General features: G+C 66.6%; 40 protein-coding genes, 1 tRNA gene and 2 pseudogenes (1 of these 43 running past the window's edge). 11 read left to right on the top strand and 32 right to left on the bottom strand.

What is annotated here, in order from left to right; all coding sequences use genetic code 11:
• From ACT53N_RS08000 to rpsL, 4 genes are all read right to left on the bottom strand, one after another.
• Positions 1–368: GTP-binding protein (locus tag ACT53N_RS08000; RefSeq protein ID WP_476063383.1), on the bottom strand; the 368-nt coding region annotated here is incomplete at its 3' end.
• A gap of 116 nt (positions 369–484) precedes the next feature.
• Positions 485–2,563 carry an elongation factor G gene (gene fusA / locus ACT53N_RS07995; RefSeq protein WP_310214893.1) on the bottom strand — a complete coding sequence of 693 codons (2,079 nt, stop codon included), beginning with the start codon at positions 2,561–2,563 and terminating at the stop codon, positions 485–487.
• A gap of 114 nt (positions 2,564–2,677) precedes the next feature.
• Positions 2,678–3,151 (bottom strand): 30S ribosomal protein S7, encoded by a 474-nt coding sequence (gene rpsG / locus ACT53N_RS07990; protein ID WP_004624018.1) that lies wholly within the window; start codon positions 3,149–3,151, stop codon positions 2,678–2,680.
• A gap of 13 nt (positions 3,152–3,164) precedes the next feature.
• On the bottom strand, positions 3,165–3,536 hold the full coding sequence (rpsL, locus tag ACT53N_RS07985) for a 30S ribosomal protein S12 (RefSeq protein ID WP_004624021.1): 372 nt from the start codon (positions 3,534–3,536) through the stop codon (positions 3,165–3,167).
• Between the two features lie 23 nt (positions 3,537–3,559).
• Between rpsL and ACT53N_RS07980 the strand changes: the two genes are divergently transcribed.
• Both ACT53N_RS07980 and ACT53N_RS07975 read left to right on the top strand, forming a co-directional pair.
• Positions 3,560–3,826 carry a hypothetical protein gene (locus ACT53N_RS07980; RefSeq protein WP_476063382.1) on the top strand — a complete coding sequence of 89 codons (267 nt, stop codon included), beginning with the start codon at positions 3,560–3,562 and terminating at the stop codon, positions 3,824–3,826.
• Positions 3,827–3,956: 130 nt separating this feature from the next.
• Positions 3,957–4,736 (top strand): hypothetical protein, encoded by a 780-nt coding sequence (locus tag ACT53N_RS07975; protein WP_476063381.1) that lies wholly within the window; start codon positions 3,957–3,959, stop codon positions 4,734–4,736.
• 29 nt (positions 4,737–4,765) lie between these two features.
• On the opposite strand, the gene ACT53N_RS07970 is transcribed toward ACT53N_RS07975, so the two are convergent.
• Positions 4,766–6,565 carry a methyl-accepting chemotaxis protein gene (locus ACT53N_RS07970; RefSeq protein WP_476063380.1) on the bottom strand — a complete coding sequence of 600 codons (1,800 nt, stop codon included), beginning with the start codon at positions 6,563–6,565 and terminating at the stop codon, positions 4,766–4,768.
• Positions 6,566–6,927: 362 nt separating this feature from the next.
• Here ACT53N_RS07970 and ACT53N_RS07965 point away from each other — a divergent pair, with 362 nt between their 5' ends.
• Positions 6,928–7,992 (top strand): alpha/beta fold hydrolase, encoded by a 1,065-nt coding sequence (locus tag ACT53N_RS07965; protein ID WP_476063379.1) that lies wholly within the window; start codon positions 6,928–6,930, stop codon positions 7,990–7,992.
• An 81-nt stretch (positions 7,993–8,073) separates the two neighbouring features.
• Here the strand turns inward: ACT53N_RS07965 and nusG are convergent, their stop codons facing one another.
• From nusG to ACT53N_RS07950, 3 genes are all read right to left on the bottom strand, one after another.
• Entirely contained in the window at positions 8,074–8,631 is a 558-nt protein-coding gene (nusG, locus tag ACT53N_RS07960; RefSeq protein WP_062099019.1) for a transcription termination/antitermination protein NusG, read from the bottom strand.
• Between the two features lie 10 nt (positions 8,632–8,641).
• Positions 8,642–8,959 (bottom strand): preprotein translocase subunit SecE, encoded by a 318-nt coding sequence (gene secE / locus ACT53N_RS07955; protein WP_310214908.1) that lies wholly within the window; start codon positions 8,957–8,959, stop codon positions 8,642–8,644.
• 98 nt (positions 8,960–9,057) lie between these two features.
• Positions 9,058–9,133, bottom strand: a tRNA-Trp gene (locus ACT53N_RS07950).
• Between the two features lie 233 nt (positions 9,134–9,366).
• On the opposite strand from ACT53N_RS07950, the gene ACT53N_RS07945 reads away from it, so the two are divergent.
• Entirely contained in the window at positions 9,367–9,546 is a 180-nt protein-coding gene (locus tag ACT53N_RS07945; protein WP_476063412.1) for a hypothetical protein, read from the top strand.
• A gap of 18 nt (positions 9,547–9,564) precedes the next feature.
• On the opposite strand, the gene ACT53N_RS07940 is transcribed toward ACT53N_RS07945, so the two are convergent.
• Entirely contained in the window at positions 9,565–9,981 is a 417-nt protein-coding gene (locus tag ACT53N_RS07940; RefSeq protein ID WP_476063378.1) for a hypothetical protein, read from the bottom strand.
• Between the two features lie 384 nt (positions 9,982–10,365).
• Between ACT53N_RS07940 and ACT53N_RS07935 the strand changes: the two are divergent.
• From ACT53N_RS07935 to ACT53N_RS07920, 4 genes and pseudogenes are all read left to right on the top strand, one after another.
• Positions 10,366–11,293, top strand: a pseudogene (locus ACT53N_RS07935) (ferredoxin--NADP reductase).
• A gap of 33 nt (positions 11,294–11,326) precedes the next feature.
• A complete protein-coding gene (locus ACT53N_RS07930; RefSeq protein WP_476063377.1) occupies positions 11,327–12,553 on the top strand; it encodes a molybdopterin molybdotransferase MoeA in 1,227 nt (408 codons plus the stop codon).
• A gap of 88 nt (positions 12,554–12,641) precedes the next feature.
• Positions 12,642–14,525 (top strand): polysaccharide biosynthesis protein, encoded by a 1,884-nt coding sequence (locus tag ACT53N_RS07925; RefSeq protein ID WP_476063376.1) that lies wholly within the window; start codon positions 12,642–12,644, stop codon positions 14,523–14,525.
• A 120-nt stretch (positions 14,526–14,645) separates the two neighbouring features.
• Positions 14,646–15,689, top strand: coding sequence for an NAD(P)-dependent alcohol dehydrogenase (locus tag ACT53N_RS07920; RefSeq protein ID WP_476063375.1), 1,044 nt, complete (start codon positions 14,646–14,648; stop codon positions 15,687–15,689).
• Positions 15,690–15,736: 47 nt separating this feature from the next.
• Here the strand turns inward: ACT53N_RS07920 and ACT53N_RS07915 are convergent, their stop codons facing one another.
• From ACT53N_RS07915 to ACT53N_RS07905, 3 genes are all read right to left on the bottom strand, one after another.
• On the bottom strand, positions 15,737–18,988 hold the full coding sequence (locus ACT53N_RS07915) for an error-prone DNA polymerase (RefSeq protein WP_476063374.1): 3,252 nt from the start codon (positions 18,986–18,988) through the stop codon (positions 15,737–15,739).
• Positions 18,989–19,003: 15 nt separating this feature from the next.
• Positions 19,004–20,380, bottom strand: coding sequence for a Y-family DNA polymerase (locus ACT53N_RS07910; RefSeq protein WP_476063411.1), 1,377 nt, complete (start codon positions 20,378–20,380; stop codon positions 19,004–19,006).
• Positions 20,381–20,573: 193 nt separating this feature from the next.
• On the bottom strand, positions 20,574–21,374 hold the full coding sequence (locus tag ACT53N_RS07905) for an ImuA family protein (protein ID WP_476063373.1): 801 nt from the start codon (positions 21,372–21,374) through the stop codon (positions 20,574–20,576).
• A gap of 109 nt (positions 21,375–21,483) precedes the next feature.
• On the opposite strand from ACT53N_RS07905, the gene ACT53N_RS07900 reads away from it, so the two are divergent.
• Entirely contained in the window at positions 21,484–24,720 is a 3,237-nt protein-coding gene (locus tag ACT53N_RS07900; protein ID WP_476063372.1) for an acetyl-CoA carboxylase family protein, read from the top strand.
• Here the strand turns inward: ACT53N_RS07900 and ACT53N_RS07895 are convergent.
• The 5 genes from ACT53N_RS07895 to ACT53N_RS07875 all read right to left on the bottom strand — a co-directional run bounded on the left by ACT53N_RS07895 (position 24,717) and on the right by ACT53N_RS07875 (position 29,069).
• Positions 24,717–25,088, bottom strand: a complete 372-nt coding sequence (locus tag ACT53N_RS07895; RefSeq protein ID WP_476063371.1) for a VanZ family protein — start codon at positions 25,086–25,088, stop codon at positions 24,717–24,719. The two genes, ACT53N_RS07900 and ACT53N_RS07895, sit on opposite strands and share 4 nt — an antisense overlap.
• A gap of 146 nt (positions 25,089–25,234) precedes the next feature.
• On the bottom strand, positions 25,235–26,815 hold the full coding sequence (gene serA, locus ACT53N_RS07890; RefSeq protein ID WP_310214935.1) for a phosphoglycerate dehydrogenase: 1,581 nt from the start codon (positions 26,813–26,815) through the stop codon (positions 25,235–25,237).
• Between the two features lie 130 nt (positions 26,816–26,945).
• The gene (locus ACT53N_RS07885; protein WP_476063370.1) at positions 26,946–28,121 is read right to left on the bottom strand and encodes a phosphoserine transaminase; all 1,176 of its coding nucleotides are present in this window, start codon (positions 28,119–28,121) and stop codon (positions 26,946–26,948) included.
• A gap of 135 nt (positions 28,122–28,256) precedes the next feature.
• Positions 28,257–28,682 carry a hypothetical protein gene (locus ACT53N_RS07880; RefSeq protein ID WP_476063369.1) on the bottom strand — a complete coding sequence of 142 codons (426 nt, stop codon included), beginning with the start codon at positions 28,680–28,682 and terminating at the stop codon, positions 28,257–28,259.
• A 57-nt stretch (positions 28,683–28,739) separates the two neighbouring features.
• Complete coding sequence (locus ACT53N_RS07875) at positions 28,740–29,069, bottom strand: hypothetical protein (RefSeq protein WP_476063368.1); 330 nt, start codon at positions 29,067–29,069, stop codon at positions 28,740–28,742.
• Between the two features lie 141 nt (positions 29,070–29,210).
• Between ACT53N_RS07875 and ACT53N_RS07870 the strand changes: the two are divergent.
• Both ACT53N_RS07870 and ACT53N_RS07865 read left to right on the top strand, forming a co-directional pair.
• Positions 29,211–31,123, top strand: a pseudogene (locus ACT53N_RS07870) (ATP-binding protein).
• A gap of 156 nt (positions 31,124–31,279) precedes the next feature.
• On the top strand, positions 31,280–31,639 hold the full coding sequence (locus ACT53N_RS07865; protein ID WP_476063367.1) for a hypothetical protein: 360 nt from the start codon (positions 31,280–31,282) through the stop codon (positions 31,637–31,639).
• A gap of 6 nt (positions 31,640–31,645) precedes the next feature.
• Here ACT53N_RS07865 and ACT53N_RS07860 read toward each other — a convergent pair whose 3' ends face one another.
• The 15 genes from ACT53N_RS07860 to ruvB form a co-directional block, all read right to left on the bottom strand.
• Positions 31,646–32,467: a PhzF family phenazine biosynthesis protein gene (locus ACT53N_RS07860; protein ID WP_476063366.1), complete on the bottom strand. Its 822-nt coding sequence runs from the start codon at positions 32,465–32,467 to the stop codon at positions 31,646–31,648.
• Between the two features lie 92 nt (positions 32,468–32,559).
• Positions 32,560–33,144 carry a nucleotidyltransferase family protein gene (locus ACT53N_RS07855; RefSeq protein ID WP_476063365.1) on the bottom strand — a complete coding sequence of 195 codons (585 nt, stop codon included), beginning with the start codon at positions 33,142–33,144 and terminating at the stop codon, positions 32,560–32,562.
• Complete coding sequence (thiD, locus tag ACT53N_RS07850; protein WP_476063364.1) at positions 33,141–33,944, bottom strand: bifunctional hydroxymethylpyrimidine kinase/phosphomethylpyrimidine kinase; 804 nt, start codon at positions 33,942–33,944, stop codon at positions 33,141–33,143. Before thiD ends, ACT53N_RS07855 begins: the two co-directional genes overlap by 4 nt.
• 52 nt (positions 33,945–33,996) lie before the next feature.
• Entirely contained in the window at positions 33,997–34,821 is an 825-nt protein-coding gene (gene folP / locus ACT53N_RS07845; protein ID WP_476063363.1) for a dihydropteroate synthase, read from the bottom strand.
• Positions 34,822–34,998: 177 nt separating this feature from the next.
• Complete coding sequence (ftsH, locus tag ACT53N_RS07840) at positions 34,999–36,879, bottom strand: ATP-dependent zinc metalloprotease FtsH (RefSeq protein ID WP_476063362.1); 1,881 nt, start codon at positions 36,877–36,879, stop codon at positions 34,999–35,001.
• Positions 36,880–36,976: 97 nt separating this feature from the next.
• A complete protein-coding gene (gene tilS / locus ACT53N_RS07835; protein WP_476063361.1) occupies positions 36,977–38,203 on the bottom strand; it encodes a tRNA lysidine(34) synthetase TilS in 1,227 nt (408 codons plus the stop codon).
• Entirely contained in the window at positions 38,194–39,048 is an 855-nt protein-coding gene (gene ybgF / locus ACT53N_RS07830) for a tol-pal system protein YbgF (RefSeq protein ID WP_476063360.1), read from the bottom strand. The genes tilS and ybgF overlap by 10 nt, the downstream gene beginning before the upstream one ends.
• A 77-nt stretch (positions 39,049–39,125) precedes the next feature.
• A complete protein-coding gene (pal, locus tag ACT53N_RS07825; RefSeq protein ID WP_476063359.1) occupies positions 39,126–39,689 on the bottom strand; it encodes a peptidoglycan-associated lipoprotein Pal in 564 nt (187 codons plus the stop codon).
• A gap of 197 nt (positions 39,690–39,886) precedes the next feature.
• Entirely contained in the window at positions 39,887–41,218 is a 1,332-nt protein-coding gene (tolB, locus tag ACT53N_RS07820; RefSeq protein WP_476063358.1) for a Tol-Pal system beta propeller repeat protein TolB, read from the bottom strand.
• The gene (tolA, locus tag ACT53N_RS07815) at positions 41,215–42,027 is read right to left on the bottom strand and encodes a cell envelope integrity protein TolA (protein ID WP_476063357.1); all 813 of its coding nucleotides are present in this window, start codon (positions 42,025–42,027) and stop codon (positions 41,215–41,217) included. The genes tolB and tolA overlap by 4 nt, the downstream gene beginning before the upstream one ends.
• A gap of 7 nt (positions 42,028–42,034) precedes the next feature.
• Positions 42,035–42,553 (bottom strand): ExbD/TolR family protein, encoded by a 519-nt coding sequence (locus ACT53N_RS07810; RefSeq protein ID WP_096034330.1) that lies wholly within the window; start codon positions 42,551–42,553, stop codon positions 42,035–42,037.
• Positions 42,554–42,557: 4 nt separating this feature from the next.
• A complete protein-coding gene (gene tolQ / locus ACT53N_RS07805) occupies positions 42,558–43,256 on the bottom strand; it encodes a protein TolQ (protein ID WP_476063356.1) in 699 nt (232 codons plus the stop codon).
• A gap of 114 nt (positions 43,257–43,370) precedes the next feature.
• Entirely contained in the window at positions 43,371–43,814 is a 444-nt protein-coding gene (locus ACT53N_RS07800) for a YbgC/FadM family acyl-CoA thioesterase (RefSeq protein WP_476063355.1), read from the bottom strand.
• Entirely contained in the window at positions 43,811–44,662 is an 852-nt protein-coding gene (locus ACT53N_RS07795; protein WP_476063354.1) for an FtsW/RodA/SpoVE family cell cycle protein, read from the bottom strand. The genes ACT53N_RS07800 and ACT53N_RS07795 overlap by 4 nt, the downstream gene beginning before the upstream one ends.
• Positions 44,663–44,666: 4 nt before the next feature.
• A protein-coding gene (gene ruvB / locus ACT53N_RS07790) for a Holliday junction branch migration DNA helicase RuvB (protein WP_476063353.1) crosses the window boundary here: on the bottom strand, positions 44,667–44,909 show its 3' end. Its footprint extends 792 nt past the window's final position; only the last 243 of its 1,035 coding nucleotides appear in the window; its start codon lies beyond the right edge, outside the window; it ends in the stop codon at positions 44,667–44,669.

Genomic DNA, 44,909 nt, shown 5'->3' with positions numbered 1-44,909 from the left:
GCCAGCAGGATGTGCTCGCGGGTCTGCGGCATCGGACCGTCAGCGGCCGAAACCACCAGGATCGCGCCGTCCATCTGGGCCGCGCCGGTGATCATGTTCTTCACGTAGTCGGCGTGGCCGGGGCAGTCGACGTGCGCGTAGTGACGGTTGGCCGTTTCGTACTCGACGTGCGCGGTGTTGATCGTGATGCCGCGGGCCTTTTCTTCCGGCGCAGCGTCGATGTCGGCGTAGTTCTTGGCGGTCGCGCCGCCCGACTTCGCCAGCGTGATCGTGATCGCAGCCGTCAGCGTCGTCTTGCCATGGTCAACGTGACCAATCGTGCCGATGTTGCAGTGCGGCTTAGTGCGTTCGAACTTTTCCTTGGCCATCTTCTTAGCTCCAGGACCCCAGAGGGGCCTTCAATGGTTGAACTTCTGGGGTGTTGGCGGGAGGGGCCGAAGCGCCCTCCCGATCGTGCAACCCACGCTTTTCCCTAAGGAAAAGCTTAGGCGTACTTCTTGATCACTTCGTCGGCGACGTGTTGCGGCACCGGATCGTAGTGGTCGTAGACCATGCTGAACTGAGCGCGGCCCTGCGACATGCCCCGCAGGGTGTTCACGTAGCCGAACATGTTCGCCAGCGGGACGTAGGCGTTCACGACCGTCGCGTTGCCGCGCATGTCTTGACCCTGGATCATGCCGCGGCGGCTGTTCAGGTCGCCGATGACCGAACCCAGATACTCTTCCGGGGTCACGACCTCGACCTTCATGATCGGCTCGAGCAGCTTCGGAGCGCCCTTTTCGCGCAGCTCCTTGAATGCGGCGCGGGCGGCGATTTCGAAGGCCAGGACCGACGAGTCGACGTCGTGGAACTTGCCGTCCGTCAGGGTCGCCTTGAAGTCGATCAGCGGGAAGCCAGCCAGCAGGCCGCTATCCTTGACCGATTCCAGGCCCTTCTGGACGCCGGGGATGTATTCCTTCGGCACGGCGCCGCCGACGATCGCGCTTTCGAACACGAAGCCCGAACCCGGCTCGCCCGGTTCGAAGGTGATCATGACGCGGGCGAACTGGCCCGTACCACCGGTTTGCTTCTTGTGCGTGTAGTCGATGTCGACCTTGCGGCCCAGCGATTCACGATAGGCCACCTGCGGCGCGCCGATGTTGGCTTCGACCTTGTAGGTCCGCTTCAGGATGTCGATCTTGATGTCGAGGTGCAGTTCGCCCATGCCCTTCAGGATCGTCTGACCGCTTTCGAAGTCGGTCGAGACGGTGAAGGACGGGTCTTCGGCGGCCAGCTTCTGCAGGGCGACGCCCAGCTTCTCCTGGTCAGCCTTCGACTTGGGTTCGACGGCGATCTCGATAACCGGGGCCGGGAACTCCATGCGCTCCAGGATGACCGGCGACTTCAGCGGATCGCACAGGGTGTCGCCCGTGCGGGTTTCCTTCAGGCCGGCCAGGGCGACGATGTCGCCGGCGTAGGCTTCCTTGATGTCTTCGCGGTTGTTGGAGTGCATCAGCAGCATGCGGCCGACGCGCTCGCGCTTGTCGCGCGTCGAGTTCAGCAGCGACATGCCGGTTTCCATCTTGCCCGAGTAGATGCGGCAGAAGGTCAGCGAGCCGACGAAGGGGTCGTCCATGATCTTGAACGCCAGAACCGACAGCGGCTCCTCGTCCGAGGCCAGACGGGTGGTCTCTTCTTCGGTCTTGAAGTCGATGCCCTTGGTAGGCGGGATATCCACCGGCGAGGGCAGGTAGTCGACGACGGCGTCGAGCAGGGGCTGGACGCCCTTGTTCTTGAAGGCAGAGCCGCAGAGGATCGGATAGAAGGCGCCCGTCAGAACAGCCTTACGGATGCACTTCTTGATCGTCTCGATCGAGGGCTCTTCACCGCCCAGATAGGCTTCCATGGCGTCGTCGTCGAGTTCGACGGCGTTTTCGACCAGGTAGGCGCGGGCTTCCACGGCCTTGTCCATCAGGTCGGCCGGGATTTCTTCGTCGCGGTACGAAGCGCCCAGACCGTCATTGTCCCAGACCACGGCCTTCATGCGGACGAGGTCCACGAGACCCTTCAGGTTCGACTCGGCGCCGATCGGGAATTGGATCGGAACAGCCTTCGCGCCCAGACGGTCGCGGATCGACTCGACCGACTTGTCGAAGTCAGCGCCGATCTTGTCCATCTTGTTGACGAACACGATCCGCGGAACCTTGTACTTGTCGGCCTGACGCCAGACGGTTTCGGTCTGCGGCTCGACGCCGGCGTTACCGTCCAGCACCGTCACGGCGCCGTCGAGAACGCGCAGCGAGCGCTCGACCTCGATGGTGAAGTCGACGTGCCCGGGGGTGTCGATGATGTTGAGACGCTTTTCGTTCCAGAAAGCGGTCGTCGCGGCCGACGTGATGGTGATGCCGCGCTCTTGCTCTTGTTCCATCCAGTCCATGGTGGCGGCGCCATCGTGGACTTCACCGATCTTGTGCGACTTACCGGTGTAATAAAGGATCCGCTCGGTCGTCGTCGTCTTGCCCGCGTCGATGTGGGCCATGATGCCGAAGTTGCGGTAGTCTTCGATTTTATGCGTGCGGGGCATAGCGATCGCTCTGCGAAACGGGGCGGCCCTGGACGGACACGACCGGGATTAAACGTGCGGCGCGGGCGGTTTATCTCAAACCGCCCGCGCCTGAAAGAGTGCTGGTAAGAAAGGTTACCAGCGGTAGTGCGAGAACGCCCGGTTGGCTTCGGCCATCTTGTGGGTGTCTTCGCGCTTCTTCACGGCGGTGCCGCGGTTGTTCGAGGCGTCGAGCAGCTCACCAGCCAGCTTTTCGGTCATGGTGTTCTCACCGCGCTTGCGCGCAGCGGTCACCAGCCAACGGATGGCCAGAGCGCGGCGACGGTCCGGACGGACTTCAACCGGCACCTGATAGGTGGCGCCGCCAACGCGACGCGAACGGACTTCGATCGCCGGAGCGACGTTGTCCAGAGCGGAGTGGAAGGTTTCAAGCGGACCTTGGTCCTTGCGCTTGGCTTCCAGGATGTCGAAAGCACCATAGATGATGTTTTCGGCGACGGCTTTTTTGCCCTCGTACATCACGTAGTTCATGAACTTCGTGACAACCAGATCCCCAAACTTGGGATCCGGCAGGACTTGGCGTTTCTCGGCGCGACGGCGGCGGGACATCTTCTTCTATTCCTTACTTCGGACGCTTGGCGCCGTAGAGCGAACGACGCTGCTTACGATCCTTGACACCTTGGGTGTCGAGGACGCCGCGCAGGATGTGATAGCGGACGCCGGGCAAGTCCTTGACGCGGCCGCCGCGGATGAGCACCACCGAGTGCTCCTGCAGGTTGTGGCCTTCGCCCGGGATGTAGCACACGGCTTCGATGCCGGTGGTCAGACGGACCTTGGCGACCTTACGGAGAGCCGAGTTCGGCTTCTTCGGGGTCGTGGTGTAAACGCGGGTGCAAACGCCGCGACGCTGCGGGCAGCCCTTCAGGGCGGGCACCTTGTTCCGCACCGGCTTCGGAGAGCGCGGCTTACGGATGAGCTGGTTAATGGTAGGCATTAAGTCTCTGCTCTGATGGAAGCGTGTGCCTTTCGGCCGGGGCGCTTCAGGTCCTTGTCTTTGTTTTTCGGCTTTTCAAGGCTCGGCTAGGAGACCCGATAAACACGAAACTCGCCGGAGCGCGGGAAGCACGCCGGCGGGTTCAAGATCCCCTCGGACCCGAAAGCCCGGAAGGAACGCAAGCTCATCAGGACGGACGCGAACGACCGCCTCGAAAAAGAGCGCGGTATTTACTCGCGAAGTGGTCCAGCGTCAACCGCCTGTTCCCGCGTCGGTTAACGCCGCCTTAAGGCCCCAATCCAGGCCGCGTTTTCGCCATGTGAAGCTGCGCAGCTTACGGGGGGGCGTCGCCGCTTGCCATACTGGCGCGGAACGCCATTTGGGGTCGGGGCGCGTCCCGAAGCAAGGCCAGGAGTTCAGGTGAGCGGCAGCATGGGGGCCCGCGTCGACAGGCGACGCCGCGCGACGATCCTCGCCGGCTCGCTGCTGCTGCACGCCGCGCTGCTGGCGTGGCTCGCCCTCCCCGCTCCGCCGCTGCTTCAGACGGTCACGGAGGACGATCTTTCGACCATGACGCTCGAGCTCCAGCGCCCGCCGCCTCACGAGGCGCTGCGGCGCCCCCCGTCTTCGGCGGCCTCCGTCGCATCCGATCGACCTCTGGAACTCAAGGTTCGCGCGCCCACCCGCCCGGTTCCGGCGGGAACGCCGACCCTTGAGGTCCCAGCGTCGGGCATGACCCGCCCCGGCGTCGCCATCCGTCCCGCGCCCCTGCCGGGCGACAGCGCCGGCGACCTCCGGACGGCCTTGCGCGCAAGCGCGACCGGCTGCGTCAGCGCCGACGCGGTGGGATTGAACCGACGGGAGCGGGAGCGATGTGACGAGCGCTTCGGAGCGGCCAAGGCCAAGGGCGATCCGCTCTCGGCCATGAATGCCGACAAGCGACAAGCGCTCGACGCCCAAGCCGCCGCGCAGGACGCCTATCGGCGCTACCAGAACGCGCCCATGGGCCCCGGCGTCGACCATCGCAGCCGGGACCACCTGGGAACAATGAAGGACATTCCCTTCGTGCTAGGCGCGCAGCAGGACGGCCTAGGCCGCGAACGCAAGTCGGTGGCCGACGAGATCCGAAGAAACCAGGACCTGGAAAAGCGGGCGACGCGGTTTCTGGAGTTGCAGAAGAAGGCTGGCCAGCGGCCCTAGTGCGGCGAATGCTGCGTCATCCGGCGCTTCTAGGCCGCACGCTGGATTGCGTGCGCCGCGCCTTCGCGAACCCGGAATCGTTGCACCAGTTCGGCAAGTCCTCGCACTTCGTCGAGCAGCGCCTGGCTCGAGGACGCGGAGCGACTGGCCATGGCCGTGGTGTGCTGGGTGCCCTGATCCATGCTGTTGACCGCAGTGTTGACTTCGGAAAGTCCGGCCGACTGCTCCTGCGCGCTGGCGGCGATTTCGGTGATCACGGTGCTGATCGCACTGACCTTGCTAGCGATACGCTGCAGGGTGTCACCCGCCGCGCCCACAAGCGATACGCCAGCCTCGACCTGTCGCTCGGAGTCGGCGATGTGGGTCTTGATCTCCTTGGCGGCTTCGGCCGAGCGCTGGGCGAGCGCCCGCACTTCCTGAGCGACCACGGCGAACCCTCGTCCCGCCTCGCCGGCCCGGGCGGCTTCGACGCCGGCGTTCAGAGCCAGGAGGTTGGTCTGGAAGGCGATCTCGTCGATCACGGTAATGATCTGGGCGACCTGACGCGAGGAGACCTCGATGCCGCCGATGGCCTCGACCGCAGAGGCGACAACCTCGCGTGACCGGCCCGCCTCGCTTTGGGCTTCGCTGACGGCGCGATAGGCCTCTTGGGCGCCGGTCGCGGTCTTGCGAACCGTAGCGGTGATCTCGTCCAACGCGGCGGCGGTCTCCTCCAGGCTGGCGGCCTGAGCTTCGCTGCGACGGGACAGGTCGTGGGCGGCGTCGGCGATGCCGCAGGCCCCGGCGTTGAGCTGAGCAACGGCCGACACCACCGCGACCATGGCTCCTTCCAGCCCCTCCACCGCGCGGTTGAAGTCGGCGCGTAGGCTTTCATAGTCGTCAGCGAAGCGCTCGGTGAGACGGACCGTCAGGTCGCCGTCCGAAAGACGCTGGAGACCATCGGCCAGCCGGCGCACGACCTGAGCCTGATCGGCGGCGCGACGCGCGCCTTCGGCGCCGGCGGCTTCACGCTCGGCTTCGACCGACGCGCGCGCGGCCGCAGCTTCGCCCGCCAAGCGGCTCTTTTCGAGTGACTCGTCGCGGAAGCGGTGCACCGCGTCCGCCATCTGGCCGATATCGTCCCGCCGGCCGGCGAAGGGGAGCGAGACGGTAAGGTCGCCGCCCATCAGCTTGCTCATGGCGCTGCGCAAAGCGCCCAGCGGCGCCAGCTGTCGCCGCGCCATCAGTACAGAGGCCAGGGCCCCGCCGGCGCCTAGCAGGACGCAAGCGGCGGCCAGCAGGGTCAGTTGACGATAGACCGGCTGGAAATAGTCAGCTTGCGGCACGCCAACATAGAGCACGCCGATCACCTGACCCGAAGTGTCCTTGATCGGGTCGTAGGCGACGAAGAACGGCCTATCCAGGATCTTGGCTTCCCCACGATAGGACTCTCCGCGGCCCAGCACGGCGTCATACACGGGGCCCTTGGCGAGAACGGTGCCCACGGCGCGCGAGCCATCGGGCTTGGTGACGTTGGTGGTGATGCGCTTGTCGCCCATGAAGACGGTGGCTGTCCCGCCGACAAGGGCCTTCACGCGGTCGACGCCTTCGAAGTCCCCGTTGAGGGCCCGATCCCCTACGAATAGCGTATCGCCTTCCCGTCGAAACGCCTTGCCCCGCTCGCCCACCACGTCCCAGGCCACGCGCATGCTAGCTTCCTGGTTCTGGGTCGCCTGCCGGCGAGCGAAGTCGAGTGAGCTCTTGGCGACAATTCCCAGGACCGCGAGGGTCAGGACGAGGAAGGCCAGAGCGATCGTCAGGCTGACCTTGGTGGAGATGCTGGCGCGCACGGGAATATTCCTAGTGGTTCGCCCGACTATTTGGTTAAGCGTCCTGAAAAATGATTAAAATCAATTCGATAACAATGTTCTCATATTCAGAGCGACGATCCGCCGCAGCAAGGGAGGCGGTAGCGCGACGCACTCTCCTGACACGAGCCGAGGGGAAGACAGGGCGCTTCTTCCTGGAACGGGATTTCAAAGTGTCGAGGACGTCCGTAGCGGCGCTGCGCGCCCCTTAAGAGACCCCTGTCAGCCCGGAGCTTTTTCCGATTAGTGTGAACCGGAGGTTGGCCGCGCTTGGCGTTTGAACTGGCGCTTTTTGTCCGATCCGGCCGCAACAAACAGACCTGAAAGGGCTCCAGGTTCATCGCATGACCCGAATGATCTTCGCCGCACTGTTGCTGGCCCTGTTCCTGCCCTTGTCCGCGCTCGCTGCGGAGTGGCCAACCAAGACCGGCGACTTCATCGCCCGCGACGTCGCCTTCAAGTCCGGCGAGACCCTGGCGGAAGTGCGTATGCACTACACCACGCTAGGTACGCCGCGCCGGAACGCCAAGGGCGAGATCGACAACGCGGTGATGGTGCTGCATGGCACGGGCGGCTCGGGCCGTAACTTCCTCGTCCCCATGTTCGCCGACGAACTTTACGGCCCAGGCCAGCCGCTCGATCTGGCGACCACCTATGTCATCCTGCCCGACAACATCGGGCACGGGGGATCCTCCAAGCCAAGCGACGGCCTGCGCATGGCGTTCCCCCGCTATGACTATGATGACATGGTCGCTCTGCAGCGCCGCCTGCTGGTCGAAGGCCTGGGCGTGAAGCGCCTGAAGCTGATCCTCGGCACCTCGATGGGCTGCATGCACGCCTTTGTCTGGGGCGAGAGCTATCCCGGCTTCGCCGAACGCCTGGCGCCGTTCGCCTGCAACGCCGTGCCCCTGGCGGGCCGCAACCGCATGTGGCGCAAAATGGCGATCGACGCCATTCGCGCCGACCCGGCCTGGATGGGCGGCAACTACACGACGCAGCCCTTGGGCGGCCTACGCACCGTCACCGACCTGCTGATCCTGGCGGGCGCGAACCCCGTCGCGCAGCAGGCTCAGTATCCGACCCGCGAGGCGACCGAAAAGGCCTTGGATCAGGCGTTCAACGCCCGGATCGGCGCGATCGACGCCAATGACGCGCTCTACTACATCGACGCGTCGCGCAACTATGATCCCTCCCCTGACCTGGAGAAGATCACCGTGCCGGTGCTGTGGGTGAACTCCGCCGACGACTTCATCAATCCGCCGGAGCTCGGGCTCGCCGAACAACTCGTCAAGCGCATGCCTAAGGCCCGCTTCGTGCTGATCCCGGCGTCGACAGAAACCCGAGGCCACGGGACGCACACGGCCGCGAAGTTCTGGAAGGCGGACCTAGCCAAGCTACTGGCGCAATAAGCCTGCCGGACAAACCCTCAAAAGCAAAAGCCCCGCGCCGGGAAGACGCGGGGCTTTCGATTTCAGCAGACCGGGAGCGCGTCAGGCGATCTTTTCGACCTGATTGTATTCCAGCTCGACAGGGGTGGCGCGGCCGAAGATCGAGACGGTGACGCGCAGGCGCGACTTCTCCTCGTCGACATATTCCACCGAGCCGTTGAAGCTGGCGAACGGACCGTCGGTGACGCGGACGTTCTCGCCGACTTCGTACAGCACCACGGCCTTCGGGGCAGTGACGCCTTCTTCGATGGCGCCGACGATCCGCTGAACTTCCTTTTCAGAAACCGGCATCGGCTTGGAGCCGCTGCCCAGGAAGCCCGTGACCTTCGGAGTGTTCTTAATCAGGTGATAGGCTTCGTCCGAGAGATTCATCTTCACCAGCACATAGCCGGGGAAGAACTTGCGCTCGGCGTTGACCTTCCGGCCGCGACGGATCTCGACGACCTCTTCGGTCGGCACGAGGATCTCGGAGAAGTTCTCTTCCAGGCCCTGGTTCTTGGCCTGCTCGCGGATGCTCTCGGCCACCTTCTTCTCGAAGTTCGAGTAGGCGTGGACGATGTACCACTTGTGGTTCGGGTTGGACGCGGTTTCGGTGCTCATCGTCTCTATCTTATCCCGCGGTCGCCAGCTTCAGAAGCTGGTTGATGGCGAAGCCAATGCCGCCGTCCACGGCGGTGAAGAACAGCGAAGCCAGCACCACCATGATGAAGACCATCACCGAGGTGATCCAGGTCTCCTTGCGGGTGGTCCAGGTGATCTTGCGAGCCTCAGCGCGCACTTCGCGGAAGAACTGCACCGGGCTGGTGCGCTTCTTCGGAGCGGGAGCGGCGGCGCCCGTCGCGCCGGCGCCGGCAGGCGCCATCGCCGCCGCCGTCTTAGCGGCGCGGTTCTTCATCGCGGACGGGCTGGATCCCGGTTTCCTGGCCATGCTCTTGAGGCTCACGACTTTCTAAATGACTCGGGTCGGCGAGCGCCCCGGAGGCCAAAACGATCGGGCCGAAACACCGACCCGTCGGAAACATATAGTGGCAGGAGTGGAGGGACTCGAACCCCCGGCCCTCGGTTTTGGAGACCGATGCTCTACCAGCTGAGCTACACTCCTGCGGACCGACCGCCCTTTCGGGCCGACGGACATCCGGAGACAGACAGCGCGCCGGAAGCGTTCAAGCCTCGGCGCGCCTGTCTCTGTCGCCAGAGCCGCGCCATTTAGCAGGGTCGCACTCGCCCGGCAAGCGGGGCGCGGAGGATTGCCGCTTTTGGCGTGCGGAACTTCGCGGCATGGGCCTTTCGCCCGGCCTTCCAGGATCAAAGCTGCGCGCCGCACGTTACCCGCTCATGCCCAGCCTATCGAACCCGCCCACGCAAGACCGCCCCTCGAATCGCGAAGTCGAGCACGAGAACATGCGCCCCGCTCAAGAAGGCGAGGCGCCGCGCCCAGCGACAGAACCCAAGGGTGCGGCGGACACCACCCGCTCGCCGAAAACCCGAACCGATCCGGGCTCCGGCGAGGGATAGAGGGCGGGCTATCAAACGCTATCCCGCCTTGCTTTCCTTGGCCTTGTCGCCCTTGTCCGTTGACGAACTGCTGGCGGGGACGGACGCGCCACATTGAATGCCGAGGTAAGACCACCGCACGTCCGTCAGTTGGCGGCCGCACTGCGTGTTCTTGCCCATGTCCTTGCCTTGCAAGGAGATCGCAACCCCCTTGCTCAGGTCCGGAGCCGGACTCGCCGTGCTGATGTCATAGTATCCGCCGCCACGTCCCTTTACGACGAGGCAGTCGGTGTTCTCCACCGGACGGACACAACCCGACGCCGTAACAGGCGTCGCTTCCACGATGACTTGCTGAGCCTGCGCGACTTTTGTCTTCGCGCCACCGTCACTGCAACCGGCCAAACCAACCGCTACTAGACTGGCCGCTGCGGCGGCCCCTGAGAACCAAACCCGCATACGTTCCTCCGTATCGTTGGCTTCGCGAACGAAGCAACGTGAAGTCTGCGCTCGGTTTCGGGGTGCGGCAATCACAATTTCGCCGTTTTCGAAAACTTGGTCTGCACGTCCTTGAGACAGGGAACGCCCATCGTCGCGAAGGCGTCGACAGGGGCACGCCTCGGACACACCTGACGTCACACCAGAAATAATCTTCCGCCCAAGCATCTTGGCCTCGCCAGTCAAACAACTGTTTGCAAACTTGATTTTTTATATTTGCGTTCTCGGAAATACTTTTGGTCGACTTTCGACACGCTGCATGGGCGTGCGGCGACGTGCCGGGCAGGAGTTTTTCCCAACCCGGCATTAGACAACCGGCGTTGACATCACGATGCGCTTCCACACATGAGACAGGCGCCGCCGAAGGGCCTGGGCGGCTCCATCATGCGCCGTGGGCGCGCCCGCCTTTTCCGCGCTGAGCGCGTCAGGGACACGAAGAATTCAGATGACGGCCAACGCGACCGCCGCCGCCCCCGTGAAGGAAGCCCCGTACTTCGTCGAGAAGGTGCTGTGGGTGAAACACTGGACGGACCGACTGTTCAGCTTCGCGATCACCCGCCCCGCAAGCTTTCGCTTCCGGTCCGGCGAGTTCGTGATGATCGGCCTGCCGACGCGGGAAGAGCTGGGTGAAAAGAAGCCCATCTTGCGCGCCTACTCGATCGGCTCGCCCTCGTTCGCCGAAGAACTGGAGTTCTTCTCGATCAAGGTCCCCGACGGCCCGCTGACCTCGCGCCTGCAGTTGATCCAGGAAGGCGACGAAATCCTTCTGGGCAAGAAGCCGACCGGCACCCTGGTGCTGGACGCCGTGCGTCCCGGCAAGCGGCTGTTCCTGTTCGGCACCGGCACGGGCCTGGCGCCCTGGTTGTCGGTCGCGCGCGATCCCGACGCCTACAGCCGCTTCGAGCGGGTCATCGTCGCCCATGGCGTGCGCGAGGTGAAGGAACTGGCCTATCGCGACCTCTTCACCCAAGAGATCTTCGACGATCCGCTGGTCGGGGACGAGGCCCGCGCCCAGTTGACCTACTATCCGACGGTGACCCGCGAACCGTTCGAGCGGCAAGGCCGCTTCACCGACCTGATCAACAGCGGCAAGCTGTTCTCGGATCTGGGGATCGAGGGCGACAAGTTCGATCCGGAAAACGACCGGGCGATGCTGTGCGGCTCGATGGCGATGATCAAGGACACGGCGGCCCTGCTCGAGGCCCACGGCCTGAAGGAAGGCTCCAACGCCGAACCGGGCGATTTCGTGATCGAGCGGGCGTTCGTCGGCTAGAGCCCCTGACGCCGGATCGGTTACGGTCTGACGATGGTCGACTCGCCCTCTCCAAGCCTCAGAAACCTGACCGTCGAAGAGGCGCGCCGGCGCATCCTCGCCGATGCGTTCCGTCTGGGCGTTGAATCCGTGCGCCTGACCCAGAGCCTGGGGCGGTGTCTGGCTGAGCCTATCATCGCCGATCGCGCGCAACCGCCCTTCGCCGCCTCGGCCATGGACGGCTGGGCGATCCGGCGCGCCGACTACGCGCCTGGCGCGCGCTTTCGGATCGTCGGTGAAAGCGCGGCCGGCGCCGCCTACCCAAGCCCTGTCGGCGCAGGCGAAGCGGTGCGGATCTTCACCGGCGCGCCCATCCCGGCCAACGCAGATCTTGTCGTCATCCAGGAGGAAGCCGTCCGCGACGGCGACGAAGTCCGTTTTGACGCGGGAGAGGACCCTCGCGCCAACATCCGGCCCGCGGGAGGCGACTTCAAGTCCGGCGACGTCCTGCTGGAGGCCGGCGTCGTCATCGACCCCTGGCGCCTTTCCCTCATCGCCGCGGCCGGGCGCGCCGAAGTCTCAGTGGCGCGGCGCCCCCGCGTGGCGGTTCTAGCCACGGGCGACGAACTGGTTCCGCCCGGCGCGACGCCTCGCTCCGACCAGATTTTCGAGAGCGGCTCGTTCAGCCTGGCGGCTCTGATTGAGGCCTGGGGCGGCGAGGCGGTCCGGCTCAGCGCGCAAGGCGACGACGCCCAAGCGATCGCCGATGCTGTGGCCCCAGTACAGGTTGATCTTATTGTCACGATCGGCGGCGCCTCTGTCGGCGACCACGATCTGGTCAAGCCCGCGCTCAAGACGCTGGGCTTGGCGCTGTCGGTCGAGACGGTCGCCTTGCGCCCAGGAAAACCGACCTGGAGCGGACGCCTGGCAGACGGTCGCCGCGTTCTGGGCCTGCCTGGCAACCCGGCCTCGGCGCTGGTCTGCGCAGAGCTTTTCCTACGGCCGCTGTTGGCGGCGCTCACCGGGGCGGCGCCGGACATTCGCTTGGCGCCCGCGCGTTTGGCCATCCCGCTTCCCGCAGGCGGCCCGCGCGAGCACTGGATGCGGGCTTCGCTGTCGACAGATCCAGACGGGCGAGCGGTGGCGACGCCATTCCCCGATCAGGATTCCTCGCTGGTCGGCGTGTTCGCGCGCGCCGATGCTCTGCTGCGGCGACCGGTCGGAGCGCCCGCCGCCGCGACGGGAGACCTGGTGGAAGTTCTGCCGCTCCGGCGCGGCTGAAAACGCGACGACATAGAATTGACGTGCTAAGCCCGGATTTGAGTTCGCCGGGCGTGACCCGACCTTCACCGCTTCAGAGGTTCGTTTCATGGGGCATGCAGGAAAGATCGCGACCCACGTTCTGCTGGCCTTCGTGGCCCTGCTTGCGGGTCGCTATCTCGTCATCGACATGCCGTTCACGCGGGACACGCTGTTACAGGCGACCCTGTACGGCATGGCGGCGTTCATCGTCGAGCTGGCCTTCCGAGTCGAGCGAGCCCCGTGGCGCTTCGTCTCCGCCACCGACCACCTGAGACTGCTCCGGTCCGCCGTGCTGACGGCGGCGGCGTTTCTGGTCATCACCCGCCTGACCCATCCGGGAATCGACGGCGGCTTGCGCACCGTGGCCGGCGCGGCCCTCATCCAGGCCGCGCTCCTCTCGGCGCTACGGGTTGTCCGCCGCAGCCTGCACGAGCGGATGCTGCTCGACTCGGTGCTGCGCCTTGGCCCCGCCTCAATGCACCCGGCCCTGCCCAGGCTGCTGATCATTGGCTCAGCCTCCGAAGCCGAAGCTTTCCTGCGCGCGCCGGCCGGCCTTGGCGAACGCTACGCGCCGATCGGCGTGGTCTCCCCGCTAGACCGCGAGACGGGCGACGAGCTGCGCGGCGTCTGCGTGCTGGGCTCCATCGCCGACTTCGACAGCGTCCTGGCCCGCCTGCGCGACAGCGGCCTGTCGCCGGCCGCCATCCTGTTCCTCACCGACAGCGCGATGAGCACCTTCGGCGCCGAGCGCCTGGGTCGCCTGAAAACCGAAGGCGTGCGCCTGCTGCGCCGTCACGGCGTGGTTGAGATGGGCGCTGCGGCGAACACGCCCCTGCTGCGCGAGATCAGCATCGAAGAACTCTTGAGCCGGCCGCCGGTGCGCCTCGATCCTGAGCCCGTCCGCGCCCTCGTGTCCGGCCGACGGGTGCTGGTGACCGGCGCGGGCGGCAGCATCGGTTCCGAACTCTGCCGTCAGATCGCCGCCAGCGGTTGCGCGCACCTGACCATGGTGGACGCCTCCGAGTACAATCTCTTCCACATCGATCGGGAGATCGCCGAGCGGCACCCGATCCTCGCCCGACGTGAAGCGCTCTGCGATGTCCGCGACGCCGCGCGCGTCCAGCGCGTGTTCGCGGAGATGAAGCCGGACATCATCTTCCACGCGGCGGCGCTGAAGCATGTCACGCTGGTCGAAAATCATCCGTGCGAAGGCGTTCGCACCAACGTGCTGGGCACCCGTAACGTGGCTGTCGCCGCGAAGGCCTGTGGCGCGGCGCATCTGGCCCTGATCTCGACCGACAAGGCCGTCGCGCCGACCAGCGTCATGGGCGCGGCCAAACGGGTGGCTGAGGCCGTCGCGCGCCAGTACGGCGGCGGCGGCGACATGCGGGTCAGCATCGTGCGCTTCGGCAACGTGTTGGGGTCAGCCGGATCGGTCGTCCCGATCTTCAAGAGCCAGATCGCTCGTGGCGGCCCGATCACCCTGACCCACGCCGAGGTCGAGCGCTACTTCATGACCATCCCCGAAGCCGTGCAGCTCGTGCTCCGCGCCGTGGCCTTGTCGATGATCGCGTCCGAACCCGAAGCGGGCGTGCTGACCCTCGAGATGGGTGAACCAGTGAAGATCATCGACCTGGCCCGGCGGATGATCGAGCTTCAGGGCCTCACGCCTGGGCGTGACATCGAGATCCAGATCACGGGCCTTCGGCCCGGCGAGAAGCTGACGGAGACGCTCGTCGACGTGAACGAGGTCGCGCGCCTCAAGGCGCCGGGCATCATGGAAGCGGTGCGCTTGGCCCCCGCTCCGACCATCGCGGACGAGCGCCTGGCAGAGTTGGACGGCTTGGCGGAAGTCGGCGACGAAGCCGGCGTGCGCGCCCGTCTGTTCGAACTGGTGGAGGACCTTCGTCAGGTCGGCCCGTCCAAGGTGGTGAAGATCCGGGCGTCGTAAACGCGGCGCTGGAGGATCGTGCAGGAGACTTGGAGGATCGATCTAACAGGTTCGGATTTCTCGTGAGATACGAGGTCCGCGATCCTCCCCGATCGTCTCCCAAAATCCGAGGACTATCCCATGGCCACCGCCAAAGGTTACGCGGCGCCCGCCGCGGGCGCGCCGCTTGCGCCCTTCACGTTTGATCGTCGCGATCCCAACCCTGACGACGTCGTTATCGCCATCAAGTACTGCGGGGTCTGCCACTCCGACATTCATATGGTCGACAACGGCTGGGGTCAGAGCGTCTATCCGATCGTCCCCGGCCACGAGATCGCCGGCGTCGTCACCGCCGTCGGCGCGAACATCACCCGCTTCAAGGAAGGCGACCATGTCGGCGTCGGCTGCTTCGTCGACAGCTGCGTCACCTGCAAGGCTGCGCGTGACCTGGACCGCGAGCAGTACCAGCCCGGCCTGGTGCTGACCTATAGCGCCTTCGAGCCGGGTTCGGACACGCCGACCTACGGCGGTTACTCCGACCACATCGTGGTCAAGGACGACTACGTCCTGTCGATCCCTGAGCATCTGCCGCTGGACGCCGCCGCGCCGCTGCTGTGCGCCGGCATCACGCTCTATTCGCCGCTGCGCCACTGGAACGCCGGTCCCGGCAAGAAGGTGGCGATCCTGGGCATGGGGGGTCTTGGCCATATGGGCGTCAAGCTGGCCCACGCCATGGGCGCGGAGGTCACGGTTCTGAGCCAGACCCTGTCCAAGAAGGACGACGGCCTGCGGCTGGGCGCGGACCACTACTACGCCACCAACGACCCCAAGACCTTCGAGACCCTGGCCGATACGTTCGACCTGATCATCTGCACCGTCTCGGCGCCGCTGGACTGGGGCGCTTACCTGGCGCTGCTGAAGATCGACGGGACGATGGTGCTGGTCGGCGCGCCGGAGGAACCGGCCCAGCTCAACGCCTTCGCCCTGATCCCGGGTCGTCGCACCCTGGCGGGCTCCATGATTGGCTCGATCAAGGAGACGCAGGAGATGCTCGACTTCTGCGGCGAAAAGAACATCGTCGCCGACATCGAGGTCATCTCGATCGACCAGATCAACGCCGCCTACCAGCGTATGCAGAAGAGCGACGTGCGCTATCGCTTCGTGATCGACATGGCGACGCTCTAGCAGGCCATGAGGGGGAGGCGTCGCACGGGCGCTTCCCCCGCCCTGCCTCAGTGGAAATCACGACTCCGGAGCAGACGGCCCGAAACCTTCTGACGCACGCGGGGGGCCGGCGCGCCTGGCTCGTCGCGCAGGCTGGAGAGCTCGGCCGACAGGTCGGTGAAGCGCTCGGCCACGACGTGGATCACATTGTCGGCCCGCTGAACCCGCCCTTGAACGATCAGGAACGAGGCGGTCATCACCACATTGCGATCTGCGTCGAACCGATCCTTCCAGACCACCGCATTAGCCACGCCCGTCTCGTCCTCCAGGGTGACAAACACCACGCCCTTGGCTGTGCCGGGCCGCTGGCGGATCAGGACAAGACCGGCCACCGACACCTTGGCGCCGTCCTTCAGAGACAGCAGCCGCTCAGCCGGGACCACGCCCCGGGCGGCCAGCATCGATCGGTAGAAGCCGATCGGATGGGCCTTCAAGGAGAGGCTCGTGGTGCGATAGTCCTCGGCCACCTCCTGAGTGGCGGCCATAGCCGGCAGAGCCACACGCTCTTCGAACAGGGGCAGCCCCGCCAATAGCGGCGCCTGGACGGGCGCCTTGTGCTCACCCTTCAAACCTTTGACCGCCCAGAGGGCCTCGCGGCGGCTGAGCCCCACCGAGGCGAAGGCGTCGGCTTCGGCCAGCAGCTCCAGCGCCTTTTGCGGCACGCCCCCCTGGGCGAACTCGGCCGGCGTACGAGCGCCCTCGGCCCGGGCCTTCAGCAGCGGCGGGATGTCGATCTTCTCCTTCAGGCCTTTGATCTGCCGAAGGCCCAGACGCACCGCTTTCCAGCGCGGCCGGGTCTCCTGGCACGCGATCTTGTCGTGGCGTACGTGAGGAGCCCGGAAGCCCGCGCTGATGGGTTCCAGCGTGCAGTCCCAGTCGCTGGCCAGAATATCCGGCGGCAACACCTCGACCCCGTGCTCTCGCGCGTCCCGTACCAGCTGGGCCGGCTGGTAGAAGCCCATCGGCTGGGCGTTGATCAGGGCCGCGCAGAATACGTCGGGCCAGGCCCATTTGATCCAGGCCGAGACATAGACCAGCTTGGCGAAGCTGGCCGCGTGGCTCTCCGGAAAGCCATAGTGGCTGAAGCCCTCGATCTGCTTGAAGCACCGCTCGGCGAAGGCCCGCTCATAGCCGCGCCCGACCATCCCCTCGATGAACTTGTGACGATAGGCGTCCGGCGAGCCCAGATTGCGGAAGGTCGCCATGGCCTTGCGCAGGCCATCGGCCTCGTCGGGCGTGAACTTGGCCGCCTCGATGGCCAGGCTCATGGCCTGCTCCTGGAACAGCGGCACGCCGAAGGTCTTGCCCAGGATCTCCTGGAGTTCGTCGGGCGGACCATGCTCGGGCGAGGGCTTGGGCCAGTCAACCGGCTCCTCGCCATTCCGGCGCTTCAGATAGGGATGGACCATGTCGCCCTGGATCGGCCCTGGACGCACGATCGCCACCTGGATGACCAGATCGTAGAACTCGCGCGGCCGCAGCCTGGGCAACATCGACATCTGGGCGCGGCTCTCGACCTGGAACACGCCCACGCTGTCGGCCGCACAGAGCATGTCGTAGACGCCTGAAACCTCCTTGGGGATGTCGGCCAGGTCCTTCAGCCAGGACTGGCCGTGGTCTTCGCGCAGCATCGTCATGGCTCGCTGGATGGCGTGCAGCATGCCCAGCGCCAGGATATCGACCTTCATCAGCCCTAGGCTGTCGATGTCGTCCTTGTCCCACTCGATGAAGGTGCGGTCCTTCATCGCCGCCTTGCCGATCGGTACGGTCTCGTCCAGGCGACGCTTGGTCAGGACAAAGCCGCCGACATGCTGGGAGAGGTGACGCGGAAAGCCGATGAGCGCGTTCGCCAGCCCGACCGCGCGGGCGATCTCCGGCGCCTTTGGATCCAGCCCCGCCTTGCGCAGATGATCTTCCGGCAGACCGTCGCCCCAGCTGCCCCAAACCGTGCCGGCCAGCAGGCTGGTGACGTCCTCGGTCAGGCCCAGCGCCTTGCCGACGTCGCGGATAGCGCTGCGCGGGCGATAGTGGATCACCGTCCCGCAGATGGCCGCATAGTCCCGGCCATAGCGCCGGTACACGTACTGCATGACCTCCTCGCGCCGATCGTGCTCGAAATCGACGTCGATGTCGGGCGGCTCGCCTCGGTTCTCGGAGATGAAGCGGGTGAACAGCAGGCGGTGCTCGGTGGGGTCGATCGCCGTCACGCCTAGGCAGAAACAGACCGAGGAATTGGCCGCGGAGCCCCGCCCCTGGCAGAGGATTCCCATGCTACGCGCCTCGCGCACGATGTCGTGCACGGTGATGAAGTAGTTGGGATAGTTCATCTTCTCGATCAGCCGCAGCTCCTCCTGGATCTGGGCCGTGACCTTCGCACTGACCCCATTCGGATAGCGCCAGGCCGCCCCCTTCCAGGTCAGGTCGGTCAGGTGCTGCATCGCGGTCTTTCCGGGCGGGACAGGTTCGTCCGGGTACTGTTCGCGGATGTCCTTCAGGTCGAAGCCGATCCGCTCGACGATCTCGACCGTCCGTTCGACCGCGCGCGGCCAACGATCGAACAGGCGCGCCATCTCTTCGGGTGACTTGATGTGGCGCTCGGCGTTGGCTTCCAGCCGGAACCCCGCCTCCTGGATCGCGCAGTGCTCGCGCACGCAACTGATCACGTCCTGCAGCGGGCGCCGCTCGGGGCCGTGATAGAGCACGTCATTGGTGGCGACCATCGGCGCTCCGGAGGTCCGACCGAGACCCTCGAGCCGCGCCAAGCGCTGCAGATCGCGGGCGGCATAGGCCCGACTGGCGGCCAGCCACGAACGGCCCCGCAGGTCGCCGGCCATGCGCGTGAGATTCTGCTCGAACGAGTCATCGAGGACCCGGGGCGGCACAATCAGTCCCAACTGCCCCTCGGAATGGTCGAGAAAATCTCTCCAGGTGAGGTGGCACTCGCCCTTCTCGGCCCGCAGCTGTCCGATGGTCAGCAGCCGGGTCAGTCGGCCGAACGCCTCGCGGTCGGTAGGATAGCAAAGCAGGCTTGGCGTACCGTCCATGAAGTCCAGGCAGCAACCCGTCAGTACACGGATCGAGCGCTGCTTGGCCGCCGTCCAGGCGCGCACCACGCCGGCCAGGCTATTGCGGTCGACGATGCCGATCGCTGTCAATCCCAACGCCTCGGCCGTGAGCGCCAGCTCCTCGGCATGCGAGGCGCCGCGCAGAAACGAGAAGTTGGTGGTCGCCTGCAGTTCGGCATAGGCGGGCGCGCGCATGGCTAGGTCCCTCCCCTAACCAAACAGGCCATGAATCCACCATTTCGGCGCGTCCTCGCCGCCATAGAGGCCCTGACGGAAAATCCAGAACCGGCCGCCGGCGTCGTCCTCGACACGGTAGTAGTCCCGGATCTTACCCGGCCCGGTCTGGCCCTTCTCCACCCCGGCCCGCCACCATTCCTGGCCAATACGCTCCGGCCCCTCGGCCCGTCGAACGCGATGGGAGCGCCCCCGCCAGGTGAACAGGCGCGGCGGATAGTCGGGCAGCTCGGCCGCGATGGCGACGATCACCTCAGGCCGCTTGAACAGCCGCACCGGTCGCGGTCTGTCGGGATCCCATCGCGCCGACGGGGGCGGATCCAGCGGCCCCACGCGCACGACCGAGCGTTCAGGCAGATGGCTCTCGAACGGATCGGCGCGCCAGACCCGGTTCTCGCCCAACCGGTTGACCAGGCGGTCGATCAGCGGCGCCAGCGTCTCATCGGTGCTGGCGTCGGCTTCGGCGTCGAGACGCTCCTGCGCCGCCGCCATCGGCTCCACCGCCGAGGCGTGAACCGTGACCACCTCGATCCCGAAGCCCGGGTCCACAACGTCGAGCTTGGGCTTGACCAGCTTGGCAAGCCGCTGAGGGTCACGACCGATCCGCGCCAGCCCCACCCACACTGGGAAGGCCCGTCCGTCCAGCCGGTGGAAGACCACCTCGAACCGCTTTGCGCCGCGCCCCTCAGCCTCCAGCCGCGCGCAGATCAGGGCCAGAGCGTCAGCGGCGACACGCGCCAGATCCTCGGGCGCGCTGATCGGCTCGAAGAAGGCCAGACGGTCAAACCACGGCGAGGCCGGACGACGGAAGGTCAGGGCCTCAGCAGCCTGGCCCAACGCCTGATCCAGGCGCAGCACCGCCGCCAGGCCAAAGCGCCTGGCCAGTTGCGCCCGGGGTAGGGCCAGCACCTGCCCGACGCGATGCAGCCCGAGGCGCGGCAACTGGGCTTCGGCGGCTTCGCCCAGGCGCAAGGCCGCGACGGGAAGCGACGCGATTGCGCCCCTCTGCTCCCCCGGCGGCGCGATGGCGAGGTCGGACCCGAACCGCGCCAAGGCCCAGGCCGCGCCGGCCGTGTCGGCGATCGCCGCCCGCGCGGGAACGCCCCAGCGCGCCAGCCGGGAGACCAGATCGACCAGCATGGCCGCCTCCCCGCCCCAGAGGTGGTCGGTTCCGGTGATGTCGAGAAACAAGCCATCGTCACCGTCGATCGCCACCGCCGGCGAGAAGCGCACACACCAGTCGCACAGCGCTTCGAGCGCCGCGCGATTAGCCGCCGGATCATGGTCGGCCGTGACGAGGTTGGGGACCAGGGCCAGGGCGTCGGCAGCCTTCTGACCCGGGTACAGACCCAGAGACCGAGCCTGATCATCAACGGCGGCGAGGCGGCGGGTTCCGCGCTCGGAGACGAGAAGGGCGAAGGGGGCTTCAGCAGATCCTCCCCCTAGCGGGGGAGGTGTCGCCGTAGGCGACGGAGGGGGGAGTCCCGTAGATCCGGCCTCCTCCCCCTCCGGCCTGCGGCCTCCTCCCCCCTGGGGGGAAGATGACTTACCCGACGCGCCGCACGGCCTCCGCCGCCGCCACGTCGTGATCGGCCAGTTGGGACACCAGACGGAAAGGATGCGGGCCATGGCCGGCCTCCTGAGCTTGCAAGATCCAGCCGCCAGGACGCCCGCCCCGACAGCGCTCGAGTTCGACCCGCCATCGCGGCGGCCCCAGGCCGATATCGTCCGGCGGCGGGCCACTGGGCGCCGGCGCAATCCGCCAGCGACTGAACGACGCCGAGCCGGAAACGAGTCTTGGCTTCCCTCCCGCTCGCCCTCCGTAGGGACGGCGGTGCAGCACCACGCCAAAACCGCCGCGCTTCTCGCAGGCCAGTTGCAGGCGACGGCCGGCGGTCAGGTCCGGCGCCTCGGCCTCGGCCACAGCGGCGGCGACGCCCTGGGTCGACAGCGCGTCCTCCAGCAGCGAGAGGGTTTCAGCCTCGTCGCGGGCCCGGACCTGGATCAGCCGCGCCGCCGGAAACCCCAGTCCCAGTAGACCCGGCGCGAAGAGATCGGCCCGCCGCGCCACCCAGACCACAGCCCCGCCTTTCCGATCCGTCAGTCTACGGATCAGTTGCGCGACAAAGGCGGCGGGCGCCGCGCCGATCTCGTCTTCCAGCCCCGCGCCGGTCACCTCATGCCAGCCGCTGAGCGGCAGACCACCGCCCGGAAAGCATCCGTCGATCGCCGGTTCTCCGAACGACAGCACCGGAGTCGGAGTCCGAGTCCCCGCTTCCATCGCGGCGATCCGGCCTCTCAGGGCCGCAAGACGCGCCTCGCGCGATCCGGCCATTCCCAACTCCATGTTCCACTTTTGTTCTGATCTTCTCAGGCTAGAGAGTCAAGGCTTGGAGAGTCGCGCCCGAGCGGCCAAAGTGTCTCAAACGGCCGTATGAAGCCTCGCAGGAAGCGTCATGTCCCTCTCCAGAGTTCTGATCGCCAACCGGGGCGAGATCGCTGTCCGGATCGCCCGCGCGGCGACTGAGGCGGGGATCGAGAGCGTGGCTGTGTACGCCACCGACGACAGGCAAAGCCCGCATGCCGGCGCTGCGAATCTCGCTGTCGCCCTGTCTGGCGCCGGCGCGCGGGCCTATCTCGACATCGCCGCTGTGGTGGCCGCCGCCAAGGCGCAAGGCTGCGACGCCCTGCATCCCGGCTATGGTTTCCTGTCGGAGAACCCGGCCCTGGCGCGGGCCTGCGCCGAGGCGGGGATCGTGTTCATCGGCCCCTCGCCCGAGCACCTCGCCACCTTCGGCGACAAGGCCGCCGCCCGCGCCCTGGCCGCCGAGCGCGGCCTGCCGCTGATCCCCGGAACCGGCGCGATCAGCCTGGACGCCGCCCGCGCCTTCCAGGCCGAGCATGGTGCGATCATGCTGAAGGCCCGAGCCGGCGGCGGCGGGCGGGGCATGCGCATGGTGCTCGACCCCGGCGAACTGGACGCCGCCTTCGGCGCCTGCGAACGCGAAGCCTTGGCCGCGTTCGGCGACGGCGGTCTCTACGCTGAGAAGCTGATCGAGCGCGCCCGTCATATCGAGGTGCAGATCATCGGCGACGGCGCCGAGGTGCTGGCGCTGGGCGATCGCGATTGCTCGCTACAGAGACGAAACCAGAAGCTGGTCGAGATCGCGCCGGCCGCCCTCCCCGACAACCTGCGCGCCGCCCTCGCCGGCTGGTCCGAGCGCCTGTGCGCTGGTTATCGGGGCCTGGCCACGGTCGAGTTCCTGGTCGAGGTCGCTCCGCATTCGCCCTTGGGCGGCGAGGCCTTCTTCATCGAGGTCAATCCGCGCCTGCAGGTCGAGCACACGGTGACCGAGGAGGTCACGGGCCTCGACCTCGTGCGGCTACAGTTCGATCTGGCGGCAGGAAAACGCCTGGACGAGCTCGGCCTGACCGACGCCCCGCCGCCTTTCGGCGTGGCCATCCAGGCGCGGATCAACGCCGAGACCCTTACCGCCGACGGCCAGGTGCGTCCCTCCGCCGGAACCCTCAGCGCCTGGACGGCGCCGGGCGGTCCCGGCGTGCGCGTCGATGCGGGAGTCGTCCCCGGCCTGGCCGTCGGTGCGGCTTATGACAGCCTGCTGGCCAAGGTGATCGTCCGTGGGCGGACGCCCAGCGACGCTTCCAGTCGGCTGGAGCGCGCCTTGGCTGAGTTGAAGGTCTCGGGCGTCGCCACAACCGCCCCGCTGATCCGTGCGATCCTCGCCCATCCGACGGCCGTGACCGGCGAGGCTACCACCACCTTCATCGCCCAGCACGCTGAAGCCCTGGCTGCGGAGGCTCAACACCTGACGCCCGAGGCGGCGACGGACGTTGCCGACTTCGAGGGGCTGGCGGGCGCCGAGCCTGTCGCCGCGCCCCTGGCGGCCGTAGTGGGCGCGATCACCATCCGCGAAGGCGACCTCGTCCGTCCGGGTCAGGCCCTTGCCGTACTGGAAGCGATGAAGATGGAGCACCTCGTCTGCGCCAGCGCCGGCGGTCGAGTGGTCAAGATCGCCATCGAGGCGGGACAGACCGTCGCCGAAGGTCAGCCCCTGGCGTTCCTAGAACCGGCGGAGGTGCAGGGCACCGCTGAAACGCAGGCCGTCCAGGAGGACCTGGACGCGTTTCGCCCCGACCTCGCCGATGTCGTCGCCCGCCATCGCCACACCCTGGACGAGGCTCGCCCTGACGCCGTCGCCAAGCGGCGCAAGACCGGCCACCGCACCGCCCGCGAGAACATCGACGATCTGGTCGATCCGGGCAGCTTCCTGGAATATGGCGCCCTGGCGATCGCCGCCCAGAAGCGTCGCCGTACAACCGAGGACCTGATCCTCAACACCCCCGCCGACGGCCTGATCACCGGGATCGGGACGGTCAACGGCGCGCTGTTCCCGCCCGACAAGGCGCGAACGGCGGCGCTGGCCTATGACTTCACCGTACTGGCCGGCACGCAGGGCGCGATGAACCATCGCAAGTCTGACCGGCTGATGGCGGTGATCGCCGACCAGAAGCTGCCGGTGGTCTGGTTCGCGGAAGGCGGCGGCGGGCGGCCGGGCGACACCGACACCACGGCGGTGGCGGGCCTGGACGTGCCGACCTTCCGCAGCTTCGCGCAACTGTCGGGTCTGGTTCCCAAGATCGCCATCGTCGCCGGTCGCTGCTTCGCCGGCAACGCCGCCATTGCAGGGCTTTCAGAGATCATCATCGCCACCCGCGACAGCAACCTCGGGATGGGCGGCCCGGCCATGATCGAGGGCGGCGGCTTGGGCGTCTTCCGGCCGGAGGAGATCGGTCCGTCTGCGCATCAGTGGAAGAACGGCGTCATCGACATCCTGGCCGAAGACGAGGCCCACGCCACGCGGCTGGCCAAGCAGGCGCTGTCCTACTTCCAGGGCTCGCTGCCGACCTGGACCGCGCCCGATCAGCGCCGGCTCCGCCATGCGATCCCGGAGAACCGCCTGCGAGTCTATGACGTGCGGGCCCTGATCACAGGCCTCGTCGACGAGGGGTCATTCCTGGAGCTGCGCGGCGGCTTCGCGGCGGGGATGGTCACGGGCCTGATCCGGATCGAGGGTCGCCCGATGGGTCTGATCGCCAACGACCCGCGCCACCTCGGCGGAGCGATCGACTGCGAGGGCGCCGAGAAGGCCGCCCGTTTCCTGCAGCTGTGCGACGCCTTCGCCCTGCCGGTCCTGAGCCTCTGCGACACCCCCGGCTTCATGGTGGGGCCCGACAGCGAGGACGCCGCCGCCGTGCGCCGCGTCAGCCGCCAGTTCATCGCCGGCGCCAAGCTGCGCTCGCCGCTGTTCACGATCGTCACCCGCAAGGGCTATGGCCTGGGGGCCCAGGCGATGGCCGGCGGCAGCTTCCACAGCCCCGCCTTCATCGCCGCCTGGCCCACGGGCGAGTTCGGCGGCATGGGTCTGGAGGGCGCCGTCAAGCTGGGCTACCGCAAGGAGCTGGAGGCCGAGACCGATCCGGCCAAGCAGAAGGCGCTCTACGACCAGTTGGTGGCGCGGCTCTATGCGGCGGGCAAGGCCACGAGCATGGCGGCGGCCCTCGAGATCGACGCGGTCATTGATCCTGCCGACACCCGGCGCTGGATCCTAGGCGGCCTCGACGCGGCGGCGGGCGTGAGCAAGCCGTGGGAAGTACGGGTGGACAGCTTCTAGGCGTCGTCCGCGTTCATCCACTGGGTCGCGATGATCGGGCCGAAGAAGAACCCGATGCCCAGGGCGTCGGCGACGATATCGAACACGTCAGCGTCGCGGCCGACGATCGGCAAGCCCTGTAGGATCTCAATGCCAACGCCGAACGCCAGCAACACGGCGGCGATCTTCCACCAGCGGCTCTTGGGCAAGGCCATCGCCGCCAGGAAGGTCAGGCCGTAGAAGACGATGAAGTGCTTGGCCTTGTCCCAGGGGATCAAGCCGGCGGTGTCATCCCCCGGCGCCAGGGCCGCATAGAGCGTGAAAACGACAGCGGTGACGAAGACCAGGAGGCCAGGCCAGCGGATTTTGCGGGGAACCAGCAGAGACATTCGGGGCCTTTGTGTTCCCTCTCCCCTTGCGGGAGAGGGTGGCCCAAAGGGCCGGGCGAAGGGTCGCGCCGGCCATACCGTGCACCCCCCCATCCGTCATCCTTCGGGTGACTCCTTCTCCCACAAGGGGAGAAGGGCGATCAGCCTCAGAACGTCAGCGCGCGCGCTTCCTTCACGTGCGGCAGCGCCTGGATCTTGGCCAGCAGGCCAGCGTCCGGCGCTTGGTCGATCCCCACCAGGGCGATCGCGTCCTCGTCGGCGGCCACGCGACCCAGGTTGAAGGTGGCGATATTGACGCCCGCCTCGCCCAGCATCATGCCCAGCGCGCCGATGAAGCCCGGCTTGTCCAGGTTGTTGACGTACAGCATGGCGGGCGAAAAGGCGGCGTCCAGCTCCATGCCCTTGACCTCGACGATGCGCGGGGCGCCGGCGATCACCGTGCCGGCGAAGGCGCGCTTGCCCTTCTCGGTGGTGATGGTCACGCGCATCAGGCTGTCATAGGTGGGGCTGACCTCCTGGCGGCTTTCGGAGACGGTGATGCCGCGCTCCTTGGCGATGGCCGGGGCCGAAACCATGTTGATCTCGGCCAGCATCGGCTTCAGCACGCCGGCCAGTGCCGCCGAGGTCATCGGCTTGACGTTGAGGTTCGAGACCTCGCCCTCGTAGGCGATATCGATGGCCTTGACGCCGAAGTCGACCATCTGGCCCGCGAAGGCGCCAATCTTCTCGGCCAGGGCCACGAACGGCTTCAGCTTGGGGGCTTCTTCGGCCGTGATCGAGGGGCTGTTCAGGGCGTTGGTGACCGCGCCGGTCAGCAGGTAGTCGCTGACCTGCTCAGCGACCTGGAGGGCGACGTTTTCCTGCGCTTCGTTGGTGCTGGCGCCGAGGTGCGGGGTCGCCACGACCTTGTCCGAACCAAACAGCGGATTTTCCTTGGCCGGCTCCGTCACGAAGACGTCGAAGGCGGCCCCGGCGACGTGGCCGTCGTCCAGCAGCTTGCGCAGGGCCGCCTCGTCGACCAGGCCGCCGCGGGCGCAGTTGACGATCATCACGCCCTTCTTGGTCTTGGCCAGGTTCTCGGCCGACAGGATGTTGCGGGTCTTGTCGGTCAGCGGGGTGTGCAGGGTTATCACGTCTGCGCGGGCCAGGAGGTCTTCCAACTCGACCTTCTCGACGCCCATTTCCACAGCGCGTTCGGGCGACAGGAAGGGGTCGTAGGCCACGACCTTCATCTTCAAGCCCAGGGCGCGGTCGGCGACGATGCCGCCGATGTTCCCGGCGCCGATCAGGCCCAGGGTCTTGGCGTAGAGCTCGACGCCCATGAAGCGGTTCTTTTCCCACTTGCCGGCCTGGGTCGAGACATCGGCCGCGGGGATCTGGCGGGCCAGGGCGAACATCATCGCAATGGCGTGCTCGGCCGTGGTGATCGAGTTGCCGAAGGGCGTGTTCATCACGACGATGCCCTTGGCCGTAGCGGCCGGGATGTCGACATTGTCGACGCCGATGCCGGCGCGGGCGATGACCCGCAGCTTGTTGGCGGCGGCGATCACGTCCTTGTCGAGCTTGGCGCCCGAGCGGATGGCGATGCCGTCATAGTCGCCGATCACGGCGATCAGCTCGTCCTTCGAGAGGCCGACCTTGATGTCGAAGTCGAGGCCGCGGTTCTTGAAGATGTCTACGGCGGCGGGGCTGAGCTTGTCGGCGATGAGGACGCGGGGAGCGGTCATGGAGGCATTCTCCGGATATCGAGCCCTTCCCCCTCGATGGGGGAAGGGTTGGGATGGGGGTGCTTGCTGAGGCGGCGGGGGATCACCCCCACCCCTGCCCTCCCCCATCAAGGGGGAGGGAGAGCGCGAGTTAAGCGGCGGCCAGTTCGGCCGAGACGGTGACGAACGCCCAGTCGAGCCAGGGCGTCAGGGCCTCGAGGTCCGAGGCCTCGACGGTGGCTCCGCACCAGATGCGCAGGCCGGCCGGAGCGTCGCGATAGCCGCCGATGTCGAGGGCCGCGCCCTCCTTCTCAAGCAGGCTGGCCAGCTTCTTGGCGAAGTCGGCCTGGGCGTCTTCCGGCAGGGCGGCGATCTTGGGATCCACCACCTTCAGGCACACCGAGGTGTTCGAACGAATCTCCGGCGTGGCGGCCAGGAAGTCGACCCACGGGGTCTTGGCGACCCAGTCCGCCAGCACCTTCAGGTTCTGGTCCGCGCGGGCCTGCATGCCTTCGAGACCGCCGACGGACGACGCCCACTTCAGGGCGTCCAACGCATCTTCGACGCAGAGCATCGACGGCGTGTTGATCGTCGCGCCTTCGAAGATGTCGGCGGCGATCTTGCCGTTCTTGGTCATGCGGAACAGCTTCGGCATCGGCCAGGCCGGCGTGTAGCTTTCCAGGCGGGCCACGGCGCGCGGCGACAGGATCAGGATCCCGTGCGCGCCCTCGCCCCCCAGCGCCTTCTGCCAGGAGAAGGTCACGACATCGAGCTTGGCCCAGTCCAGGTCCTGGGCGAAGGCGGCCGAGGTGGCGTCGCAGATGGTGATGCCTTCACGGTCGGCCGAGATGAAGTCGGCGTTAGGCACGCGCACGCCCGAGGTCGTGCCGTTCCAGGTGAAGACGAGGTCCTTGGCCGGGTCGACCTTCGAGGTGTCCGGCAGTTCGCCATAAGGCGCGCTCAGCACCTCGACGTCGGGCAGCTTCAATTGCTTGGTGACGTCCGTGACCCAGTCCTTGCCGAAGGACTCGAAGGCCAGCAGTTGGACGGGGCGCGCGCCCAGCATCGACCACATCGCCATTTCGACAGCGCCGGTGTCCGAACCGGCGACGATGCCGATCAGAAAGTCGGCCGGAACTTCCAGCACTTCGCGGGTCTGGTCGATGGCGGCCTTCAAGCGCGCCTTGCCCAGCTTGGAGCGGTGCGACCGACCCAGGACGGCGTTTCTGAGATTTTCGGGTGTCCAGCCGGGGCGCTTGGCGCAGGGGCCGGAAGAGAACTCGGGGCGAGCCGGGCGGATCGCCGGCTTGGCGAGGGTCGTGGTCATAGCGATGTCTCCCATCCTTACAGATGGACTGCGCCCCGTTGGGGGGGCGTGGCCCGCCGGCGAGAAACCGCGTCTCGGCTGGAATTGCAAGGAGAGATTTGTCGCGGGACGCGGATTTCCGCGCACCTCGGGAAATTATTTTCCGGCTTGGGCGCGTCGCCGCCAAGCCAAAAGCGTCCCAATGGTCAAGCAAGCCAGTATGCCGAGGGTGTCGACATTGTTGATCACCGCATAGGTCAGGTCGTGCTTACGTTCGCCAACGAGATAGTAGGCGTGCAGGCTGAATTGGATCGCTTGCAGTAACACCACCACGCCGAGCCAAGCGGAGGGGTAACGCATAGCCAGCATCAGAAATGCACCGCCCATGACGCCCTCTCCCATCAGCAGGAGGGTCGGACGCAGTTCTTTAGGAACGAACAAGTGGATCAAGAGTGCGTACACGCTGCCACCGAGGACAGTCAGAGCGCCCCAACGCTCCGCACGATCACCCTTGAAGTATGCAAACGCGCACACCGCCAGGATGATGAACCAAACAACAAAAGGTCCGAGCGATGTGTACATGAAAAAGGCCTCTAACCTGAATTAGAGGCCTTAAGCATTAAACTATTGCAATCTAGCTCAGCCGACTTCGCGCAGATGGCCTTGCGGGGGCTCCTTCGGCTTGTCTTCCACACCAATCATCTTGGTGCGGACGCCGATGCGCAGCTTCACATCGTTGAGTTCGTTGTGCGCGTCGACCATCGCCGAGCGAGCTTCGCTCAGGGCGGTCATCGCCTCGGCCAGCTTGGCCGCCGCGCGGTCGCCGACCACGGCCGAAACGCCGAGATCCTTACGCGCCTTCAGGAGATCGGCCATCAGTTCGGCCGTTTCGACCATCGCCGCATCGACGGCGTTTTCCGAAGCGAACAGCTTGGTAGCCACGCGCTGAGCGACAAAAACCTTTTCCACACCCGCCTCCGTTAACAAAACACTAATGGCAAAGGTAAACGGAATGTTAACGCGAAAGCAACGCGAAAATGTGCGTTAGCGTTGTTTTGACGCGCAACTCTCGCTTCGGATGGAAGTGAAGCGTTAGGAACATTCAGGCAAATTATCCCCAAGTTGAATTCCTGGGTGCGATGAGCCAAATCCGCAACCATAACGCGTCTAGCCACGCGCCTTTGCAGGCGCGGATCGCCGGCGTGGCCTTGGCCACAACCGTGCTGGCGCTGGTGGCGGCATGCCTCTGCTTCATGCTGCAGCAGTGGAGCGTGGCCCGCCAGGAAGCGCGTGCGAACCACGAAGTGCTCGTGCAGATGGCCGCCGCTGGGGCGGCGGCGCCGCTAGCGGACCACAACATGGTCGGCGTCTACCGGGCCCTTGAGGCGGTGGCCAAGGCGCCGGGCGTCGCGGGCGTCCGCATCATCGACGCCAAGGGGCGGGTTGTCGCCCAGTTGGGGGAGGCCAATCCCTCGGACGTCGACACGCTGAAACAACCCATCAAGCTGTCTTCGAAGACGGTGGGCACGCTGGTGCTTGTCGCCAAGCATCCTCGTCTGGCCCAGACCCTGGCGCGCGACCTGGCGCTGACTGGCGCGCTGTTCTTCGGCGCGGCCGGCATGGCCATCCTTCTGGCCAACAGTCTGGCCCGCAGACTCGCTCGCCCCATGGAGCGTCTCTCCGAGGCCATGCACGAGACCGCCGTCGGCGGTCGCTTCAAGGCGGTGGAGGAGACCGCCGACGATGATGTGTTCCGCAGCCTGACCGAAAGCTTCAACCACCTCGTGGCGCGCCTGGAGTGCAACGATCAGGACCTGCGTGGCGCGATGGCCGAACTGGTCAAGGCGCGCGACGACGCGAACGCCGCGAACGTCTTGAAGTCGCACTTCCTGGCGAACATGAGCCACGAGATCCGCACGCCTCTAAACGGCGTGCTGGCGATGGCCGACGTCATGGCCATGGACAAGCTGAGCGATATTCAGCGCGAACGCCTGTCAGTGATCCGCGAGTCCGGCGCGGTGCTCTTGGGCGTCCTGAACGACGTGCTCGACTTGTCGAAGATCGAGGCCGGGCGACTGGAGATCCAGAATCGCCCCTTCGATATCGCCCAACTCGCCCAGTCGATTCGTGAGACCTTCGCCCCACAGGCGCGCGCCAAGGGCCTGGCCTTCGAAGTCGCGGTGGCCCCGGAGGCTCAGGGCCTGTGGCGCGGCGACGCCGATCGTCTGCGGCAGATTCTAGGCAATCTGATCTCGAACGCCCTCAAGTTTACCCTGGACGGCGCGGTCGCGGTTCGCTTCGCCTCGGCCGAAGACGGCTCGGGCCTGCGGATCGACGTGGCCGACACCGGTATCGGAATCTCTCCCGAAATCCTCCCGCGCCTGTTCGACAAGTTCGTGCAAGCCGACAGCTCGACCACGCGCCGCTTTGGGGGCTCTGGGCTTGGACTGGCCATCTGTCGCGAGTTGGCGGCGATGATGAACGGGTCGATCAAGGTGCAAAGCCGCGAGGGGCGTGGTTCGACCTTCACCGTGCTCGTCGCCCTGCCGCGCGAAGAGACCCTGACCGACGTCCACTACATTGATGACGGCGATCCGATCGCCGCCATATCGACCGTCGATCCACCGCGCCTTCGGGTCCTGGCGGCGGACGACAATCCGACCAACCAAAAGGTCGTCGCGGCGGTCCTGGCGCCCTTGAACGCCGAAGTTACGCTGGTCGACGATGGCGCAGCTTGTGTGGAGGCCTGGCGAGACGGCGACTTCGATGTGGTGTTGATGGACATCCACATGCCCGTCATGGACGGCGTCGAGGCCGCGCGGGCCATACGCGCTGCGGAACATGCGGAAAAGCGCCGGCGGACGCCGATCATCGCCGTGACCGCGAACGCCCTGGCGCATCAGGTCGAGGAGTATTTGGCGGTCGGCATGGACGGACACGTCGCCAAGCCGATTGAAGTGAGCAAGCTTTACGACGCCATCGAAGGCGCGGTGACCAACACCCGAATTTCCCACGCCGCATAGGCCGCGTGGCCAGAGCCTCACAGCGCCTCTCAACATGAACGCAAGATAACGAGCGGCTCAGAACCGCTTCAGGCGAGGCGTGCTTCTCTTAGCTCAACGTCGCTTCCACCCCTTCCCTCCGGTGGCGACGAAGACATTCGAAGAGGAACCGAACCGATGAAGAAGATCCTGATCCCGATCGTTGCGGTCTCGGCCCTGGCGGCCGCCACCGTTCCCGCCGCGGCCTCGGCCCAGTCGATCAACCAGCGCCAAGACATGCTGGAGCGTCGCATCGATATGGGCCTGCGCAACGGCTCGCTGACGCGGAGCGAAGCCTATCGCCTGCGCGCCGAGCTTCGCCAAGCCGCCCGCCTGGAACATGACTATCGTCGTGGCGGCCTGAGCCGTTGGGAACGCGCCGACCTGGATCGTCGCTTCGACCGCATCAGCGCCCAGATCCGCTATGAGCGTCATGACCGCGACTACGGCTATGGTTACGGCCACGACCGTGACTATCGCGGAGACCGTCGCTGGTAAGCGAACCTAGCCCGGCTGCAGCCGGAGCTGGCTTTCCATGACCGTGAAGCCGCGGCCGCGCAACAGAATGCGCGCGCCGCGGCTTTCGCATTCCAGGTCCCCGCCCCGCCCCGGATAGGCTTGGTGGAACTTGAGCGTCTTCACCCCAAGTCTTTCGCCATAGAGCGGCATCAAGATGCAGTGCGCCGAACCGGTCGCGGGGTCCTCGGGAATCCCGAAGCCGGGCGCGAAAAACCGACTGACGACGGCGTAGTCCGCCCCTTCGTCCGCTTTCGCGACCACGACCGTTTGACCCGGACCGCCAGTCGCCTCTCCCCCGATCCCCTTCAGGGCTCCGAGGTCGGGGTTCAGGCCGCGAACGGTCGCTTCATTGTCCATCACCGCGATCAAGTAGGCGCCGGCCCAGACCTCCCGCGGTCTCGCGCCAAGCGCCGCCTCCAGGCCATCCGGGACTTCGGTGCGGCGTGGCGGATCGGCGGGAAAGTCCATTTCCAGGCCGTCGCCGGCTCGGCGCACCGTCAGCGGCCCCGACAAGGTGTCGAACGTCAAGAGCGGGACATCAACGCCCAACTCGCCGAACAGAACATGCGCCGCCGCCAGCGTCGCATGCCCGCATAGCGGCGCCTCGAGCGTCGGGGTGAACCAGCGCAAGCCAAAGCGGGCGGGATCTTCGGTCCGCAGCAGATAGGCCGTTTCGGCCTGATTGTTCTCAGCCGCAAGCGCTTGCATCCACGCCGCCGACGGCCAAGCCTCAAAGGGTTCAAGCACGCAGGCGGGATTGCCCTTGAAGGGTCCGTCGGCGAAGGCGTCTATGGTCCATTGGCGCATGGCGAAAGCTCTAGCGAAATCCGATGGACATCGCTGTTATGCGCGGCGGGCGCGGTCGGCAAAGCCTTTATTGTCCCGATGACAATCCAGGCTCAGGGCTCGATCGTGATCTCCGGCCAGCGCGCCTTGGCCGAGGCCGTCGTCCGTTCCCAGCCCCCTGCGCCTTTCAATCGCAGAGGATTGGGACGCAGCCGCATGGCGAACAGATCTTCAAGCCCAAACGGGGCCCACACGCTGAGACGGTCATCGGCTTCCAGGCGCACACCCACGCAGAAGGCTGTCGCCACAAAGCGCTTCAACGCTGCAGCGCTGTCCTCCAGCGGCGGATAGGGCTCGTCGGCGCCGAACTTCTTCTCAAACCACAGGTGTACGCGGGCCTGGTTCCGAACCTCCACGAGATCACGGAGCGGCGGCTCGAACGCTGCGGCCACGCGCTTGATCACCACGTCCTCGGCTTCATAGGATGTGTCGCTGTCGTCGTGATAGGCGACGTCATAGTCTTTGATGCCGTAGTCCGGGGCCCGGCCTGTCAGGTGATTCCACACAGGCTGGTACACAGCGCCCGAGAAGATCATCCAATCAGGCAGATCCAGCGCGCGGACCGTCTTCAGCACCTGCATCGTCGTGGGAACGCCCCGCACGATATCGACGAAACGGTCTTCCAGGCTCGAGGTCATGTCCGCAGGGTCCAGCCGTGATCAAGGGGGCCGTGGCCTGCGCCGTATCCCGGCGCGCGCAGCATGGCCTCGTGCACATAGTTCCAGGCCTGGGCGACGGCCTCTTCCAGCTTGAGGCCCTTGGCCAAACCGGCGGCGCAGCCCGACGCGAGCGTACAGCCCGTCCCGTGGGTGTGGCGCGTCTGGATCCGCTCCCCCTCGAAGGTGGTCTCGCCCGCCGAGGTCATCAGGACGTCGACGACCCGCTCGCCGGCCACGTGACCGCCCTTCATCAAAACCGCACGGGCGCCTAGGGCCAGCAAGGCCTCACCCGCGCGCCGCAGATCATCCGTGGTTTCGACAGTGAGTCCGGTCAGCGCGGCGGCCTCGGGCGCGTTGGGCGTGAGCAGGGCCGCGCGCGGGATCATTAGGCTCTTGACCGCGCCGATCGCCGCCTCGGCCAGAAGCGGAGCGCCGCCCTTGGCGACCATGACGGGGTCTACCACGGCTGGAACGCCGACGGCGTGATCCAACGCCTGGGCTACGGTCTCGACCACCGCCGCATCGCCCAGCATGCCCGTCTTGATGGCGTCAGCGCCGATATCATCCAGCACGGCGCGAGCCTGGGCCGCGATCACATCCAGCGGGATCGGGTGAACGCCTGTGACGCCCAGGGTGTTCTGCACCGTGACAGCGGTGATCGCCGTCGCCGCATAGCCGCCAAGCGCGGTGATGGTTTTTATATCGGCCTGGATCCCCGCCCCGCCACCGGAGTCCGAGCCGGCGATGACGAGAACGCGACCTTTGCGAGTTTGAGACATACAGCGTTCTTAGGGGGGAATCAGATGCGCTCAAAGGGCGCTTGGTCGCGCGCTACGCGAGCGGCGCGGCGCTTCGAACGGCCCGCAGGACATCCAGCGCCTGGACGGTCTCGCGCACGTCATGGACCCGCACGGCCGCTACGCCCGCCTCAGCTCCGACTAGGTGTGCGGCGATTGAGCCGCCCAGACGATCGGTCGCCTCATGGGCCGAAGGATCAATCCCGGCGATGAATCGCTTGCGGCTGGCGCCGAGCAGGATGGGGTAGCCCAAGGCCACAAAGCGCGGCAAGGCGGCCAGCAGGGCGAGATTGTGCTCCAGCGTCTTGCCAAAGCCGATTCCGGGATCAAGCCAGATTTTCTCCTTGGTCACCCCGGCGGCCATGGCGGTAAACGCTCGCGCCAACAGGAAGGCTTCGACCTCGGCCACGACGTCGTCGTAGCCAGGCGCGTCCTGCATGGTCCCGGGTTCGCCGAGCATGTGCATCAGCACCACTTCGCAACCCAGCTCGGCGGCGACCTCGGGCGCTTGCGGCGAGAAACGCAGAGCGGCGACATCGTTCCAGATCGTGGCCCCGGCCTTGATCGCCGCACGCGCCACGCCAGGCTTCATGGTGTCGATCGAGATCGGAATGTCGCTAGCCTTGCGGATCGCCTCAATCAGGGGGACCACCCGCAGAATCTCGTCGAACTCCGAGACCGGCGTCGCGCCCGGCCGGGTGCTCTCGCCGCCGATGTCGAGGATGTCAGCGCCTTGGGCGATCATCCGGCGGGCATGCTCGATCCCGTCGGCGGCCGAGAGGAACTGGCCGCCGTCAGAAAAGCTATCGGGCGTGACATTGACGATGCCCATGACACGAGGGCGAGTTGGCGCGGTCATCAGGGCGTTCTAAGCCCTTGCGCGCTTGGCGTCATGCCTGACCGCGTCAGCCCGAGCGGCCAGCCCGCTAGTGCTCCCGGTCGCATCGGCCGGCCAGATCGCCAATCGCGACAAATCTAGTCCAGAAAAAAGCCGGCCCTTTCGAGCCGGCTTGTTCCTTGTGCCTCGGAGGCGGCCTCAGGCCGTGACGCTGGCGCCTGCGCCCGGAGACAGGGGCACCAAGGACGGCGCGATGACCGCCGTGGTGGTTTCCTCTTCCTCGCGCTTGGGGGCTTCGCCCTTGAGCACGCCGGCGATCTCCTCGCCCGACAGCGTTTCATACTCCAGCAGCGCCTTGCCCAGCGTGTGCAAGTCGTCGATCTTTTCCGTGAGGATCCGGCGCGCCTCATCCAGACCATACTGGACCAGACGCTTGACTTCGCTGTCGATCAGACGCGCAGTTTCTTCCGACACGTTCTGGGTGCGAGCGACCGAGTGGCCCAGGAACACCTCGTCCTGGTTGTCGCCATAGGCCACGGTGCCCAGGATGTCGGAGTAACCCCAGCGGGTGACCATGTTGCGGGCCAGGTCGGTGGCGGCCTTGATGTCGCTGCTGGCGCCCGAAGTGATGTTCTCCTTGCCGAAGATGATCTCCTCGGCCACCCGACCACCCATCATGATAGCCAGACGGCTGGTCATCTGCTGGTACTTCATCGAGTAGCGGTCGCCTTCCGGCAACTGCATGACCATGCCCAGGGCGCGGCCACGCGGCACGATCGTGGCCTTGTGCACCGGATCAGCCATCGGCACGTTCAGCGCCACGATGGCGTGGCCGCCCTCGTGATAGGCCGTCAGCTTCTTTTCTTCCTCGTTCATGGCCATCGAACGGCGCTCAGCGCCCATCATGACCTTGTCCTTAGCCTGCTCGAAGTCTTGCATGGTAACCATGCGGCGGTTCTTGCGGGCGGCCATCAGGGCGGCTTCGTTGACGAGGTTAGCCAAGTCCGCGCCCGAGAAGCCCGGCGTGCCGCGCGCCAGCGTCTTGACGTCGACATCGGCCGCCAGCGGCACGTTCTTCATGTGCACGCGGATGATCTTTTCGCGACCGGCGACGTCGGGGTTCGGGACCACGACCTGACGGTCGAAGCGGCCCGGACGCAACAGGGCCGGGTCCAGAACGTCGGGACGGTTGGTGGCGGCGATCAGAATGATGCCTTCATTGGCCTCGAAGCCGTCCATCTCGACCAGCAGCTGGTTGAGGGTCTGCTCACGCTCGTCGTTGCCGCCACCAAGACCGGCGCCGCGATGGCGACCGACGGCGTCGATCTCGTCGATGAAGATGATGCAGGGGGCGTTCTTCTTGGCCTGCTCGAACATGTCCCGGACGCGGCTGGCGCCGACGCCGACGAACATCTCGACGAAGTCCGAACCCGAGATCGTGAAGAACGGCACGCCGGCCTCACCCGCAACGGCGCGGGCGATCAGGGTCTTACCTGTGCCCGGAGGACCGACCAGCAGGGCGCCCTTGGGAATCTTGCCGCCCAGGCGCTGGAACTTGGCCGGGTCTTTCAGGAAGTCGACGACCTCCTGTAGCTCTTCCTTGGCCTCGTCGACGCCGGCGACGTCCTCGAAGGTGATGCGGTTCTTGTTCTCGGTCAGCAGACGGGCCTTGGACTTTCCGAAGCCCATGGCGCCCTTCGCCCCGCCTTGCATCTGGCGCATGAAGAACAGCCAGACGCCCACCACCAGCAGGATCGGCAGCAACTGCACCAGGATGGCCAGGAAGCTGATCGAGCCGCTCTTGAACTTCACATCCGCGTTCTTGGCCACCATGCGGTTGACCAGTTCCTCGGAGTTCATCGGCGCGTTGACCGTGAGGGTCTTATTGTCGGCGGTCTTGGCCAGCACGGTCTGGCCGGCGATCTCGGCCGACTTGATCTTGCCTGCGTCAACGTCCTTGAGCAGCTGAGAGTAGCTGATTTCGCCGCCGCTTTTCGTGCGCGAGTTCTGGCTGACGACAAACACGCCGCCCAGCACCGCCACGATCACCAGCCAGATGGCCAGGTTTCTGAAATTCATACGCCTTGTCTTCCTAGCGAATGGAGTCTTCACAGCGAGTAGAGGTCTCGACCACCCAAGATAGGGGGTCGGGAGCGCTTGCGCCACGGACGTGACATCAGGTCACGGATTCTTGGTCGAAAAGGCCGACCGCAGCCTTAAACCGATCCAGAACGAGCGAACGCGCACGCGCCTCTCCTTCGGCTGCAAGCTCCGGGCCGTCAAGCATCAGCTCCCCCGACCCGTCGCGCAGAGTCCCCATCATCAAAGGCAGCGAAGGGCGCGCTACGGCGGCGATCGTGGCCAGTCTGGCGCGCTGCTGCGGCTCCAGGCGGGCTGACTGTCCCTTCAGGGGCCCAACCGTCACGGGTCGGTCGCCGGCGACAATTTCCCAGCGGCCATCCCAAACGCCGATTTGATCGGGCGCGAGATCCAGGCGCGCGAGGCCGCCCCGAGCGACTTCGCCCGCGTCGCGGCAGACCTGGATCTCCGATGTCGCGTGGACGCGCGCGCCCGCAAGCGTGGCCGTGAAGGCCTCCCCCGCGCGAACGCGCTCGACCAGCCGCGCCAGGCGCTCCCCCCGAGGCGGGCGCTCGGTTCCACTGGCGCAAAGGAGCGCGGCCGCCAGATGCGCCGGAGCGACGTCGCGCGTCAGGCGGATCACGCCGGCGGCGTCGACCTCAAACGCCGGCGGCGGGAGCGCTTTGAGAAAAGTCTCCGGCGGCGCCAGGGAGCCCATGGCCCGCGCGCGGGCTCGCGCATAGCGCAGGTCAAGGTTAGCCGGATCTTCGAGCCAGGCTTCTCCCTCCCGCGCAAGGCGGTCTCGGATGTCTGCGCGCGTCAGCGACAGCAGAGGCCGCAGAACGAAGATCCCCCGCCCCGCAGGCCATACCGGCGAGGGCGCCCATTCCCTTGGATCTGAGACCGAGGAGCCTGCAGCCCGCATGGCCGCGCCCTCGGCGAGGTCGCTGGCTGTATGGCCCAGGACCAGGACCCGAGCCCCGGCCTGACGCGCGGCGTTCGCCAGCAGCGCATGCCGTGCGCGTCGCGCAGCGGCGGGGAGACCCGTCTGGGGCTTGTCACCGGTCCAGATCAACGCCCGGGCCTCGGCGTCCAACGCGCGCGCCTTGACGAGCGCCTGGTCCGTCCAGGCTTGGCTGTCGGGCTGAAGCCGGTGATCAACGACGAGGGCCAAGACAGGGCGGCCCTTTGGTCGCGCCCAAGCCAGGACGGTCTTGAGCAAGAACAGCGAGTCCCCGCCGCCGGAAAAGCCAACGGCTATGGGCGCGGGAGACGATGGATCGAGCCGCCGGTCGAGGGCGGCTCGAACCTGATCTAGGCGCACTTGGCCGCGACGCGGGTGGAAGCCGCGCGCGAGTTCACCTGGGCGGGCGCCTTGGGATAGCGCTTGGTCAGCTCGTCGAGCGTCCGGCAAGCCTCGGCGGTCTTCTTTAGCGCCACCATCGACCGAGCCAGCTTTAGGGTCGCGTCGGGCGCCCAGCTGGTCTGCGGCCAGCCTCGAATGGCGCCGATGTAGTTGCCCGCAGCGTCGGTATAGGCTTCACGCACGAACTGCGTCTCGCCCAGCCAGTAACGCGCCTCAGAAGCCCTGGGCGTGTCCGGGTAGTTGTTCACATAGGCGGCGAACGCCTGCTCGGCGTTGGCGTAGTCGCCCGCCAGCAGCAGATCCTTGGCCTGCTTGAACGCCACCGCCGGGTCGGCGGGCGGCGCGGGCGGCGGGGGGACATCTCCGGCCAGGGCCACTGGCGCCTGAGCGCTCGCCGCTGTCTGGAGATCAGCCAGCGTTTTTTCAATCGCCGCCAGCCGCTGCTCCAGAGCGTCCGCGCGCGCTTTCTGCTCGGCGGCGGCGCGCTGGGCCTTGGTCAGTTCGAAGTTCGTCGCCTCGTTCTGTCCATTCAGCCGCGTCAGGGTCTGCTCGAGGTCGGACACGCGCTCGTTCAGCGCCGCGATCTGCGCGTCGGTCTCGGCCGGCTGCACGACCACAGGCTTACCGGTATCCCGTCCCTGGAACACGATCGCGCGCAGCTCGCGCACGACCTTTTCCATCCGCTCGACGCGCTTGGCCGAACGATCGTCCAAGGGGTCGGCCGGCGGCAACGGGGTCTGGGCGACCGCCACGGCGGCGGTGGAGGCGAACAGGAAAGCGAGCAGGGCGTGTTTCAGCGTCATGGCTGTGATTTACCGATAGAGCCGAGACAAAACTAGGGCGGCTTCTCGCTTGAGAAGCCGCCCTGTCTGAAAGCGTCTTAGCGAGCGCCGTCCGTGATCGCCGTGCGGCCGTTACGGTTCTTGGCCCAAGCTTCCTCGCTCGAACCCGGATCGATCGGGCGTTCCTTGCCGAACGAAATGGTCTCGATGCGGGCGCCAGAGACGCCCTGGGCGATCAGGAAATCACGCACGGCGTTCGCGCGGCGGGCGCCAAGCGCCAGGTTGTACTCGCGGGTGCCGCGCTCATCGGCGTTGCCTTCGATGCGGATGCGCACGCCAGGATAGCGGTTCAGCCACTGGGCCTGCCCGGCCAGAACCGGCTGGGCGTCGGCGCGGATCACATATTCGTCGGTGTCGAAATAAACACGATCGCCAATATTCACGACGAAGTCCTGCACCGAGCCGGGCAGGATGCCGCTCGTCACCGGCGGCTGGGCCGGCGGCGTGTAGGGCGTCGGCTGCGTCGGCTGCGGCGCGGGCGGCGGCGTGACAGGCTGGGGCTTCGGACGCGAAGCGCACGCGGCGAGCGAGGCGGCGGCTAGGCCGACGAGCGCCAGTCGAACGGCGCGCTGGGTGTCGAAGCTCATCCAGTTTCTCCTCAAGTCTACGAAACTCTGCTTTGATCCATACCTGCGCAACGCTTGGAATGGACCCTCTAAATGTCTGACCAAGCCTCACAATGATGTCAGATGCCCACCAGACGATACGGATTCACTTGCGGCGGGAATAGCGGCCGCAGGGACCATCCTCGACCGGGAACGCGCAACGATGGTTAAGGTTGCGCGCGGCTATCGCCGCTTCAGTCCAGAAGGGGCGACCAGGCCGGGTCTGAAGCCGAACCGCCATACGCGGCCGGGCGCAAGATCCGTCCCGTGATGTCGACCGTCCAGAGCCTCGGATTGCCGCTCGCGCCTTCCCGGAAGAACATCAGCACCCGCCCATTAGGCGCCCAGGTGGGGCCTTCATCCAGATAGCTGGTGGTCAGCAGGCGCTCATCGCCGCCATCGGCGCGCATGACCCCGATGTGGAATTCACCGCCCGTCTGCTTGGTGAAGGCGATGAAGTCGCCACGCGGGCTCCAGACCGGAGTGGTGTAGCGGCCGCCGCCATAGGAGATGCGACGCACGCCGGAACCATCGGTGTTCATCACATAGATCTGGGCCTGACCGCCTCGGTCGGAGTTGAACACGATCTTGGTCCCGTCCGGCGAGAACGACGGCGAGGTGTCGATGGCCGGATCGGTCGTGATGCGTGTGGTCGCTCGCGAGCGCAGATCCATCACGTAGATGTCGCTGTTGCCGTTGCGCTCCACCGAAAAGGCGACCTTGCTGCCATCCGGCGAGAAGCGGGGCGCGAACACCATGCCCGGGAACTTACCGACGGTTTCCTGCCGGCTGGTCTCGAGGTTCAGCAAGTAGATCGACGACCCGGTCGGCCGCAGGGCCATGTAGGTCAGTTCCTGGCTCGTCGACGAGAAGCGCGGCGTCATGACGATGTACGAGCCGTCGGTCAGGTACTGCGGGTTGGCGCCGTCCTGATCCATGATCGCCAGACGCTTGACGCGGTTCAGCTTGGGGCCGCTTTCGGCGACGAAGGCCACCCGGGTGTCGAAATAGCCCTTCTCGCCCGTCAGTCGCTCATAGACGGCGTCGCTGATCTTATGCGCCACCCGGCGCCAGTTGTCGGGCGTGGACGAGAACTGCAGGCCCAGCAGCTGCTGTTGACTGAAGACGTCCCACAGACGGAAGTCCACCCGCAGGCCGCCGTCGGCGCCGACCGTGACCTGGCCGTTGATCAGCGCCTGAGCGCCCGTGGCCTGCCAGTCGGGGAAGCGCGGCTGCACGTTGACGTCGGCCAGCTTGTCGGCGACGCCGGTGACGTTCAGCGGCTGGAAGAGGCCCGAGCGCTCCAGATTGCCCGTGATGACCTGCGCGATCTCGGCGCCACGCGGCGAACCGGAGAAGGCCGGGACCGCGATCGGCAGCGGCTTGACCGCGCCCGCATTGATGTCGACCTCGATCTGCGCAGCGGCCGGGGTGACGAGGGCCGCGCCGCTCAGCAGAGCGACGACCATCAGCAGCAGGGCTTTAAGGCGCATCAGGGTCTCCTTGTCCGTCTTTTCAAGCCTCAACGCGAACAGGCCTGTTTTGCGTTGAAGTTGAGGGCGATTTTCTGACCGTACAGGTCGGAGGGCAGATAGGCGAACGGCGAGGCGGCGAACAGCGCGCGGATCGCGCGGTCAGAGGCGGCCTTCACGACGGGATCCGGCGAGGACGTACCGGGTGACTCCGGCTGGCCGACGACACGACCGCCGGGGCCGATGACAAAGACGACCCTGACATTGACGTTGGCGCCGCCTTCGACCTCACAATTAGGGTTCCAGCGATCCTGGACCTCGCCCTGCAAGCGCCCGAGGGCGGCGGCGGACAAGCCCGTGGCCGCTCCCATCGCCGGACGCGCCGACACGGACGTCTCGGCGCGCGCCGGGCCCTTGGCGGCGTTGGCCGTGGGCTTGCCGCTCGCCTTCTGGGTCTTGGCGATCGACGCCTCGAGGGAGGCGAAGAAGTCGCTCTCACTCTTTTTCTGCGGCTTTGGCTTCGCCGGCGTAGGGGTCGGGGTGGGCTTCGGCGTCGGTGTGGGCTTGGGCGGTGGCGCGGGGGCCGGGGTCGGCGTCGGAGACGGAGTCGGCGCGGGCGGCTGCGGCGTCGCCTCGGGCGTCGGATCCGGGGTCTGAGCGGTCTGTTCTTCCAGCGCCTCCTCGGCGGGGCGCACATTGGTCGGGCCGTTGGTGACGATCGTGACCGGCACCGACTCGCCAATGGTGATCGGCTCAGACCGCTTCCAAGGCAGGCCGAACGCGATCACGGCCGCGACAGCGCCATGCAACGCTATCGAGCCCAGCAGCCCCGGGGACAGTGCTTGTTCGCGGCGGGCGCTCATGCCGCTCCTACTGCGCGGGCCGCAGGTCGGCCGCGCCTTCCGGCTGGGCGTCGCGCGGGGCCGCGCCGGTCGAGGGACCGCCCGTCTCGGTGATGAGGTTGATCTTGTTAAAGCCGGCGTTCGAGAGGCCCGCCATGACCTGGGCGACCACGGCATAGGTCGCGCCGCCATCGGCGCGCACGAAGATCGGCTTGTCATAGCCGTCGCCCGCGATGGCGCCGATACGCGGCGCCAGGTTCTCGAACGGGATCTGCGTCTCGCCGACAAAGATCTGGCCGTCCTTGCGGATCGACACGGTGATCGGCTCGTCCTGGTTCTGCAGGGCTGCGGCTTCGGTCTTGGGCAGTTCCAGCGGCACGCCGGCGGTCAGCAGCGGCGCGCTGATCATGAAGATGATCAGCAGCACCAGCATTACGTCGACCAGCGGCGTGACGTTGATCTCGGACAGCGCTCCACGCGAGCGGCGGCCGCGGCGGCGACCCCGGCGCCCGCCCGTGGCGAAGGCGTCGTTGGAGGACATCGCCATCGGACTAGACCCGCTCGGCCAGACGGCGCTGGATCGCGGTCGACAGGTCGTCGGCGAAGCCTTCCAGGCGTCCTGCGTACTTGCCCGCGTCGGTCGAGAACTTGTTGTAGGCGATATAGGCCGGGATGGCGGCGATCAGGCCAATGGCCGTCGCGAACAGCGCCTCGGCGATCGACGGCGCCACGACGGCCAGCGAGGTGTTCTTCGACAGGGCGATGTTCTGGAACGCGTGCATGATGCCCCACACCGTGCCGAACAAGCCGATGAACGGCGAGGCGGTGGCCACAATGGCGAGGCTGCCGAGGCCCTCTTCAACCTTGGTGGTCTCGCGGGCGATCTGCGTATCCAAAATCCGGTCGATACGGGCGATCAGGAAGCCGGCCTGGTTCTCGCTCATCGCGCCCTTGGCCTTGGCGTCGCGCCATTCCTTGAGCGCCGCCTGCAGCATGCGCGGCAGAGCGTGACGCGGGTTGGCGCCGGCCTCGCCCGCGACATCTTCCAGCGAGCGCCCGCCGCTGACCTGCTCTTCGAAGCGGTCGGCCGCGCGGTTGAGCGCTTGGAAGCGGAAAATCTTGTCCAGGATCACGGCCCACGATCCCAGCGAGGCCAGGATCAGACCGATCATGACGCCCTTCACGACCCAGTCGGCTTGCATGAAAAGGGCGAAGAACGAGAAATTCGGGGCGGCGGCCGCGGCGTCCATTCGGGATAGGCTCCGTTGGGTCGTCTGATCAGGACTGGAGAGCGCCGTATGGCATGAAGCGGCGCTGGGGTGAAACTATGACAATCGTCGAGCGATCCCGAAATTCGACATCGCTCAGCTTTGGATGGGCGTCAGCCAGGGTGAAAGCTTGGCCAGCATCTCCGCCGTCGGCCGGCGCGGGCGTCCCGACAGGCTGATGCAGACCGCCACGCCCTTGGCCTCCAGCACAACATCGGCGCCGCGCGTGATCTTCTGGGTCACGAACAGCCTTGCGCCCTCGACCCGGTCATAGGTGGTGCGCACCAGCAGGGCGTCGTCGATCCGCGCCGAGCGCTTGAAGTCCAACTCCATGCGGATGATCGCAAAGGCGGTGTCTTGCTGCGCCAGTTCGGTGTGCGAGATGCCGGCTAGCCGGAAGAAGTCACTCCGTCCGCGCTCCAGATAGCGCAGGTAGTTGGCGTGATAGACAATCCCCGAGAAGTCGGTGTCCTCGTAGTAGATGCGGACGGGCAGTTGGTGCTCGCGCCCCTCAAAGGCGCCGGCGGTGGGCTCGGTCATGACGCGGGCGAGTCCTGGTTGACGGGGCCACCGAGCACCAGACCCAGGGACAGGCCCCAGGCCAGGATTGGCGCAGCGCCATAGCCTAGAACGGGCGCGGGATAGTTTCCAAACAGGTTCCCGGCGATCCAGCCGGCCCACAGGGCGGCTAGGGCGAGCGCTTCGGCGCGACGCTCAGGCCGCGCGCGGGCGACCAGAAGGAAGGGCGCCGGCAGACTGATCATCAACACTCCGGCCAGAACGCCAAGCAACGGACTGACGGCGAACGTCTGCTCCAAGAGACCCTCAACATAGGGCACAGCCGGCAAGGTGTCAGGTTCGACCCAGGCGCCGTAGGCCAACAGAGCGGCGATGGCCACGCACGCCCAGGGCGTCGCCTGACGCGGACGCTCCACCAGCGCCGCCGCCGCGAGCGCCAGCGCCCAGGCCAGGGACGACGCCGCGTCGTGTTGATACAGCAGCAGGAAGGCCAGCAAGGCCGCGATCGGCGCCGCGCGCCGGTCGCCGAAGCCCTTGGCGAAAGCCCAGGCCGCGAACGGCAGGACGATCGACGCGGTATGCAGTTGGACAGGTCCGAGCGCCAACCAACGCTTGGCGCCTTCCAGCGAGACGCCGTTCATCAGGGTCACGACCAAGGCGAGGCCGCAGGCGGCGATCAGCAGCCACAGGCGCCAGCGGGCCCGGCGCCAGAACCTACCGACCAGCAGCGTCAGGCCCAGGGCGAGGACCACGGCAAGGCCCTGGACGATCAGAGCGTTGCGCGGCGCGCCGGCGGCGCTGATCGCGACCAGAGAGGCTGCGAGGCTCGCAGCGGCGAGGCCGGCGGTGAACAGACGGATCGCGCGCACGCTGTCAGCCCTCGTCGAAAAGGCTAGCCTGCCCGGGCGGGGCGGCGGGCGGGGTCAGGCCCAGGTGCAGATAGGCCTTGCCGCAGGCCATCCGACCGCGCGGCGTACGCTGGATGAAGCCCTGCTGCATCAGATAGGGCTCGATCACGTCCTCGACGGCGTCGCGGGCCTCGGCGATGGCGTAGGCGATGGTTTCGACGCCCACCGGTCCGCCGCCATAGTTTTCAATCATGGCGCGCAGGTAACG

This window comes from Caulobacter sp. DMC95 (assembly GCF_056313785.1).
Note: the sequence above shows the minus strand (reverse complement) of the source record. Positions and strands in the feature narration are given on the sequence as shown.

Coding starts and splice junctions, on each gene's coding strand:
- fusA (WP_310214893.1), bottom strand. CDS start 2,563: ATGCCCCGCACGCATAAAATCGAAGACTACCGCAACTTCGGCATCATG.
- rpsG (WP_004624018.1), bottom strand. CDS start 3,151: ATGTCCCGCCGCCGTCGCGCCGAGAAACGCCAAGTCCTGCCGGATCCC.
- rpsL (WP_004624021.1), bottom strand. CDS start 3,536: ATGCCTACCATTAACCAGCTCATCCGTAAGCCGCGCTCTCCGAAGCCG.
- ACT53N_RS07965 (WP_476063379.1), top strand. CDS start 6,928: ATGACCCGAATGATCTTCGCCGCACTGTTGCTGGCCCTGTTCCTGCCC.
- nusG (WP_062099019.1), bottom strand. CDS start 8,631: ATGAGCACCGAAACCGCGTCCAACCCGAACCACAAGTGGTACATCGTC.
- secE (WP_310214908.1), bottom strand. CDS start 8,959: ATGGCCAGGAAACCGGGATCCAGCCCGTCCGCGATGAAGAACCGCGCC.
- ACT53N_RS07945 (WP_476063412.1), top strand. CDS start 9,367: ATGCCCAGCCTATCGAACCCGCCCACGCAAGACCGCCCCTCGAATCGC.
- ACT53N_RS07940 (WP_476063378.1), bottom strand. CDS start 9,981: ATGCGGGTTTGGTTCTCAGGGGCCGCCGCAGCGGCCAGTCTAGTAGCG.
- ACT53N_RS07930 (WP_476063377.1), top strand. CDS start 11,327: ATGGTCGACTCGCCCTCTCCAAGCCTCAGAAACCTGACCGTCGAAGAG.
- ACT53N_RS07925 (WP_476063376.1), top strand. CDS start 12,642: ATGGGGCATGCAGGAAAGATCGCGACCCACGTTCTGCTGGCCTTCGTG.
- ACT53N_RS07920 (WP_476063375.1), top strand. CDS start 14,646: ATGGCCACCGCCAAAGGTTACGCGGCGCCCGCCGCGGGCGCGCCGCTT.
- ACT53N_RS07915 (WP_476063374.1), bottom strand. CDS start 18,988: ATGCGCGCGCCCGCCTATGCCGAACTGCAGGCGACCACCAACTTCTCG.
- ACT53N_RS07905 (WP_476063373.1), bottom strand. CDS start 21,374: ATGGAGTTGGGAATGGCCGGATCGCGCGAGGCGCGTCTTGCGGCCCTG.
- ACT53N_RS07900 (WP_476063372.1), top strand. CDS start 21,484: ATGTCCCTCTCCAGAGTTCTGATCGCCAACCGGGGCGAGATCGCTGTC.
- ACT53N_RS07895 (WP_476063371.1), bottom strand. CDS start 25,088: ATGTCTCTGCTGGTTCCCCGCAAAATCCGCTGGCCTGGCCTCCTGGTC.
- serA (WP_310214935.1), bottom strand. CDS start 26,815: ATGACCGCTCCCCGCGTCCTCATCGCCGACAAGCTCAGCCCCGCCGCC.
- ACT53N_RS07885 (WP_476063370.1), bottom strand. CDS start 28,121: ATGACCACGACCCTCGCCAAGCCGGCGATCCGCCCGGCTCGCCCCGAG.
- ACT53N_RS07880 (WP_476063369.1), bottom strand. CDS start 28,682: ATGTACACATCGCTCGGACCTTTTGTTGTTTGGTTCATCATCCTGGCG.
- ACT53N_RS07865 (WP_476063367.1), top strand. CDS start 31,280: ATGAAGAAGATCCTGATCCCGATCGTTGCGGTCTCGGCCCTGGCGGCC.
- ACT53N_RS07860 (WP_476063366.1), bottom strand. CDS start 32,467: ATGCGCCAATGGACCATAGACGCCTTCGCCGACGGACCCTTCAAGGGC.
- ACT53N_RS07855 (WP_476063365.1), bottom strand. CDS start 33,144: ATGACCTCGAGCCTGGAAGACCGTTTCGTCGATATCGTGCGGGGCGTT.
- thiD (WP_476063364.1), bottom strand. CDS start 33,944: ATGTCTCAAACTCGCAAAGGTCGCGTTCTCGTCATCGCCGGCTCGGAC.
- folP (WP_476063363.1), bottom strand. CDS start 34,821: ATGACCGCGCCAACTCGCCCTCGTGTCATGGGCATCGTCAATGTCACG.
- ftsH (WP_476063362.1), bottom strand. CDS start 36,879: ATGAATTTCAGAAACCTGGCCATCTGGCTGGTGATCGTGGCGGTGCTG.
- ybgF (WP_476063360.1), bottom strand. CDS start 39,048: ATGACGCTGAAACACGCCCTGCTCGCTTTCCTGTTCGCCTCCACCGCC.
- tolA (WP_476063357.1), bottom strand. CDS start 42,027: ATGAGCGCCCGCCGCGAACAAGCACTGTCCCCGGGGCTGCTGGGCTCG.
- ACT53N_RS07810 (WP_096034330.1), bottom strand. CDS start 42,553: ATGGCGATGTCCTCCAACGACGCCTTCGCCACGGGCGGGCGCCGGGGT.
- tolQ (WP_476063356.1), bottom strand. CDS start 43,256: ATGGACGCCGCGGCCGCCGCCCCGAATTTCTCGTTCTTCGCCCTTTTC.
- ACT53N_RS07800 (WP_476063355.1), bottom strand. CDS start 43,814: ATGACCGAGCCCACCGCCGGCGCCTTTGAGGGGCGCGAGCACCAACTG.